The sequence below is a fragment of the Effusibacillus sp. SKA8 genome (genome assembly GCF_058273125.1).
Genome location: NZ_JBZCSF010000016.1, coordinates 1 through 57671 on the forward strand (window position 1 = coordinate 1; position 57671 = coordinate 57671).

Here is a 57671-nt window from a genome sequence, read left to right on the forward strand (position 1 = left end):
GAGCTATATTATCACGTTCATCTGAAGGTCTCAATCTCCCCGATGAAACAAACAAAAACAAAAACGCTAATTTCGACTGATTGCTCGATCTTTAATCCCAAGATCTCGATCACAATAAACTTTTCGCGCGGTCTTAAGCAAGTGCCCCGTACGCATCTCCCACCGCTTTTGCTGTACCGATAACGGAGATCGATGAAATCCAAAACTCAATTCCGCCAAACCAATTGAATAAAAAAAATGACTTGAGGAAGAATTAGCCTGTAAAAACTCTCAACAGGAGGTTGTGTTTATGGCTCTCATTCCTTACGAACCCTTTCGTTATTTGGAAAACATGAGACGCGAACTGGACCGCTTCTTCACAACGGGAATCCCCGCTCCATGGCACGTATTGGAGGGAAACTTCAGTGTTCCCCGCATCGATGTGTATGAAACCGAAAATGAGGTTGTAGCGACCTGTGATCTGCCCGGCCTGGAAAGAAAAGAGGATGTGGATATCGACATCGAAAACAACATCTTGACCATCAGCGGAACGGTGAACAAAGTCAACGAAGTCCGGGAACAGCAAATGTACAGACAGGAGCGGTTTACGGGACGCTTCCAACGATCCGTCACCCTGCCCTCCCGCGTCTCTTCCGAAGGCATTAAAGCAACTTATAAGAACGGCGTCCTCGAAGTGCACATGCCGAAAGTCAAAACTGCTGCGAAAAAGAGAATCGACGTGGAATTCCATTAGTCAAAAAATTGATACAATAATGAGTAAGCCTCCAAAACCACTTCTAAAGTGGAGATGGAGGCTTCGTTCGCTTATAAATTTTTAGTCAAAGCGGGACGCCAAAAATCAAAAAATGACTTATGGGACAGCCCCCTTTTGCAAATCCGGCTTATCGGTCCCGCATCAACGGAAACAGCAAAACATCCCGGATCGACGGCTGGTCGGTCAGCAACATAACAAGACGGTCAATGCCGATTCCCAATCCGCCGGTGGGAGGCATGCCGTACATCAACGCATTGATGAAGTCTTCATCCATTTCGTGTGCTTCGTCGTTGCCCGCTGCCTTTTCCTCCAACTGTTTTTCAAAACGCTGCCGCTGGTCGATCGGATCGTTCAGTTCGGTGAATGCGTTCGCGTGTTCACGGCCGACAATAAACAATTCGAACCGGTCGGTGAATCTCGGGTCGTCCGGGTTCTGTTTCGCCAGCGGCGAAATCTCCACCGGGTGTCCGTAGACGAAGGTGGGCTGAATCAATTTGTCTTCCACAAACTGCTCGAAGAATTCATTTAAAATATGCCCCACCGAATGGTGTTTTTCCACTTTCACCCCATGCTTGTCCGCCAGCCCGCGAGCCTCATCCAGCGTAAGCTGCCGGGAGAAGTCAACACCGGTGGCTTCTTTTACAAGATCCACCATTGACGCCCGGCGCCATTTCGGCGCCAGATCAATCTCCTGCCCTTGGTAAGCGATTTTCGTTGTGCCGAGAACTTCCTGCGCTATATGAGCAATGCAATTCTCCGTCAGATCCATAATGTCGTGAAAATCGGTATAGGCCCAATAAAGCTCCAGCATCGTAAATTCCGGATTGTGACGCGTCGATATCCCTTCATTCCGGTACACGCGTCCGATTTCATAAACCTTTTCCAAACCGCCAACGATCAATCTTTTGAGATGGAGTTCGATCGCAATCCGCATGTACAACTGCATGTCCAACGCGTTGTGATGGGTGATGAACGGCCGGGCCGCAGCTCCTCCGGCAATCGCGTGCATCGTCGGGGTCTCCACTTCCAAAAATCCCAAATCATCCAGGTACCGCCGCATGGATTGAATGATCCGGGAGCGCACGATAAACGTATTCCGCACCTCCGGGTTGACAATCAAATCAACGTATCGCTGCCGGTACCGCATTTCAATGTCGGTCAGCCCGTGGTATTTTTCCGGAAGCGGGTTCAACGCTTTGGTAAGTACGGTCAGCTCTTTCACTTTCACCGTGGGTTCGCCCATTTTCGTTTTAAAGACAGACCCTTTCACGCCGATGATGTCGCCCATTTCAAGCTGTTGAAAAACGGCGAACGCATGCTCTCCGACCGTGTCCAGGCGCACATAAATCTGGATCCGCCCCGTCATATCCTGTAGATTTGCAAAGGCAGCCTTGCCCTGTGGACGCAGCAGCATGATGCGTCCGGCCACCACTACATCAATCGTTTCTTGTTCAAGCTGCTCTTTTGTTTTATTCTTCGCATACGCCAAAATGTCAGCTGCTGTATGCGTCCGTTCAAACTTTTTGCCGAACGGATCCACACCGAGCTTGTACAATTCCGCAAGCTTTTGTCTGCGCACCCGGTGTACGTCGCTAAGTTCCATCAAGTTTTGTTCTGGCATCCTCTACTACCCCTTGTTTCCGTATGAATCACGCTTTTTTAATATCGAGTATTTCGTATTGAATAACGCCGGCCGGTACGTTGACATCGACAACCTCACCTATCGTTTTGCCCAAAAGGGCCTGACCGACCGGAGACTCGTTGGAAATTTTATTTTCAAGCGGATCCGATTCGGCCGAACCGACAATCGTATATTCAACGATATCGCCAAGCTCCAGGTCTTTCAGCTTAATCGTCGAGCCGATGCTGACAATATTGGTATTCACTTCGGAGTTGTTAATGATGCGGGCGTTCCGGAGCATTTTCTCCAATGTGAGAATTCGCCCCTCGATGAATGCCTGCTCGTTCTTCGCGTCTTCATACTCGGAGTTTTCCGAAATGTCTCCAAAGCTGATGGCGGTTTTAATCCGTTCCGCCACTTCCTTTCGCTTGACCGTTCTCAGATATTCAAGCTCTTCTTCCAATTTTTTCAGTCCGCCTGGCGTTAACAATACCTCTTTATCAGACACTGTGCGCCGCTCCTCACTTGTGAAATCCGCCTATAACCTTAAGAATAGGCAGAAAGCACTGCCATTTGACATGGCAGTGCTTTGGCTCTTCTTTTCGATGTTTCATTATATGGTAGAAAGTGCCGATTGTCAACGTTTTCAGGCTTCCGGCAAACTGCGCTGCAACACTTCAATGTGCGGTTCCATACCGAGCCGTTCGATCATTTCCCGATAATCGCTTGCCGAAAGCTCCTCCGGTTGCCGTCCCGCCAGCGCAACCAGCAAAGCTTCCATCACATTGGTGCCGAAACTGCGCCCTTCCAGATGCGGGGTTGTCGTGACAAGCACCCGCACGCCACGTTCTTTCAGCAGCAATTTGTCGGCGGCCGTCACTGTATTCGTCAACACGGTTTTTCCCGAAAGATCGACCGGCATATAGCGGCGAATAAAATGGAAATCTCCGGCGATTACATCCGCTTTCCGATAATATGCCGCAAATCTGCTCGTCACGCGATCCTGCTTCCCGCCAGTCGGATACAGATAACGAATCGGCAGTTTGGTGATTACCGGCGCCGCTATTTTTGCGATCCGTTCAAGAGCGGCAAGCGTTCGAATCGGTACGGGAATCCCCAAGCCAAACATCAAATCGCCAAACAACACGTCGCATCCGAGTCCGACCAGCGCTTCCGCCATCCCGAACCGGTCCACGGCGCTCACCAACAAAACCTTTTTCCCGCGCAGGTGCACATCGGGGTGATCGGCCAATTTTTCCACCACGTAGCGCTCCAGCGTGTTTTTTAAACCGCTTCCGTCCAGAATGGGAGTTTTGACCGCCTCTCGCGCGATCATCTCCGCTTCCCGGAATGCAAACCGTTTTTGATTGACATAAATATACCTGTCGATGCCCCCCATTCCAAAAGCGTCCACCGAACCGTCCAGTTCCCGGATCAGTTCGATCAGACGCCTGCGGTCCCCGTCCGTGCCGATGCGCTCAATTTGCACATGCTCACCCAAAAATGAGGTCCGCACGGAATGGTTGCGCCTGGATGATCCGAGACTCACGCTGACCACACGTTTCATACCTGTCGACTCCCGCCAGAAAAATAAAGGATCCCATTTTCCTCCAGTATGCGCGATTTTTAAACGATTATACAAAAAAGGCCCAACCTGTCTTAGCAGGTTGAACCTAGTTTTGCCCAAAAAATCAGACCAAAGCCAACTCTCGTTGTTTGAGATACTCCAGGTAATCAAGCAGCACTTTCCGCATTCCGTCGCGCGTTTCCTGTTCGTTGAGGATACTTCGCAATTCGGCGGAATTGTGCAGTCCCTTCATGTACCACGAAGCATGTTTGCGCATCTCTTTTATCGCGATCACTTCACCTTTGTGCTCGACCAGCAGGTCCATGTGACGCAAGCAGACCCGGATTCTTTCTTCCGCGGAAGGCGGCGGCAGCTCCTCGCCCGTCTTGAGATAATGGACGACTTGTTGAAAAATCCACGGATTGCCGTGGGCGCCCCGTCCGATCATGACCGCGTCGCAACCGGTGGTTTCAAGCATTTTTTTTGCCAACTGCGGCGTCGTCACATCGCCGTTCCCGATCACCGGAATCGAGACGGCTTCCTTCACCTTGCGGATAATGTCCCAATCAGCCCGGCCCGTATACATTTGTTTCGCGGTTCGTCCGTGAACCGCCACCGCTTTCGCGCCGGCCTGTTCCGCCGCCTTGGCGACCTCCACCGCGTTGATGTTGTTGTCGTCCCAACCTTTGCGGAATTTGACCGTTACGGGCAAATCCACCGTTTTGACCACCGCCTCAATAATCCGGCCCGCCACCTCGGGGTCGCGGGCGAGTGCGGCGCCCGAACCGTTCTTGTGAATCTTTGTCGCCGGACAGCCCATGTTGATATCGATCAGATCCGGTGTGTGCTCTTGCCGCATCACGAGTTCCGCCGCTCTGACCATCGACTCCAGATCGCGTCCGACAAGCTGCAGCGACACCGGATGCTCCTCCGGTAAGATCCCCAGCTTCAGGCGGGTCTTCTCGTTGCCGTGCACGATGGCCTTGTCGGACACCATCTCCGCACAGACGAGACCTGCTCCCATTTCCTTCGCCAATTTCCGGAAAGGCGGGTTGCAGACGCCCGCCATCGGTGCCAGCACTACGTTGTTTTCCATCTGTACGTTCCCAATTTTGAACGTCATACGTCCCACCTCCCATTGTCCATTAAAGAAAACACAGGCATTGCCGCCTGTGTCGGAATTACGATTCATTTCCCCGCAATTCGTTCTCGGTCACCCCGAGAATTCTCGAAATCTTTGCCAGCACTTCTTTGGAGGGCTCACGGGTTCCCCGTTCGATGCCGCCGACAATGGCAATTGAGATGCCGAGCAGGTCAGCCAATTCCTGCTGTGTCAAATTTTTCAATTTTCGATAGGCACGCAATCGCTTGCCGAGGGCTTCTCCCATCGCCGCACACCTCCCTGACCGGCAACTTGTTCCGCCATCTTCGAAACGGTCAGCCCCAAAACGGGATGCACAAAATCAGGCGCCAAATCCCGCAGGGGCAAAAGGACAAACGCCCGTTCTTGCATCCGGGGATGCGGGATGATCAAATCCGGGTCATTCGTTACTAGTTTATCATAAAAAAGGATGTCGAGATCAAGTGTCCTGGGCCCCCACTTTTCCACTCGCACGCGGCCGAGTTCTTGTTCAATCTTTAAAATCTCGGCCAATAAAGCGGCCGGCGGCAATCCGGTCCGGACGCGGATCACCATATTGAGAAAATCCGGTTGGTCGACATATCCGACGGCTTTGGTTTCATAGACAGGAGACTGCTCCACCACTTCAATGCCTTTCCGCCGGAGCGAATCAATCGCCTCCGAGAGATAGCGTTCGCGATCCCCAAGATTTGAACCCAACACCAAAAACGCTTCATGCAATTGTCTCCCGGCATTTTTTTCGTCCACGATCGGATCCACCTTCTCCCTACCGCTCTCGCCCTCGTTCAATCTCGATTGACGCCCCCGCGACAATCCCTTCAATCGGCGGCGTGACTTTCGTCACCTTCACCCTCACCGAACGGACTCCCGCAAATTTTTCCAACACACGCGAGGCAATCGTCTCGGCGACCGCTTCAATCAGTCTGTATCGCTCAAGTTGGGCCGTTTGTTTCACAACGTCATAGATCTCGACATAATTCAAGGTGTCCTGCAAGTCGTCCGTTTGTCCGGCGCGGCTCAAATCGGCGGTCAATTCCAGATCGATTACAAACCTTTGACCCAGTTTCGCCTCTTCTTCGAACACGCCGTGATAGGCGTAAAATTCCATTCCGTGCAGACCGATTTTGTCCATATGACCACCCTTGGGTAATCTCTTGTCCGTCTAGCGTACCAGAGCATCCGTCATCCGGGCAACCCTTTTCATTTGTTTCACGTCATGCACCCGGACAATGTCGACTCCCTGCGCGATCCCCAACGCTACAGTGGCGGCCGTTCCCTCGACCCGCTCGTCGACCGGCAGTCCCAACGTGTTGCCGATTACCGATTTTCGCGAGGTTCCCAAGAGCACCGGATACCCGAGTCCGCAAAAATCGGCCAGATGCCGCAGCACCAGCAGATTGTCTTCATACGTCTTGCCAAACCCGATACCCGGGTCAAGGATAATGTTGTCGTCTTTTACGCCGGCCGCCAGCGCCAGTTCGACGCATTCCCGCGTCTCCCGTATGACGCCGTCCATAACATCCGAGGCGAACGGCTCGTGCCGGTTGTGCATCAAGATGACGGGGACATGAAGTTCCGCACACGTCCGGGCCATATCCGGATCCTTTTTGAATCCCCACACATCGTTGACGATGTGAGCGCCCGCTTGCACTGCCGCCTTCGCCACAACCGCCTTGTACGTGTCGACTGAAATCGGAACCCGTACCTGCTTTGCCAGACGTTCGATCACCGGGATCACCCGGCGCAGTTCCTCTTCCGCAGCAACAGGCACGTGTCCGGGACGCGTCGATTCCCCGCCGATATCCAGGATATCCGCACCGTCATCTACCAATTGCTGCCCGTGCCGCACCGCTTGCTCCACATCGAAGAAGCGGCCACCATCCGAAAAAGAATCGGGAGTGACGTTCACGATGCCCATAATCAAAGTCCGCTTGCCGATCGGCAACTCATAAGGGCCGCAGCGGATGATCCGCTCTGCTTTTTTCCGGCAGGCCCGCGCCAGCACTTCTTCCAATTCGCCCGCAAGGCGTTTCAACCCAAACGGCTGTGTTTTCAGCTTCGGAATCAGAATCTCAAACTGCCGGACGGTGGCCATCAACACCAGCGAGGAGCGCTCAATCGACAAAGCCGCAACATCCCTGTGGACGGCCGCGTCACCCCCGACCGCCAGCAATTCCTGTTTCAGGATGTTGGCCGCCTTCAACCCCACATTGTCAACGCGGATTGCCAGCATCAGCCCTTTTTTTGCCATGATGCTGTTGCCGGTCTCGGTGGAACCGACCCGCCGCAGTTCTTCCAGCAAATGATCCTCCGACCGGATATGGATCAGGTAAGGATGAAACTCCATGTCGCAACCCCTTTCTCGATTTCACCGTCTCCGGGCAGCACACTCTCCCTGTCGGGCTTTTGCGTATTCTTCCATCAGCCTGCGGGTCACGGGGCCGGGAGACACGGGAAATTCGCGGCCTTCCACCGAACGGATCGGGACGATTTCAGTTAAGGAATTGGTCGTGAACCCTTCCGTAAAACCGGCCAGGCGTTCGATGCCAAACCTCGTTTCTTCCACCGCGATTCCTAGCCTACGGGCCAGTTGGATAACAAAAGCCCGCGTGACTCCGGGGAGTATACCGGTGGCTAAGCATGGTGTCAGAAGCCTGCCTCCCTCCGCAAAAAACAGGTTCGACACGGTCCCTTCAGCAATCGTATCATCACCACCCAACATAATGCCCTCCGCATAACCGCGATCCGCCGCTTCCCAGGCGCCGATGAGCGAATTCAAATAATTCAGCGACTTCACCCTTAACCCCGTTTCTGGCGTATTGCGGCGCGTTTCAAGGATGCAGAGGTCGCGTCCGCGTTGATACGCTTCCGCTGGCGGAAGCGCAAGCTCATTCGCAAAAATCAGCAAGGTCGGAGACCCAAACTCCCCCCGTATCCCCATCGGTCCGGGACCTCGCGCTACGGTAATCCGCACATAAGCGTCCGCAAGCCGATTTTCGCGAAGAAGCAATGAAATCGCCTGTTCCGTATCCTCATCCGTCCAGCTTAACGGAATCCGCATAAGCGACGCCGACTGGCGCAATCGTTCCAAATGTTCCCGCAGCAAAAAGACCCGTCCGCCGTAAGCGCGCATCGTTTCAAAAACGCCGTGACCGTATAAGAAACCATGGTCAAATACGGAAATATGAGCATCTTGCGGCGGCAAAACGCGTCCGTTCAACCAGACTTTCAATATGGAATCGGTCATGCGCAAACACCCTCTTGCCGCAAGAAATTCCGAAGCAGCGTCTTGCCGTGTTCGGTCAAAATCGCTTCCGGATGAAACTGCACGCCTTCCACGGGATATTGGCGGTGCCGGACCGCCATGATTTCGCCGGCGGCCGTCCATGCGGATATTTCCAAACAGGGGGGCAAACTCCCCCGCTCCACCACCAGTGAATGATAACGGGTTACCCGGAAAGGGCTTGGGATCCCGGAAAAAATCGTTCCGCCGTCATGTTCAACCAGAGAAGTCTTGCCGTGCATGGGATTTTGCGAGCGCACCACGGTCCCGCCAAACGCCTGCGCAATTGCCTGATGCCCCAAACAAACGCCGAGAATCGGGATTTTGCCGGCAAAATAACGGATCGCTTCCAGTGAGATCCCCGCTTCGTTGGGGGTACACGGCCCCGGTGATATGACGATCCGGTCGGGGGCCATGTCGCAAATGTCCTCGATGGTCAGGCAGTCATTGCGCCTTACCACCAAATCTTCGCCCAATTCTCCAAGATACTGCACCAGATTGTAGGTAAACGAATCATAGTTGTCGATCATCAGAATCATGACGGCACCCCCGCCTGACGATGCGCCCTTTCAAACGCCTGCCAGAGAGCTTCCGCTTTTCGCAGGGATTCGCAGTATTCCCGTTCGGGCACCGAATCAATGACCACACCGGCCCCCGCTTGCACATACGCCCTGCCGTTTTGGATCACCATGGTTCTGATTGCAATATTGAGTTCCATATCGCCGGTAAACGACCACCAACCGAAAGAACCGGTATAGATTCCACGCCGAACCGGTTCCAATTCCTCAATGATCTCCATGGACCGGATCTTGGGAGCGCCGGTAATCGTTCCACCCGGAAAAACGGCCGCCAGCAGATCGGTCGCATCCAGCCCTTTGCGCAACCTTCCGTTGACATGCGAAACAATATGCATCACATGGGAGTATTCCTCGATTGTCATGAATTCGTCCACGCTGACGCTGCCGTATTCGCAAACACGCCCCAAATCGTTGCGTTCCAAGTCGACCAGCATGATGTGCTCCGCCCGTTCCTTCTCGTTCTCGATCAATTCTTTGAGCATGCGCAGATCATCGTCGCGGTCTCCGCTTCGCTTCCTGGTTCCGGCGATCGGCCGCGTCTCCGCCAAATTCCCGCGCAGCCGGACCAGCAGTTCCGGAGAACAGCTTACAATGGACAGTTCCGGAAACTCCAGCAGCCCCATGTAAGGGGAAGGATTGATTTGACGCAGTTCCTCGTATACCGCTTGCGGCGGCACCCGGATCGGGCGCGATTCCCGCAGGGACAGGTTAACTTGAAACACATCCCCCGCACGGATGTATTCTTTTATTTTTTCGACAGCAGACTCGAATTCTTCTTTTGAAAGCGAAAATGATCGCTCATGAACCGCGGAAGTTGACAATCTGAAATCTTGGCGGTTTGCCGCAGGTTCCGTGGAATGTTCGGTCTGTCGCCGTGTTTGGGACGTTCCCGTTGGGTCCGGTGGTATTTCCGTCAGCCACTGTTGCATAATTTTTAATTGATTGACCGCTTGTTCGTACTCATGGTCTTGGGATACGGTCGTCGCCAGATACAGCTCTTCCGTCAGGTGGTCCAGCACAATCAGCCAAGAAGGCTCCATCAGGTACAAGTCCGGAGTCAGCAGGTCGTCCCCGGCAATCTCGGGCAAGCGCTCAATCGTCCTGCTCAGGTCGTAGGAGACAAAACCGACCATCCCGCAAAGAAACGGCGGGAGTTCCTCCCCCAGTTCTTCACTGCGTGGCGCTCGCCGCTCCGCCAGCCATTTTCGCAAAAACTGCAGCGGCATTCCCCTGCTTCCATCGTTTGTCGCACCGTTTTTCATCCGAAAAACAGCCTTCGGTTCACCGCCGATAAAACTGTACCGGCCCACCTTTCCGCTCTCCAACAAGAAACGGTAAGTGCCGGCAGGCGTCCGCCGGTAGAGATCCCAAGGTGAAAAGATGGTATTTTTTAATTTGATCCCAAGAGGAACGCGTGCGTACCGCCGCAAAAGACGCTCAACCTCTTGACGTTGCGGTTTGATTGCACTTTCCAAGCCGTTTCCCCATTTCCCGCTCTAAAAGCGCAGTTGTATCGTACTTTAAAGAGAATCCCCTATTTTATCATAAAGAAAAAAGCCCGTGAAAGCCACGGGCCATTTTTCGCCGTCAATTACTCGAACTGGAACAACGCGGTGGACAGATAACGCTCGCCTGTGGACGGAGCGACGGTGACCACTTTCTTGCCGGCTCCCAATTTCTTCGCTACCTGCAGTGCCGCATAGATGTTTGCGCCAGAAGAAATTCCCACCAAAATTCCTTCTTCTTTCGCGACTTTGCGTGCATATTCGAATGCGACTTCGTTGTCGACGGTAATCACTTCGTCAATCACGCCACGGTTCAAAATCTCCGGCACGAAGCCCGCACCGATTCCCTGAATCTTGTGCGGCCCGGGTTGACCTCCGGACAACACGGGAGAAGCGGACGGTTCAACCGCAACCACATGCACGTGGGAACCGATTTCCTTTTTCAGAACTTCTCCTACGCCGGTAATCGTTCCGCCCGTGCCAACACCCGCCACGAACGCATCGACTTGGCCGTCCATTGCCTCGAGAATCTCGCAAGCGGTGGTCTCCCGGTGAATCTTCGGATTGGCCGGGTTCTTGAACTGCTGCGGGATGAAGTAATTCGGATTCTCAGCCTTGATTTCCTCCGCCTTCGCGATTGCCCCTTTCATCCCCTGCGCACCCGGGGTAAGCACCAGCTCCGCGCCATAAGCCCGCAGCAAGTTGCGGCGCTCAAGCGACATCGTGTCAGGCATGACGAGGATCGCGCGATACCCTTTTGCCGCGGCCATCATTGCAAGGCCGATCCCGGTGTTGCCGGATGTCGGTTCGAGGATCGTATCCCCGGGTTTGAGAATTCCTTCTTTTTCCGCTTCTTCAATCATCGAGAGAGCGATCCGGTCCTTCACGGAGCCTCCGGGATTGAAGGATTCCAGTTTCAGATAAATTTCCGCGTCGTCAGGACCTGCAACTTTGTTTAATTTCACAATCGGCGTGCGACCGATCAACTCGGCGATCGAGTTAAAAACTTTCACCCTGTTAGCCCCCTTTTGTAATTTCCGAGTAAACTTCCTGGTTTAATGTATATTCTACTACTTTTGTTGCGTCCGGTCAATGAGCGCTTCCAATTCTTGTCCGGTGAAGTAATATTTTTCTTTGCAAAACGAACAAACCAGCTCCGCGCCTTGGTTCTCCTGTACCATATTCCTCAATTCATCGGCCCCAAGCGACACCAAAATATCCCACAAGCGCTCCCGGTTGCAAGTGCACCGGAAAACGACCGGAATCCGCTCGTGGATTTTCACCTCTCCGGGGATCAAACGGGTCAGGATCTCCTCCGGAGTGATGCCATCCGACAATAACGAAGTAACTCCCGGAATTTGCGACAGTTTTTCTTCAATATAAGCAATGTCGTCATCGGAGGTGCCGGGAAGCACCTGCAAGAGGAAGCCACCCGCCACCTTGACGGAATGATCCCTGTCGACCAGCACACCTACCCCCACAACCGACGGGGTTTGTTCGCTTTGTGTAAAGTAATAAGCGAAGTCTTCGCCCAATTCGCCGGAAATCAATTCCACCGAGCCGCTGTAAGGTTCTTTCAGTCCCATATCTTTTGTCACGTACAAAAATCCGTCCGTCCCGACCGCACCGCCCACATCCAGCTTGCCGGCCGCATTGAGCGGCAAATCGACTTGCGGATTGGTGGCGTAAGCGCGAACTTCCCCTTTCGCATTCGCATCAACGACAATCTGCCCGATCGGGCCTTTTCCGTTAATTCGTATCGTCAATCGGTCATCCCCTTTTAACATAACCCCCATAATAGCCCCGATTGTCGCGGCCCGACCGAGTGCCGCCGTCGCAACCGGAGTGGTTTGATGGCGGCTGCGAAGTTCCGCGACCAATTCTGTCGTTATCGTGCCAAACGCCCGCAGATTTCCGCCCAATGCGGTGGCTCTGACAATATAATCGCCCATTGCCCGTCCCCCTGACTCACTCGTCCTCTTATTCCAATTATGTTAGCACGTTCTCTCCTTCGGAAAAAGTATGCGCTTTTCCGGGCAAAAAAAAAGAGCCCGCGAAGGGCCCAAAGGAAGGAAGGTGTGAGAAGGTCAAACCAAGCGTTACGATTCTCAACGACAGTATAATTGAGAGAGATTATCATTGTCAATTATTTTTGCGACATTATTTTTTCTGCCTTTTCTGTGCTGTCGCAGTAAATTCGTCGGATTTGAAAACATTTCGTTTGTTATACTTGAATGGAAGGGGGTGCCGGGATGGACAATCGCAGAATCCTGCATGTCGATATGGACGCTTTTTTTGCGGCTGTCGAACAGCGGGACAATCCCGCTCTTCGCGGAAAACCGGTAATCGTCGGGGGGGCCGCCGACTCGAGAGGCGTCGTGTCGACCGCTTCCTATGAAGCACGCCGCTATGGAATTCACTCGGCGATGCCGATGAAAGAGGCAAAACGCCGCTGCCCGCACGGCATTTTCCTGCCCGTGAACGGAGCCAAATACCGGGCGGCCTCCCGTCAAATTTTTGCCATTTTTCGCCGTTACACCCCGCTTGTGGAAGGGCTTTCCCTCGACGAGGCGTTTCTTGACCTGACCGGTTGCGAGAAGTTGTTCGGCCCTGCCGAAGAGATCGCGCGGAAAATCAAATCGGAGATTCGCAATGAAGTGGGACTCACCGCTTCTGTCGGGCTCTCTTACTGCAAATTTCTTGCCAAAATGGCGTCCGATCTGGAGAAACCCGACGGGTTGACGGTCATCGAACCGCAGGATCTCCCCATCCTTATTCATCCACTGCCGATTGCCAAGCTTTGGGGCGTGGGAAAAAAAGCGGCTCTCCAACTCGAGCGGCTCGGCATTCGGACAATCGGCGACGCGGCCCGTATGGATCTTCACTCAGTGCGCCGTCACATCGGCAGTTTGGCCGATCATGTTGCCATGTTGGCGCATGGGATCGATCCCCGGCCCGTTGAGCCTTATCATGACCGAAAATCAATCGGGCAGGAAGTGACTTTTGCGGAAGACGTGAGTGACATCGAGTTCTTGCACACCACTTTGCTGGCGCAGTCGGAAACGGTTGCCCGCGAGTTGCGCCGGCGTCAATTGGAAGCTAAAACGATCACTCTCAAATTGCGGTACCCGTCTTTTCGCACCATCACTAGAAGTCACACATTGACCGAACCCACCCAACTGGATGGGGTTCTCTATGAGACGGCCCGCGTGCTCTTGGCCAAGTGCGAATTGAAACCGCGCCAAAAAATCAGGCTGATCGGTATTGCCGCAAGTGGATTGGTTCCCGTAAGGAGTTACCGGCAAATCACCTTGTTTGACCAACCGCACGAAAAATCGCATAAACTGATGCAAGCCATCGATTCGATCAGGGACAAATTCGGAGAACGGGCGCTCACCAGAGCCCGATTGATAAAGAGGAACAGGCAGGACCATAACCGGTTATGAAAGCAAAAACGAACTATCGATTTTTTTCCCAAATCATGCGCAAACCCTTCAGTGTCAAAAACGGGTCGACCTCTTCAATCGTATAGGAATCGCCCGCAATCAACTTGGCGAATCCGCCGGTGGCAATCACTTTAAACGGCAGTCCCATTTCCTGTTTGATGCGGTTGACAATCCCGTCCACCTGGCCGATAAATCCGTAGTAAACACCCGATTGTATGTTGCTCACCGTATTTCGCCCGACCACGGATGGCGGGCGGACCAGCTCGATTCGGGGAAGTTTGGCCGCCCGTTGAAACAGAGCGTCAGTCGAGATCCCAATCCCCGGCGCAATCGGCCCCCCCAAATACTGCCCTTTTTCATTCAAAACGCAAAATGTGGTGGCAGTACCAAAATCGACTATAATCAAAGGCGGTCCGTAAATCTCAAGCGCCGCCACCGCGTTGACAATTCGGTCGGCTCCCACTTCTCTCGGATTTTCCATGTGAATGTTCAGACCGGTTTTGATTCCGGGGCCGACCACCAGAGGTTTGATTCCAAAATATTTGTCGCACATCCGTTCAAGCGCAAACATCAGGGGCGGCACGACGGAGGAAATCACGATCGCGTCGATGTGCTGAAACCGGATTCCCTTATCTTGAAACAAATTTTTTACGATAATGCCCAGCTCGTCTTCCGTTCGTTCGCGGACCGTGGCAATCCGCCAATGATGAAACAACGCGTTCCCATCGTAAACCCCCAAAACGATGTTCGTATTTCCCACATCAATTACGAAAATCAACTGAACTCCCCCCCTGCTCCCGGCCAGTCTGAAACGCTTATTCCCCCGTCAGCAACTCGAGTGAAATATCGAGGTTGCGAACCGCCGAAGTGATTGCGTCAATCGTGATGTAATCAACGCCCGTCTTTGCGATGTCGACGATCGTCTCCTCGGTAACGTCCCCCGAAGCCTCGGTGATGGCGCGGCCCGCGATCCTGTCGACCGCTTCCCGCATGGTCTCGGTGCTCATGTTTCCCAGCAGGATAATATCCGCTTTGACTTCAAGCGCTTCTTCGATCTGTTCCAACGAATCCACTTCCACCTCCACTTTGGTGGTATGCGGAATATGATGCCGTGCGGCCATGATCGCTTGCTTGATTCCTCCCGCGATCCGGATGTGGTTGTTTTTGATCACAACCGCGTCGTACAAGCCAAACCGGTGATTCCGTCCGCCGCCGACCGTAACCGCGTATTTCTCCATCAGACGCAGACCGGGAGTCGTTTTGCGGGTATCCACGATCTTTGCGTTGTAATAGCGAACAAGTTCCACAAACCTGGCAGTCCGGGTTGCAATGCCGGAGAGTCTTTGAACAAAGTTGAGCGCAACCCGCTCACCCGTCAGAATCGAACGGGCCGACCCTGCAATTTCAAGGATGGCTTGTCCCGCCGCAACGGCGTCCCCGTCTTTGGCGCGGGCCGTCAGCTGCAAATCAGGATCCAACGCTTTGAACACCAGTTGCGCCACCGGGAGCCCCGCCAGAATTCCCGGTTCGTTCATGACAAGAATCCCCTTGGCTTTTTGCCCTTGCGGTACGATACTGTTCGTCGTAATGTCCCCAAACCCGATATCTTCTTCCAATGCCCGTAAAATGAAAGGTTCAACCGCTCGATGATCCATCTTCATATTCATGGCACCTCTTGCCCGGGGAATTTTCCCCTGATTGGTTTCAGAAAAGCACCCGGAACCCCCGGGTGCTTTTTTCGCTTCGGCAAAAATCCTATTCCAACTCGTTTTGGTCTTCCTGTTCGGGCTGACTGCCATTCGCTTGTTTGCCGTTTGGCGACATCAACCGGCCATGTTCCATCAATTCATGAATTTGCGCCTTATCAAGCGTTTCTCTCTCCAGCAGCGTTTGTGCCAGCAACTCCAACTTGTCGCGGTGTTCGGTAAGAACCTGCTCGGTCCGCTTGTAACAAAGGTCCATCAACTCGCGCATTTCCTTATCGATCTCGTACGCGATCGCATCGCTGTAGTTCTGTTCGGTAGCGATGTCGCGACCCAGAAACACCTGACCTTGCCGATGTCCGAACTGCAGCGGACCGAGTTTCTCGCTCATGCCGAACTCGGTGATCATTCGCCGGATGATACCGGTTGCCCGCTCCAAGTCGTTGTGGGCGCCGGTCGAGATCTCGCCCAGCACCAGTTGCTCCGCCACGCGGCCGCCAAGCAAACCGGAAACTTTATCGAGCATTTCGCCTTTGGTTGCAAACCAACGGTCTTCTTTCGGCAGCATCACCGTGTAACCGCCCGCCATGCCCCGCGGAATGATCGTGACTTTGTGAACCTCGTCGGCACCTTCGAGAAAATAGCCGACAACCGCGTGTCCCGCTTCGTGATAGGCCACCAACCGGCGTTCTTTCTCGGATATTACGCGTGACCTCTTCTCTGGACCGGCAATCACACGGTCGATTGCCTCGTCGATTTCAGGCATTTCGATTTCTTTCTTATTGCGCCTTGCGGCCAACAAGGCCGCTTCATTCAACAAGTTTTCAAGATCCGCGCCGGTGAATCCGGGAGTCATCTTCGCGATGCCGTCCAGATTGACATCCGCCGCCAAAGGCTTGTTTCTGGCGTGTACTTTCAGGATTTCCTGACGGCCTTTCACATCCGGGCGGTCAACCGTAATCTGCCGGTCGAAACGGCCCGGACGCAGCAATGCGGGATCCAGAATGTCCGGACGGTTCGTCGCGGCAATGATGATAATCCCTTCGTTCGCGCCAAATCCGTCCATTTCAACGAGCAATTGGTTCAACGTTTGCTCCCGTTCATCGTGGCCGCCGCCGAGACCGGCTCCGCGGTGGCGTCCCACAGCGTCAATTTCGTCAATAAATATGATACAGGGCGCATTTTTCTTCGCTTGTTCGAACAAGTCACGCACGCGGGACGCACCGACACCGACAAACATCTCCACAAAGTCGGAACCGGAGATCGAGAAAAACGGGACACCCGCTTCCCCGGCAACCGCCCGCGCAAGAAGGGTCTTACCGGTGCCCGGAGGCCCGACAAGCAGGACACCCTTCGGGATCCGCGCCCCCAAAGCGGCAAACTTCCTCGGGTCTTTCAGGAATTCGACGACTTCCACCAATTCGTTTTTCTCTTCGTCCGCACCGGCCACATCGTTAAATGTAACCTTTTTTTTGTCCTCGGTATACAATTTGGCACGGCTTTTGCCGAAATTCATCACCTTGGAACCGCCGCCCTGGGCCTGGTTCAAGAAGAAGAAAAAGAGGATAAACATGATAATAAACGGCAAAATGCCGGTGAAAACCGTAATCCACACCGAATCGCGCGGCGGTTCGTTGATTTTCACATCCGCCTTGGTGGTCAGCAGTTCCTGTGAAAACACTTCGCTGATAATCGCACGCGAGGTGATCTTTTGACCGTCATACAACGTCACGTTCAGCCGCAACGTAAGACCGTCAGGAGTGACCTCAACGGCTTTCACGTTGCCGGCACGCATTTGCTCGACAACATAATTGAACGGTTTGTCGACCGTTTCTTTGTTTCCCCCGGTAACAAATGTTGCAATCCCTACAATGATCAGAAAAATCATCAAATAAAATCCGAGATTCCGGAAAATTCTGTTCATCTCCTACCTCCTCCCGGTCACGACGCGGAAAGTTGAGCCGACGACCTTCATCATTGTCAACTGTACACTTCAGGTTTTAGGATTCCGACATAGGGCAAATTCCGGTATTTCTCCGCATAATCGAGACCGTAGCCGACTATGAACTCATCCGGGACTTCAAATCCCAAATAATCGGGCTGGATCTCAACCTTGCGTCCGCCGGGCTTGTCAAACAGGGCGATAATCCGTACCGACGCGGCATTTCGCCGCAGCAGGGAATCCCTTAAGTAAGACAGTGTCAACCCCGTATCGACAATATCTTCGACGATCAATACATGCCGCCCTTCCAAGGCGGTCTCCAAATCCTTCAGAATCCGTACGACACCCGAAGATTCCGTCGATATTCCGTAGCTCGATATCGCCATAAAATCCATTTCAAGCGGAATGTCAATCCTTTTCACCAAGTCCGCCATGAAAAGAACGGCGCCCTTCAGAACACAAACCGCCAACGGATTTTTACCCGCATAATCCCGTGCAATTTGCGCTCCCAGTTCCGCAATCCGGCCCTGAATCTGTTCTTCGGTGAACAGGATTTCTTTCAAATCATCGTGCATTCTTGTTGGACCTCCTGTGGCGTTTCATGTCACCGGTGAACTTTGCATATTCACTCTAACACGCAGGGTTTGCCGAGTTTGCGGATGGACAATCGCCACATTGCCACGGCGGACTCCGGTCACCCAGACAATTTCGTCCCCGAGCGTCCACAACGGCCATGAATCCCTCTGTTCCCTTGGTACACGCGCTTCCATGAAAACTTCTTTGATTTTTTTTGTGCCCGCCATCCCAAAAGGGCGCATGGTGTCTCCGCAACGCCGGGTCCGTATCTGAAAAATCCGCCCCCGTACGGCTTCGTAATCAAAAACAGCCTCCCACGGATCGGCAGGAAGCACGGCTCCTTCCAACAATTCAAACGACCCCCGCAAATTCAATTCGGGAACTTCAAAAAACTGAAACTTGCCATGTGATTCCTGAAACCATTGTGGAACCGGCAGCGTTGCTTGGAGCGTGTCCGCCGGGACGGCCAATTCCGGTTGCTTACCGATATGTAACAATTCGTATTGCCGCCAAGCCCGGATTCCCCCTGGCAGGCAAATCCGGGCCGAGGGCATGGAGTGGCCCGCCAATTTCAAAACCTGTTCAATATGCTTGGCTTCCCACTCTTTGGTATGTCCGCACAGATAATATAATATTAGTGTAATTACTCGACGTTGTAAAGCAAGCGGCGCATCCAGGACAAGGCCGACTTTGAGGGTCACGACCCGACCGGATTTTTCGGTAACGGCTTGTTCCAGCAACCGCGCCGTCTGTTCGGCCAGGTACTCGTCTTCTGCCGACGCAAGTTTTCCCAACTGCACCAGCGCTTTTTTCACATTTTTATTGTATTCGGATTGGAGCAGCGGCAACAGCTGTAATCGTATCTTATTACGGAAATAATCGGTTGATGCATTGGACGAATCGGTTCGGTACCGAATTTGCGCTTTCGCGCAATATTCCTCGATTTCGTCGCGCCAGACACCGAGCAAAGGACGTACAATTTCCAGTTCACCAAGCGGTCTTCGCAAAGGGATGCCTGCCAAACCGGATACGGAGGTTCCACGCAGAATTCGCATCAAAACGGTTTCCGCCTGGTCATCCGCATGGTGTGCCAGCGCCAATTTGGCGGTTCCAATGGTCCGTGCGACCGCCTGAAAAAATTCGTACCGCAAATCCCTGGCCGCCACCTGGATGGAAACCTTTTTTTGCCTGGCAAAGCTTTTGACGTCCGGCTGCCCCAAATGGAACGGAACCCGCAGTTCGCCGCAAAGCTGTCTGACGAATTCGGCGTCCGTCCGAGACTCCCCCCCGCGCAGCCCGTGCTCCACATGCGCAACATGCAGCTCCCAGCCTTGTTCGCCGCTCAATTCATGAAGGACCGACAGCAAAGCCACCGAATCCGCGCCACCCGAAACCCCCACCAGAATTCGTTCCCCTTTTTCAAAGAGACGTCCTTCTTTAATCGTCTGTCTCACTTTGTGCAGCACGCCGCTTCCTCCTGTCCATCCGAACCAAAGCGCCCGCCAATCCGGCCCTGCGGCGACAGCTCCCGACATAAAGAAAACCTGGCATCCGCCAAGTCCTTGCCGCAGGTGAATGCCTTCGTTGCACTTGTAAACCGGTAGATTCATATTTCCTATTTTACCATAAGCAAACGCAAAATCACCGACATAAAAAGAACCGCCGACGCGACCACCGTCCAGTGGCTCCAATCCCAGTCCCGGGAGAGGCACCGCTCAACTGTTCGATAAAATCGGCCGGCCCGCTCGCGAAAATTTTTCGTTTTGTCCGGAGTATGTACCGGAATGCGCAGGTTCGTGACGGCACGGTGCATTTCAAACGCATTCCGAAAGCCTCCCTGCCAGGCTTTTTCCAGCAGGGGCAGCCAGCCGCGGGTCGACGGTTTTTGCGATAACAGATGCCGGATCCTCGCGTATCCTTGTCTTCCGGCGGCAATTTTTCGCGTATCCGGCAAGAGCAGTTGAACGATCAGCATCGCCAAGGCAAACAGGTCATAGCCGCTGTCGGCCCGGCGGGAACCCCCGTGCCAGTACGCGCGATCGTACCATTCCGTAAACTGCCGAATCCCTTCCCCGAACCGGGTGGCACCGCCGAAATCGACCGGACGGACCTGTCCGGTCATTGGATCTACCAGCACATTCTCCGCTTTCAGATCGCCAAACGCATACCCGGCGTCATGCAACTGCTGCAGGAACTCCAACAACTGCAGCGCGATGCGGCGCACCGCTGCTCCCCCTTTTTCCTGCACATACCGGCTGGCCGGAATCCCCGCGATATACTCCATCGCGTAGAAAAAAACGGTCTGTCCGTTTTCCGCCATCGCATCGTCCAAATCTGAAACAAAAGGCCCGAGGGGCCCCCGGACCGAATTGGCGGTGTTCTGTCGAATTTGCCGTTGAAGCTGTTGAAGAAGCCGGTATTCAAGCGCGATTCCGGTCGGATCGGACGAGATTTTCAACGCGTACTTCCGCCCGTTTTCCGCAGCGAGATACACCTTGCCGTTGGCGCCGGCACCCAGCGGGCGGATGATTTGATACAAACGTCCGTTCCAGCGCCCTTTTACAATTTGGCCAACCTGCGGGGACGTTCCCGGATCATACGACGTAGCTGCGAACGTCGCCATTGAAGGTCTCCTTCCCGCCGGCCAGCAAGTCAATGGCCTGCAGCAGCGCAGGCCCCGTCGGCGTGCCGCCCGCTGCGGACAACTCGCCGCTTAAAGCCGTAAGACCCGGTTTTTCGCAAAAGTGCGATACAAGCTCCGTTACTTTTCCGGCAGCCGGATAGGTCATCACCGCCACTTTATGCTTTCCTTTTCTTGCATCCAAGCCGATTTCCAAATCGCGAATCGCTTCCCGGACTTGCGGCAGTTTATCCTTCATGCTCGCCGAAACGTCGACCAGCAACACAAGCTGCAGTTCCGCCTCTTCTCCGGCGCGGTCCATCATGTGGGCGATTTCCATCCGCTTGTCCGGGGACAGCTCCGTCATCTCCCGGCCGATAATCGACTGCAGTTCCCTGTTCACGACCTGCTGAACGGTCAACTGCGCGGTATGGCGGGTCATCATCTGCATGGTTTGCGCCAACTGTTTCATTTCGACAATCCGGCTCATGCCGCCGCCGGCTTCCGCGATTTCCCGCACTTCCCGCTCACCGTTCCCGCCAAGCGTCCCCCCGTCCACGATCCCCACCACATTGACCGCAATCCCCCGTTCACGCGCCATTTCCGCCGCATGCACGGGACTGCCGCCGATATTGGAACATCCGTCGGTGATCAACAAAATTTGCTTCAACTTCACTTGTTCCCACATAGTCCCACTCCTCGCAACGAATATCTGCTTACTAACTAGTATGTCCGAGGAGATAGACTCTTAAACTTATGAGAGAAAAGCTTCTTCTCCGCCCCCCTGCACCGGCACAGCAGTACCCCCTTTTTTCCGTCTGAGCCGTTTCATGCCCGGCAGCTTGATGGTCGCCCACTCCGGATGATATTTTTCCACCTTCGCCACCAACACGGTCATGTCGTCAACAATTTTGCCATGGTTGACGCGGACCGCCAGTTCGACCAGCATATCCGCAATCGCCTGCGGCTCGGTCGAATCGAATCTTGCAATTTGCTTCTTAAACCAATCCTCCTTGTCAAACACATGTTTCGGAGCGTCATACACCCCGTCGGACATCAGGATCAAAAGATCGCCTTCCTGCAGGTCCGCTTCCACCGTCTGGATGTCGATGTCCTGCAGAATTCCGATCGGAACGTTTTCGCCGTGAATCGAGATGACTTCCCGGCCCCGTTTGACAAATGACGGGACGGAGCCGATTTTCAAAAATTCGGTCCGCGCGTTGAACTGATCAATCAGTGCCAGATCCAGCGTTGTGAAGATCTCGTCTTGCGAGCGCAGCAGCAGCACCGAATTCACCGTTTTAACCGCGAGTTGTTCGCCAAAACCGGCTTTCAGCAACTGCTGCAGCAACCGGATCGCGGCGCTCGATTCCTGCATCGCCCGTTCCCCGTTGCCCATTCCGTCGGACACCGCAACGGCGAATTTTCCATTCCCCACGTCGAGCGTGGCAAACGAGTCCCCGCTCAGAATCTTGCCGTCTTTGGCGGCCGATGTGACAGCCGTTTCCACATGATAAACTTTTGCGGAACGAAATACGGCGATCACACAGCCGTCCCCGTTTGCGCTTTTTTCCGCCACCGTGATATTCTCGCCCACGATCTCCGACAATAACGGAGCGATCAGTTTCTCGCATTCGTTCATATCGACGGTGGCCGTCTGCGTCACTTCGATTTCGACTTTTCCTTCTTCCAACGAGAGAATATCCACAGATCGGATGGACAGCCCCAATTGCTCCAAAGCCGCCACAATGTGCTCTTCATGATCGGCCGACAGATAGTTTTCTTTTTGCAGTTCCTCCGTCAGCTCTCCCATGATGGCTGATACGCCCTGCAGTTGCGCGGCTATCAAATCCCTGCTTTCCTGCAGTCTCGATTGCCACATCATGTCTCTTTTAATGGAATCCGCCGCTTGGTGCAAAACGGGCAGCGCCTGTTCAAGGCGGACGCATCTTTTTCGCAGTTCGGCCGGTACATTTTCTTTCGCGGCGACTCCCTGTTCGTCGATGATTTCAACCGTGTCCCGAAACGCATGATAGGTTTGGTAAAAATCTTTTTCCCAACACTGCTCCCGTTTGAAACATGTCGAACATACTTGCTTTGCGACGAAATCCACCGTCGCGTTCAATGCTTCGTCCTCCCTGCGTTGACCGGTTGCCGTCAGCTGCGAAAACGACCGCCCCAACTCCTGGAACACATTTGAAACTTCGCGAATCCGCCCCGCCATCAGGTCCCGGACCCGGCGTGCGTAATCCTGTTGCGACAAGTAGTGTTGATGAGTTCCCGGAACATAACGGGACACTTGTTCAATCAAGTCCTTCGGTGTCAACAATAGCAGCGCAAAGGCCGCCAGCGTTTCCTCCAACGCGGTCAAAACCTGCGGGAGTTCCTGCACATAGACAGCCAAAATCGCCGTGCCGAGAATGAAGCCGAGACCCACGCCGATTTTTCTCGCGTCCCGCAAAAGCCCGCCCAGCAGTCCGGAGAAGGCCAGCATGCCGACTTGCGATACGGCGGCGAAACTGGACATCGCCAGAATGATTCCGGTCACAACCCCGACGCTTGTCCCGACTCCGGCCCCGCCAATCAATGCAAACAGCATAATCAGATACCTGCTGAAAATATTTTCAAAGGAGAGCGTCCCCAGTTGTACGCCCGACAATCCCGTCAGGACAGACGCCATCAAAATGATCAAACAGAAAATTTCTTCGTTCCGGAGTTCCTTAACCCCTCTTTGAAAGGTAAAAATCGGCAGCGACTGGATAAAAATCAGGGTCAGCACCATCGCCAGGAACCCTTCGACCAATCCCATCATCACCGAAAATCGCGACATGTCGTCGAAAGCCGCTGCCAATCCGATCTTGCCTCCCGCATCCACCAGAAAGACAACGAACGGGATCGCGTTCAGATTTAACGCTTTCCTTTTTGTCAACAGGCTGTGCACCCCTTTGTAAAGCGCCAGCATCGCCGCCAATGACAGGACGTGTCCGATGCCGTGCACCGTCGCCGCTCCCAGCAGCAACGCCACCATCACTTTGCCGGATGCGGCTTTTTTTAACCGCAGCATGACCGCATAAAGGGAAAGCGCAAAGGGTGAAATCTCCCCAAGAATTTCGGCGCGGCCGAGGAAAAACGCCATCATCGCCAAAACGGCGGAAGTTTTGGCAATCCCGTGTTTCTCCCACCATTTCTTGATGCTTGTCCACCGCTGACGCCCGTCCGTCCGTTCCTGAGCAACAGAAACAATTTCCTGTCCGACCGAAGCCCCCTGCAACGCAATCCACCAGACCTTTTTCCACACACCCGATTCCCCCCGCTCCTGAACTGAGTAGCCACATTATAGCAAGGCAACTCCACAAAGTTTGTCGGAACGCGCTGATACAGGCTCCCTTTTTTCCGACAAGAAACCCGCCCGCGTCAGACGTTTCCGTTGCATGAACCGGGGAATTTCGGCAGAAACCGGGAGATCACGACTGTCCGCACACCGGAGCGATCGGTTGCTGTTGCTGAACGAACACCGTCCGTGTCGAAAGGTTTTTTGCCAGTCGACAGAAAAACTGAAAATCGGTATCGTAGTAAGTAATAGATCTTAGTAAGTCAAGGAGCGAACGCGATGCGGCCCATCAAGTATTCGATTTATATGAACATCGCCGAAGAACTGGCGCGTGCATCCACCTGCCGGGTCCACGTCGGCTGTGTGGTGGCCGGTCAGGACGGCGTGATATACGGATTGGGATATAACGGATCTCTGCCGGGGCATCCGCACTGTGAGGACGTCGGGTGTGACTTCGACGAACACGGGCATTGCAAAGCGACTTTGCACGCGGAACGCAACGCGCTGCGCCGGGCGGGCGAGAAAGCCCGCAACGGGATTGCGTTTGTGACGCATTACCCCTGCCCGGATTGCGCAAAGGAACTGGTCGATTACGGAATCGCCGCCGTCATCTACCAAAACGACTACCGCCGCAGCCCGATCTCCGTTCGCATCTTTGAACGGGCCGGTTTGCAGGTGGTGTCTTTTGCAGGGAAGCGGGATCACGACTGGGCTTTGCTTGAGGAAAAAATCGGTTGGCGACCGCCGACACCGGGAGGCACGGTTTGATGACGACCTCGAACATGAAAACCATCACCCTTCCCCGCCTGAACCATCTCAGCCCCACCCTTGAATCGACCGCGCTCAAATTGATGGAAGAGGCGGGCGAATTGGCGCAGGCGATCGGGAAGTTCAGGAATTTGTCCGGCGAGAAGAACGTGATCACCGACCAGGTCATGGAAAAGATCGCGAGTGAACTCGCCGATACCGCCCAGACCTGCATCACCATGATGTACGTCCTGGAAGAAAAATACGGAGTCAACATTGACAAAGTGTTGGAAGAACATATCGTAAAATTAAGAAAAAAAGGCTACTGCGATTAGGCGGTTTCAATTCGCGCGCCAATTTGGCACATTTCCCCCCTCCGCTGCGTATACTAGAGCACCAGCCCAGTGTTTGAGGAGGGGAATGACATGCCGAGTTGGCTCAGAAACCAACTGCAGCGGGCCTATCGGGAACGCGACAAACATTCGGTGATCATGCTGAACCGGGTATTTTATAAATACAGAAAAAATGTGAATGCTATGTGAACTTGACGTAAAATCTTTGACAGGGGGCAGCCTGGAGTCTATAATGGAATCGATTCGTTTATTGTGGAAACCCTGTAAACTGAGGTGAACGTTTCATGACACTGCATCCCATTTTTACCGCAATCGTGTTGATTATTTTCGGTCTTATGGCAGCACCCCCGATGCTTTCGTTGGCTCGTGAACGCCGTTTCTTTCTTGCCGGACTCATGTTTCTCACATTCGTAACTTTCATTGCGGCAGGCATTATCGCGTCAACCGTTCCGCCCGGAGAAGCATAAGGATCGAAGAAGCATAAGGCATCGTAAAAAAAAGCCTCCCGCTCGGGAAGCTTTTTTGTTTCAACGGGCCTTGCCTTTTCTTTTACTCGCAATCATCCACCACAGCGGATACACCAACAGCAGAAGAACCCCTATACCCATTCCAATGTACGACCAAATCAGCGAATTCATGTGAGCTCCGCCTCCTTGCAAAATCTTGTTTTATAGTTTGCCAAGGAAAGCGGCAATTCATGCGATAATAAAAAAGCATTCCCTTATGGAATGCCGGAACACGATGTTACGCTGCCATTACCCGCGGCGACCGCCGCGTCCTCCCCGCTTGCTTTCGCTGCGTTTCAGAGCCAGCAATCTGTCTTCGCTCTCTTTCAAGAATTTGGCCATCTTGTCTTCGAAGGATTTTTGAGATGCGCGTGATCGGTCACGATAACCGCGGTCGCCAAAATTTCTGCCTTCCGAGCGTTCCCCGCGCTGCGCGACACCCTGATCGGCCGGCTTGTCGATGGCCTGCCGGATCGACAAGCCGATTTTGCCGTCCTTATCCACATGTAACACTTTAACCGTGACAGTATCGTTCACCTTAAGGTGTTCGTTAATATCCTTCACATAAGAATCCGCGATCTCCGAGATGTGCACGAGCCCAGTGACACCCCCCGGTAGCAGCACAAACGCCCCAAAATGAGTAATGCCCGTTACTTTGCCCTCAAGTTTGCTGCCTAATTCGATCGACATGAAAAAAAAGATCCCCCTTAATTTTGAAAACCATTTACCAATTGAAATTATATGCGACCGCCGGAAAAAGTGTCAAGCAGGCTATTCTCCGGGCCGATACTTAATCTCGCCTTGTTTTGTCATGTTATAGTATTTGCGGGCAAGGCGGGCGATATAAGAGTCATCTTGCAAATTGTTCAATTCCGTTGTCAACTGTTGTTCCTTTTGACGGAGATCGGCCAACTGCTGTTCGAGCTGCCGCTCCTCCTTGTCCAAACGAACCTTGTTGGGCATCAGCACAAAAAGAAACGTGTACAACGCCCATACGGAAAATAGGAGTAAAAACAGCACCCGCAGATTCAGCTTTCGCTTCGGGCGTGTCGAACGGTCGGGCTCCGGAGCGGAATGCCCCTGCCCCGGCACCACATATACGATCTTAGACTTGGTTGCTTTTGCATACCGAGACTTTTTCATCCGTTATCACCTGGCTAGGGCCTGGGACCGTGATCATCCCTGTTGAATAACCAATTCGTCAGTCTCGACCAAAATCCTTTTCCATTATGCAAAACGCTTTGAATCCATTTCACCCCCGGTTTCACCCTCTTGTCAAGCCATTGCAGGACCGGTCTCAGATACGGCTCCAGCGGCTTTACAACCGGCCGTACAGCAAATGCCGACAATTTCAACACCAATCGTCCCAACCAGACCACAAACCTTTTCAAGGGAGAAACCGGCCACAGGACGATCCGCTCCACCGTACGCAACAACCGGCCCACGGCGTGCAGCAGCCCGAGCAGCGCCTTCCACAATTGTTTCAAAGGTGCCACCACCAGCACCAGAAACGCCCGGTACACCGTCAACCCAATGTAGCCAATTCCCAAAATGATTCCGACTGTGCTGCCGACAACCGCCCGCCGCAAAAAAATCCGGTAGACGACATACCCCATCAGCATGACCACAAACACGTACACCCGCAAATCACCGTGGTTGGCCCACATGAGACACCCAAACACGACGATCATCGCCAGGATCCAAAAGGCAAAATCGAAAATCGGACTCGCCCAGCGCAGAAATCGCCAATGCCGCAGGACAACCCGGTACATATCGTACACGGCACCCAAAACGATACCGTTCATGCTCATCGCCAACAGGGTCATGTACTGCGCCTCAAGCGTCACATCGGTATGCCCCTTTCCCGATCAGTCCCGGACCGCTTCTACTTGAACAGCTTGCCGAAAAATCCTTTGGCCTTTTCCGAAGGCGACAGTTTTTCGTCAAAATACCCCAGATCAAATACGGTGCCTTCAATCGCAACCACACCGTTTTCCAGGCTCAACGTTTTGATATGAAGATTTTCGCCGCGGATCACCAACAGCCCATAAGCGGTTTGCAGCACAAATTCGTGAGCGTCGAAACTCTCGACATTGAGCACCCCGCTTACCTGTACCGCCTGCCGGTTAAAAAGCGTCACCTCATGCCGGTCATACTGGCTTTTATGAGAACGCATTTTTTCATCCATCACGACCCCTCCACATCACAAAAAATAGCGAGGCTTGCGACTCTTCCGTTCGCTTGTCTCGCTACCACTTTATGCGGAGATGGGACAAGAAAGAACTATTCCCCGTCATCCTCATCATCCCATTTTGGGTCTCCTTCGCTTCTTTTTTCCGACACTACCGTGTACAGTGTGGCCGCCTGATCTTTCGACGCGTGTTCCACAACGGCATTGACTTTGACTTCCACAATCTTTGTGCCGAACGTGATCGTCAAAAGGTCCCCCGCTTTAACCTCCGAAGATGCTTTTGAGGGGCGCCCGTTGATTCGGATGCGCCCCTGGTCGCAGACTTCTTTCGCCAAAGTTCTCCGCTTGATTAAGCGCGACACTTTGAGAAATTTGTCCAGTCTCATTTTACTTCTTGGTCATTTCCTTGAGCTTCGCGCCCGGTTTGAAGGCGGGAACTTTGGTTGCAGGAATCTTGATCACTGCGCCGGTTTGCGGGTTACGGCCATTGCGCGCCGCACGCTTGCGGGTTTCAAAGGTGCCAAAGCCGATCAGCTGCACTTTGTCCCCCTTTTTGAGAGCTTGTCCGATTGCGTCAAGAAGTGCGTTCACCGCCGCTTCCGCGTCTTTCTTTTTCAAGCCCGTCTTTTGTGCCACTTTGGCAATAAGTTCTACCTTGTTCATCAAAAAATCTCCTTTCCAAGCAAGGATTATTGTGATTTTGCGCATACCTATCCTGCATATTCGTGCGGTCGGATAGAAAATCCTGCAAACATCCGCTAAATATTTCTTAAGTCCTATTTTTTTTCGACTTTTTTCGCCTCGTTCCACCATCGGTCCATTTCTTCCAGGCTGCTGTCCGCAAAGGTTTTTCCTTGTTCCGCCAGCTTTTGTTCGATGTAACCGAATCTTCGGCGGAATTTGACATTCGTTTTTGCCAACGCTTCTTCCGGGTCCACCTTTAAATAGCGTGCCAAATTGACCAAGACAAAAAGCACATCTCCCAATTCTTCGGCCTTGTCTTCCGTTGTCCGCAATTCCTCCAGCTCTTCCTTTAATTTGTCGATGACGCCTTCGATGTCCGGCCACTCGAATCCGACTTCCGCCGCCTTTTTCTGCAGCTTGTAAGCGACCGCCATCGCGGGCAGACCGCTTGGTATCGAATCGAGGAAGGAAGCGTGCTCGGGAACGCCTTTGTCGCTTTTTTCCCGCCGCTTGATCTCTTCCCAGTTGGCGAGGGCCGCTTCCGCGTTTTCCGCATCTTTGCCGCCGAACACATGCGGGTGCCTGCGGATCAGCTTATCGTTGAGCGCCTGAATCGCATCATAGATGGTAAACGTGCCTTCTTCCGCGGCAATTTGCGAATGCAGCGCAACTTGCAGCAACAGATCGCCCAGTTCCTCACTCAACGCGTCAGGGTCGTCCAAATCGATCGCTTCCGCCACTTCGTACGCCTCTTCGATGACGTGCTTGCGAAGCGACTGATGGGTCTGTTCGCGGTCCCAGGGGCAACCGTCCGGCGAGCGCAGAATGCGGACAAGCTCCACCAGCTTCGAAAATTGGCGGTGAACAACCCGCTCCTCGTCTGTAGCCGACAGGTGCAAAGTGGTCAGATGATCGATCCACTCCAAACGGTCCAACTCATAAAGCGGAACCTGTTCGACCCGCTCTTCCCCCGCAACTCCCACCGCCCGGGCGACAGTCACCGGATAATCGTCCGGATAGATTTCCATCAGAGTCAGTTTCACTTCTCCCGCGACTTCCCGGTTATATACCTGAACGACAAGGGTATGTACCGACGGATTCAAGGTTTTCGCCTGCAGATCGGTGCCGTCGACCACCAGCAACCCCTCCGTCGGATCCACCCCGATCCGCAGCAGGAATTCGTCCAAAAAAGAATGGCCGGGTCCCAATTCAATATCCACGCCGGCCGCAGCCGCTTTTTCCAATGCGATGCGGACGGTTCGCTCCGCCACACCCGGATGCCCCGGCACCGCATAAACGATTTCGCCGCGCGCTTTCGCTTCCCGAAACAGCTTGTCCACAATCTCCTGATACAAGGATTCGAAATCCTCCGCCCGTTCGTAAAGTTCGTCGAAGGACTCGAACCGGATTCCCTTGCGCTCAAGGTCTTTCACGACCGGATGGCGTTCCGTCCGTAAGAACACCTTTTTTCCCGCCTGCAAGATTTGATATGTGCCAAGCGGCAGACCTGTCCACGCCCCGGGGCCAAGTCCCACGATATGAATGCAACACATTGTCAACCCCCCTCATCGTACCAGTCCGATTCTTGCCAGCAAATGGGCCAATTGAGGCCCGATCCGCGGCACGGAACGAATATCCTGCTTTGTTAAACTGCCCGATGCCAGCAAAGCCAATCCATACACAACCCCGGCGACCGCAATGGCCGTCAGGGTCAAACCGGCAAACGCCAGGCGCTCCGGCGCAAAACGATCCAAAAAGTAGGGCAGCGCCTCCCGGACCGTCGCGTAACAGGCGACCCCCATCAAAAACACGGCAACCAACGGCCGCCAGAACAGCCGCCGCAGATCGAACACCACTCCGCTCAGGCGGCGAATGTCCCGCAGGTTCAACAAGGTCGAGACCAAAAACGACACTACGGTGGACAAAGCGGCGCCTTCAATGCCCCAGGCCGGAACCAGCAACAAGTTCAAAACGAATTTGCAAACCCCACCGGCAAACAAATTGCGAACTGGCAGGTACACGTACCCCATCCCCTGCAAAATCGCGGAAGTCGTCAATTGTACGGAAGAAAACAGAGTCGCCAGCGAGATCGACATAATCGCCGTCGTGCCGGACGCATCTTTAAACAACGTAATGTCAATCGGTTTCGCCAACAAGAGCAGACCGACGGATGCCGGAAGGGCAATCAAAACCGTCATCCGCATCGCCAATTCCATCCGGTGATAGGCGGTGCTCCTATCCTTGACGGCCAGCGCGGAAGCGACCGCCGGCATCAGCGCCGCACCAATCGCGGTTGCAATCGTAGCCGGCAGCATCATCAACTTAAATGCGCGGCCGGACAATAACCCGAACAACTCCGTGGCGTGTTCCTGACTGTAACCCGCTTTTTTCAGGAGATTGACGACGGTAACGACATCGACGTTGTTCATCAACGGCACGACCAGAGCGCCTAATGAAACCGGAATCGCGTAATAAAACAATTTTTTAACGACGATCCGGTTTTGCTCGGCCGACACCCGGTTGGGCATTCGGACGTCATGCCTGAACAGTTGCCGTTGCTTCCAGACGTATCCCAACAACAAAACAAACGAGGCACAAGCCCCGGTCACCGCTCCAAACGCCGCTCCCGCCGCCGCCCAAGCCTCGCCGTACCCCCATTTTAAAAGCAGCCACGAGGCTGCAATGATGGTTGCCACGCGGACGAACTGCTCCACCACCTGCGACACCGCAGTCGGCTCCATTTGCTGCCAACCTTGAAAATACCCGCGAATCGCCGCCATCACCGGCACCACCAGCAGGGCAGGCGCAATCGCCCGAATCGCATGGACCGCCTCCGGATCGCCGGAAATCTCGGCGAACCAACCGGCCCCCATCCACAACAGCAAGAAACAGGCAATGCCCGATACCAGCAGCAGGACGCCGGCTATCCGAAACACCTTTTTCGCACCCCGGTAATCGCCAATGGCGATGTGCTCGGCCACAAACTTTGACACGGCAACCGGAAATCCCGCCGTCGACAGAATCAATAGGGTGGAATAGATCGGATAGGCCATCTGGTACAGTCCCAAACCGCGATCCCCGATAATATTTTGCAGGAATATCGTATACGCTGATCCCATGATCTTCGACAGGATTCCGGCAACTGCCAGCACGAATGCCCCGTGCAGAAACACGTTCCGTTCCGGCATTCCGTCACACCTCTCCCACATAAGCATTATAGCAAAAACAAGCCGTCCAAAGAACATCCAGACTTGCCTATCCTACTTTATGCGGAGTGTCCCCCAAAAATCCCGCTTCCGCAGATCTTTGTCATGCAGTCGGATCGGAGCGACAACGACAAAAAATGGAGAGCGCATGGAGCGCTCTCGTAACAACGAATATAAAAGCTGCTTCTACTGTTCCATCTGTTTCGCCAGGAATCCGGCGGCCGTTTCGGCCAGCTTGCTTTCGAGTTCTCCCATTTTTACGTTTTCGTCCCGCGCCAGGATGATAACCGTTCCAATCGGATCTCCTTGTGCAATGATCGGTGCTATCACATGGGAAGCGGAGCGTTCGGAGCGTTCTTTCAGAATCCACATCTCGCCCGGCGCAGAAGCCACGATTGTTTTGCGCTCTTCCATCGCTCTTTCAACATCGGCTCCGATCGGCTTGTCCATAAATTCCTTCTTTGATGTGCCGGCCACAGCAATCACAACATCACGGTCGGTAATCAGAGTGATATGTCCCAGGCTTTCATACAAAGAATCCGCATATTCCTTTGCAAAATCACCCAATTCGCCGATCGGGGAGTATTTCTTCAGAATCACTTCCCCATCCCGATCGACAAAAATCTCGAGAGGATCCCCTTCACGAATGCGAAGCGTACGACGAATCTCTTTCGGAATAACGACGCGACCCAAATCATCAATTCTTCGAACAATGCCAGTAGCTTTCATGGGATGATGTTCGACCTCTCTTTCGTGATGTAAATACTGTATGCGAGATGGGAATCATCACTTGCTTCTGCTCTGTTGCCATTATTTTGTCCGACTGCCCGCATAATTACATTGGAATATATTGGACTCCCCGCCTCGTTGCCATGGCACTTGAATTTTTTGAGGGAAAGTGGATTTAGTATCTACCTGTTGTGCCGGAATATGCACACAAAAAATGCCCGAATCCGGGCAAATTACACTTTCTGCAACTCCGCTTGATTTTTCAATACCCCTTTGTATGCCGCCATGAATTTTTCCAGCATCGCCAGCACTTCGGTCTCCTTTAAACCTTTCACCCGCAAAGTGATTGTAATGTGCGCCCCGGCCGTCAATTTTACACGGTCGGGAAACTGTTGGGTTAACGCAAACAATTTTTCGCCATATATGTGCGTGTTCTGCCGTTCGGACAGCTTCATCACAATATCGTGACCTTCCTGCACGATCGACGTAAAATCGTAAAGAACGGCATAGGCCTTGATGCGGGTAACCGCCAGCAAATTCCGAACCGCTTGCGGGATATCGCCAAACCGGTCCTCGATCTCCTCTTCCAGCTCCTCAACGTCGGACAACGTCCGCGCCGCCACAAACTTTTTGTAAATTTCGATCTTTTGCATCTCGTCCGCGATGTATGCAGCCGGGATATACGCATCCACAGCCAGCTCCACCTGCGGCTCCGGCACCGTCTCTTTTTTCTCGCCTTTCAGCTCTTGAACCGCCTGGGAAAGCATGTCGGAATACAGGTCGAACCCGACGGAGGCGATAAACCCGTGCTGTTCGGCGCCAAGCAGATTGCCGGCTCCACGAATCGCCAGATCCCGCATGGCGATCTTAAACCCGGAACCCAGTTCTGTGAACTCCTTAATCGCTTGTAAGCGCTTTTCCGCGACCTCGGTCAACACCTTGTCTCTTTGATAGGTGAAATACGCATACGCGATGCGGTTGGAACGTCCGACCCGGCCGCGAAGCTGGTACAACTGGGAAAGCCCCATATGATCCGCGTCGTACACGATCAGGGTGTTGACATTCGGGATGTCGATTCCCGTTTCGATAATCGTGGTCGAAACCAAAACATCCGCTTCCCCTTCCAAAAAATCGAGCATCACGCGTTCCAGTTCTTCTTCCGCCATTTGCCCGTGGCCGACAAGCACTTTTGCATCGGGGACGAGTGCCCGGATCCGGTCCGCCATATTTTCAATGTCTTTCACCTGATTGTAAAGAAAATACACTTGGCCGCCGCGTCCCAATTCTCGTTCGATCGCTTCCCTGACCAAAATGTCATTGTACTCGACAACGTACGTTTGTACGGGAAAGCGGTTTTCGGGCGGCGTCTCGATCACCGACAAATCGCGTATCCCCAGCATCGACATGTGCAGGGTCCGCGGAATCGGCGTTGCGGTCAACGTCAGACAGTCGATGTTGCTTTTCAACTGTTTGATCTTTTCTTTATGGGTGACGCCAAACCGTTGCTCCTCGTCGATCACCAGCAGCCCGAGATCCCTAAACTTGATGTTTTTGTTCAAAAGGCGGTGCGTGCCGATCACAATGTCCACCGTGCCGTCTGCGAGTCCTTTGATGACTTCTTTCATCTGGGCTTGCGTGCGGAACCGGGAAACCACTTCAACTTTAACGGGAAAACCCGCGCACCGCTCTTTAAACGTCTCATAGTGCTGTTGAGCGAGAATCGTGGTGGGGACGAGCACGGCGACTTGCTTACCGTCCATAACCGCTTTAAAAGCGGCACGAATCGCCACTTCCGTTTTTCCGTACCCGACGTCCCCGCACAGCAGCCGATCCATCGGCCGCGGCTGCTCCATGTCTTGCTTGATCTCCTGGATCGCCCGCATTTGATCCGGCGTCTCCTCGTAGGGAAACATCGCTTCAAATTCCCGCTGCCAATGGGTGTCCGGGCTGAACGCATGCCCCGGCGCCGCCTGCCTCGCCGCATACAGTTTGATCAAATCCTCCGCGATGTCTTTCACCGAATTTTGAACCTTGGATTTGACCCGCGCCCATTCGGTTCCGCCCAGGGAGTACAGTTTCGGTTCTTTGTCTTCCGCCCCGACATATTTCTGAACCAGGTCGATCTGGTCGACCGGGACGTACAATTTATCCTTCCCTTTGTATTTAATATGAAGATAGTCTTTATGATTGCCTTCGATGACCAGCGTTTCAATGCCGAGATATTGCCCGATCCCGTGGTTGACATGCACCACGTAATCGCCGACCTTTAAGTCCTGGTAGCTTTTCAGCTTCTGCGCATCCGACAGGCTTTTAAACTTTTTCGCCTTGCGTTTGTTCGTAAAAACTTCGTTTTCCGTTACCACCGCCAGCTTGAACGATACCAGTTCAAACCCGTTGGCGAGGTTCCCCTGCAAAATGACCGGTTGTTTGCCAAGGCCCTCGAGAGTCGAGGCGCGGTCCGCCCGTATGCCGTAATCGTCCAGCACCCGTTGCAGCCGTTCAGCCCGTTCCGGATTGGCCGAAAGGAATATCACCCGTACCCCCGATTTGCGCCAGCGTTCCAGTTCCCCTTTTAAAACGGGCATTTGACCGTGAAAATTTTGCCCCGCCCTTGCCGACACGTTAATCAACCGCTGCAACGCAACACCAGGTATCCCGCGCGGAAACAAAGACAGGAAAAGCCGCCTCCACGTTTTGTCGCTAAATAAGGCGGCGCGATCGATTTGCGGCACGATTCCCGGCAGGATCTCCCCATGCTCAAGCGCGGCAGCTTCCCATTCCGCCTGTTCTTTTTCAATCAGTTGGATCGCTTCCCGCAACCGCGTCGGTTCGTCGAAGACCAGAATCGTATGGGGGGGCAAATAGTCAAGCAAATTGCCGGACGACGGATCAAGCAGATGCGAGTATCGGATCAGACCGGGGAAAAAGATCCCTTCCCGCATCTGTTCAATCTCCCGCCCAATATGTTGATCCAACCTTTCCCGGAGAGCGGAATCTTTGATTTTTTTCTTATGGGCTTCAAGCCGTTCATACAATTCATCCGCCAACACCTGGAGTTGTTCGCGCTTTGCGAGAATCTCCCGGATCGGCCAAAGCGTCACGCTGTCCAGTTTTTCCGTCGAGCGCTGGGTGGTGGGATCAAATGCGCGTATCGAATCGACTTCGATATCGAACAGTTCGATCCGGACGCCCGACTCCATCGTTAGCGGAAAGATGTCGACAATGCCGCCGCGAACGGAAAATTCCCCTTTCGACTCGACCATTTCAACCCGTTCGTATCCCAAATATACCAACCGGTCAATCAAATCTTCCAGACGAATTTCATCGCCCGGTTTCAAATGCAAGGCTGCAGCCGTGAATTTTTGTTTGGAGGGCAAGGATTGATGCACCGCGGCGACAGGAGCGATCACAACCGACGCCTTGCCGTTTGCCAGCGCTTCAAGTACACCGAGCCTCGCCGCAGCCTGTTCCGGTGAATACGCGAGTATGTCCAGATAGGACAGCTCGCGGTCGGGAAATAGATAAACTTCCTCGCCGGAAAGCAATTCTGTCAAATCTTCGTAGATTTGCTGAACCTGCTGCATACCGCTCGCGACAATTAACAGCGGGTGCCTGAGCGTCGCTCGCAACGCGGCTATATACAAGTGCCGCGCGGAACCGCTGATGCCGGCAATCCATTGCTCCGATAACTCGCCCGCAAACCCGTTCAACATCAAATGAAAATCCGGATCCGACCGGATCAAATCCACCAACGCGTGCAACGCAATACCTCCTCCACACGGCACAAAGAAAACTCGGCATGCGCCAAGCGCTTTCAAACATCGGCGTTTTATCCCCGCGCAAGTGCAAAAAAGCCTTAGCGCCGATGACCAAGGCCTCGCAAACTTGTACCGGACATATCATTGCAGCGGGTTATGAAGAAGCGCCAGTTCGGGATGCGCTTCGATCGCTTCCTGGCAATAATCGCAAATCGTTTTCACGTAGGCAACATCTTCGTTTAAATCATAGGATATTATATCGGCCTGTTCCTCCGCCGTCAAGGAAGTGAAACCAAGCTTCTCTTCATCCACCTGATTCCGGTTAAGTCTGCCCAAGTAAGTGTGGCAATACCTGCATACATATACCAGTTGCAAGAAAATTCCTCCTCCATAGCGCGACCCGGCAGTTTGTTTGCGCCTGCCGCGATGCGGCTTTCGTCCTTTGAGCGCGGGTCTTCTGGACTAGTATGGACGAGGAAGCCGTTTGCCATACTCTAATTATGCTTATTCATCGCTACCGTAAAATTCTCTTCCACAAAGGTATGTAAAGCGTCCGTTGCTTTTCCGATCGCCTCTTTCGCAAGCGGCCATTCGTCTTTTCGGAAAGGCGACAGCACATGATCGACGACAGTGATCCCGGGAGTCGGCCGGCCGATACCGATTTTGACCCGCAGGAACTCTTGTGTCCCTAAACAGGATATGATCGACTTGATGCCATTGTGTCCCCCGGAACTTCCCTTCACGCGCAGCCGGACCGAGCCCAGCGGGAGATCCATGTCATCATAGACGACCATCCACTCGTCCGCCGCCGGTTTGTACCAATCCAACACTTGACGTACCGCTTGTCCGCTGAGGTTCATGTAGGTCACCGGTTTGACCAGAACGACTTTTTCGCCTTTCACGACGCCTTCTCCGTACAAAGCCTGAAATTTGTTCTTGCGAATCTCGATTCCCAAGCCTGCGGACAGTTGATCCACCGCCATGAAACCCACGTTGTGCCGGGTGGCTTCATACTCTTTTCCGGGGTTTCCAAGGCCGACGATAATGCGCATAGACACCCTCCTTGACCGCCCTGACTTCTTCCTCTAGAGTAGCGTTCCCCCTCTGTTTACGCAACGATTTAAGCAACAAAAAAGCCTTCCGGCGGAAGGCGGGTTCTATTTGAAACGCCCGTCACATGGCGGCTTGCGAATTCAGAACTTCAAAAATTTCGTGCAAGTGTTCATTTTTGGCCAGTTTCCGGCGCACGCGGGTTAACGCGTTGTCAACCGCTTTCCGGCTTGGCAGTTTTAAGATATTCTGGATTTCCATATGGCTGCATTCTTCAAAATAGAACAAGACCAGGCAATTGTACTCCAACGGTGTCAGATTTTCATTTTTCAAAATATGGCGAATATTTTGCAGAGAGTCTTTGCGAAGCAAAATGTGGTACGTTGACTTGCTCGGTTTGTCGATAACGCCTTCGATATAGGAAGTGTCGCTAACCACCCCGTCTTCATTTACCGCGGAGCCGTCCAAGCGCATCGCCGTACGGTTCGGCACATTGGCTTGTCCATACAAGCGGCGAAGACGGGACTTTATATGGTTTTCCACTGTCAGTTTACAATAAGAGAAGAATGACATCTTTCCGGTTTCAAACGACTTGACCGCATTCCACACTTCAATGCATGCCCACTGAAACACTTCGTCCCGATCCGCCATCCAGGATGCGTAACGGTGGGCGATTCGCCGGCACATCGGTTCAACCCGTTTGAGTGTTTCCTGAAACGCATATTCACAAGTTTTTGCTTTTACCGCAAGTTCGTTTAAATCCAGGGACATTTTCATTCCTCCTTCCGCAAAAACTGACGAAATATGTCGCTTTCAAACCTATCTCTAATCTACATTGCGGAAACAATCGAGAAACAGGTACGAAACGCCCGGTTTTGACAAAATCCATAGAACTTTTGGAGTGTTTTTGGGGTAGGTCTAAGGACCTATTTTGCGGTAGAGAAAATAAAAAAAGCTCGCCCTCCATAAGGATCCCGCGAGCCTGCAAGCCAATTTTCCAATTGTTTTCAATTACTCGTGCGCTCCCGGCGCTGCATGAGCGCCAACGCCTTGTCCCTCCGTGTCATGTACCAGTTCCGGCTCTTTCGGTTCGGGTTCCGTGTCCGGCGATGCGTTCCTGGCAGCGATGACCGCAACCACAATATCCTCCGGCTCGGACTTCAACTGGCAAGTTGGCGGCACCGGCAGATCTTTCACCCGTAATTGGTCGCCGATTTGCATATGGGAAATATCCGCCAAAATATGTTCCGGAACGTCCGCTGGCAGGGTCCGGACCATCACTTCCCGCATCTGCTGCTGGATCACGGCGCCCCGTTTTTCCACTTCTTCCAGACCGCTTAGGTATACGGGCACTTCCACGTCAACCGGCTCGTCCAATGAAACGACATGAAAATCGATATGCAAAACCTTCTTATGGAGCGGCTCCCGGTCGATGTCATGAATCATCGCGTGATAGCGTCCCAGCCCTTCAATCTGCAGTTCAACCAATCCGTAACCGTTTTGGGCGGCGATTCGTTTGAACGATTCCGCATCGATGTAGATCGGAGTTGAAGCCACGGCCCGCCCGTAGATCACTGCGGGAACTCCTCCCTCCCGCCGGATCCGGTTGCGCTCCCCCTTGGTCAGTTTTCTTCGAAGACCACCACGAACTGCAAGTTGCTTCACTGCAATCCCTCCACCAAACAGCGTTGTCACTACGAGCACCTGTTATAGTAGATGCCCATTTTGGAGGGACTTCAAACCCTGCTCATTCAAACAGCAGGGATACCGACTCCTCGTTGTGAATCCGTAAAATCGCATCCGCAATCAACTTGGCGACAGACAGTGTGACGATTTTGGGAGAACGTTTCTCCTCGCTCAAAACGATGGAGTTTGTCACCACCACTTCTTTCAGGACGGAATCATTCAAGCGCTGTATCGCAGGCCCGGAAAAAACGGGATGTGTGCAGCAAGCGTAAACCTCGCGCGCACCCAGTTCAATCAGCGCTTTCGCGCCATGGGTAATGGTTCCGGCCGTGTCAATCATATCGTCGATCATGATCGCCGTTTTGCCGTCTATATTCCCGATGACGTTCATGACTTCGGCAACGTTGGGCTCCGGGCGGCGCTTGTCGATGATCGCGATCGGAGCTTCCAGCCGTTCCGCCATGCTGCGGGCACGGGTGACTCCTCCCATATCGGGAGAAACCACAACGACATCTTCCAGGTTCTTGCTCTTGAAGTATTCCGCCAAAATCGGTTCCGCATACAAATGATCCACCGGAATGTCGAAGAAACCTTGAATCTGGCCCGCATGCAGATCCATCGTCACCACGCGGGTCGCCCCCGCCGTTTCGATCAAATTCGCCACCAGTTTGGCAGTGATCGGATCCCGCGCCCTCGCTTTGCGGTCTTGGCGGGCATAGCCGTAATAAGGAATTACAACATTGATGCTGCCGGCGGATGCGCGTTTTAACGCATCGACCATGATCAGCAATTCCATCAGATGTTCGTTGGCGGGAGCGGAAGTCGGTTGAATCACGAACACATCGCAGCCGCGAACGCTTTCTTCCAGTTTGATCCGAACCTCACCGTCCGAGAAGCGGGTTACATGGGAAACTCCCAGTTCGATCCCGAGATGCTGTGCAATCTCTCTGGCGAGTTCAGGATTGGCATTGCAAGTGAACACTTTCAGTTTTTTGTCTTGATACACTTTTTACCCCTCACTTTTTCGGGCCGCGCTCGCGCAACCGGGCCTCTAATTTTGCCGTATACCCCTCTTTGGTCACTTGTCTCTCTCTGGCTATGGCCAAAGCTCCGTCCGGAACATTTTCGGTAATTGTCGAACCTGCCGCGACATACGCATGGTCGCCAACCGTAACGGGAGCCACCAAATTCGTGTTGCAACCGATAAAACTGTTGTTCCCCACAATCGTACGGTGTTTTGCAGTCCCGTCGTAATTGACGGTGATAGTGCCACAGCCGATGTTGGTTTGGCTGCCGACATCAGCGTCGCCGATATAGGACAGGTGAGGAATTTTGGTCCCTTCACCGATCGTTGCATTTTTGATTTCCACAAAATCCCCGATCCTCACCTTGTCCGCCACCTTCGAACCGGGCCGGACATAAGCGAACGGCCCGATATTCACTCCGGAACCGAATTTGGATTCCATCAGGACAGATTGTATGACAACGCTTTCATCGCCAATGACGCTGTCGTGAATCTGCGTGTAAGGCCCAATCCGGCAGCCCCTTCCGATTACCGTGGAACCGGTCAGAATCGTGCCGGGATAGACTACGGTGTCCGCGCCGATTTCAACATCGGCATCGATATAAGTCACGGCGGGATCCACCAGCGTCACGCCGTTTCGCATATGGCGCAGCCGGATTTTGTCCCGCAAAATCCCTTCCACCTGTGCCAATTGAACCCGGTCGTTAACGTTGAGAATTTCGTCCGAATCGGCCGCCGTATAAGCGGCGACGCGTTTCCCTTGACGGCGGAGTATGCCGAGGCAATCCGTCAGATAGTATTCCCCTTGCGCGTTTTCGTTTGTGATCGATTCCAGCGCGTCCAACAGCGACTCCGTGTCAAAACAATAAGTGCCCGAGTTGATTTCCCGAACCGCTTTCTCTTCAGGCGAAGCGTCTTTTTCTTCCACGATCCGCAACACGGACCCGTCTTTCCCGCGAATGATGCGGCCGTACCCGAAGGGGTTATCGACAATTCCGGTAAGCACCGTCGCCGCCGCTCCTTGCTGCCGATGCAGTTCGATCAATTTTATAAAAGTGTCGGAGGTGATCAAGGGAGTATCCCCGTTGCAAACCAACGTGATTCCGGTTTGTCCGTGCAAGAGCGGGGCGACTTGCATCACCGCGTGCCCGGTACCGAGTTGCTCCCGTTGCCAGACAAATTCAACCTCATCCCCAAGGGCCGCCTGCACCTGTTCGCCCAAACTGCCAATCACGACAATCCGGCGGGATATTCCCGCTGATCGCTGGGCGTCAAGCAAGTGGCGAACCATCGGCTTGCCGCATACCGGATGAAGAACTTTATGCCGTCCGGACTTCATACGGGTACCCAAGCCAGCCGCCAGGACAATGGCGTTAATTGACATGTTGCGCAATTCCTCCGTCCTTCTCCGTCTTAAATCCATCCCTCATTGTAACCCAATAAAAAACATCCCGCAAGAAATGATCCTGCGGGATACTTGGTCATTCAACGTCCTATGCTCCTTCTTGCACATCGTCAGTGCGATGGTACACTTCGAGGACAGCAGTTTGGATCTTTTGCCGGGTCTCGGAAGAAATCGGATGCGCAATATCGCGAAACTCACCGTCCGGTGTCCGCTTGCTCGGCATCGCGACAAACATGCCGTTGTTGCCGTCGATGATCCGAATGTCATGGACGACAAATTCGTGGTCGATGGTGATTGAGGCGATCGCTTTCATCCGCCCATCCGTGTTGACTTTTCTCAGTCGTACGTCAGTGATTTGCACCCTCTTGCAACCCCTTTCTAGATGCTTTCTAGATGTAAATGCCCCCTGTTTGCTTATTTCGATCATTGCGCAATTTTTCCTTCCGAAAAAATCAAATTCGATAATAAATATTTGCCGACATAAATCGATTTTAAATGACAAAAAAGTGTGTACTCCATACCGGAATACACACTTTTTCGATTTTGGCGTTTCGATGGTGGATTACAAGACTGTTACCCGCATCCGGGACGCCGTTATCCGCGAACCGCGATCAGGTCGATTTCCACACCGACACCGCGGGGCAACCGGGCCACTTGCACGGTGGACCTTGCCGGTGGCTGATCCTTGAAATATTCCGCATATACCTCATTGACCTTGGCGAAATCGTTCATGTCAGCGAGAAACACCGTCGCTTTCACCACGTCCCGAAACGAAAAACCGGCCGCGCCGAGCACCGCTTCCAGATTTTTAAAAACCTGCCGCGTTTGCGTCTGAATGTCCCCGGTCACCAATTCACCCTCGGGCGTCAGCGGGATCTGCCCGGAAGTAAACAGCATGTTGCCAACCTGCACCGCTTGCGAATAAGGGCCGATTGCGGCAGGCGCTTGCGAAGTCGAAACAGTCTTTTTGTTCATCGCTGCTCTTCTCCTTTGGCCGGAATTTGGAAGTTGCCCGGAACCACTTGAATTTCCTTGCTGAGTTCGTCAACCTGGGCCAGAACGGTCAGTGCCACATAGCCTTCGACCATTTTTTCCTTTGGTTCCGCCGTCGACATGAACACACCGACACCGGCGACTTCCGCTTTAAACTCTTTCATCATGTCGATCATCGCTTTCGCTGTTCCGCCCGCTTTCATAAAATCGTCGATGATCAAAACCTTCGACTGTTCGGGCAGTGAGCGGCGCGACAAGGACATGGTCTGGATCCGTCTCGAACCGGATACATAGTTGATGGAAACGGCAGACCCTTCCGTAACCCGATGGTCCCGGCGGACCACAACGGTCGGGATGTGCAAATACCTTGCGGTCGACACCGCCAGCGGAATGCCTTTTGTCTCGACGGTCAACACGTAATCCGCTCCCGACGCGGAAAAAATATGGGCGAAGATTCTGCCCGCGCGATCCAACACATCAGGTCTGCCAAGGATGTCGGATATGTAGAGGTATCCGCCCGGCAGTATGCGGTCCGGATCCGCCAATACTCCGCACATCTCGGTGACAAAATCGGACACTTGCCGCGGTGGAATACCGGGTATGTATCTTACGCCCCCCGCCGCACCCGCATGGGTTTCCAACGTACCGATGCCCTCTTGCAAGAGCACCTCGCGGATGATTGCCAAATCTTCGGAAAGAGACGATTTCGCCGATTCCAATTTCTCCGCCATTTCCGTCAGGGAGAGCAGGCGATACGGTTGTTCCAGCAAAGTTTGTGTCAATCGCACAATGCGTTCGCTTCTGCGCAAGCCGCTCACCCCCGAAACACGAACATTATATTAAAAATAATACCATAATTTTCGCAAAAAGAACAGACAATCCGGGGGTCTTCATCCGGACAACATGTTCCGCGCCCACACCAGATCATCGGGGTGATCGATGTCGTTGGCGATCTCGGCGTAAGGGGAAATGACGGCGCGTACGTCGATCTGAAAAAGTTCAGCCACCCGGTTTTCCAATTTGGGTATCGTCAGCAGCCCCGCCCATTTTGCGAACAACAAACGCACCACGAAACTGACGCCCAATTCCGCCGAAAGAGCCAGGGGACTTTTGCGCAGTTCCAAAATTTTTTCCACTCGCTCCAAAAGCGGCAGCAACTTGGCCGGCTTCACAAGGAACAGGTTGCCGCCCGTAAACGTTCCTTCTTTCAGTTTGACGTATGTCCGGCGAATCCCGGGGAAACGTCGTTCATGGGTTTGCTTTTCCACAATCGGATAGTACAAATCCGCTTCCGTTCCGCAACGGGCAAGGAAGTCTTCGACCGCTTCGGTTGTCAGAAACGGAACGTCGCAGCTGACAATCAGGAGATAGTCATCAGGATTTTCGGCTTGCTTGAGAGCCTGTTCCACACTTTCGACCAACCGTCCCCGGCTCTTCACCACCACCACTTTGCCGATTGCAACCGATCCCGCGAGCGCTTCCGTCACATACTCCAGCATCGTTTTCCCGTGAATGCGGGCAAACGCTTTTCCTTCCGCGGCAAATCCTGTTTGGCCGCCGCCAACGAGTACACAGGCAAGCATGGAATCACTCCTCACAATTCCATTTTGCCCTATTGTGGCTAGAGAAATCTCGTCAAATACACTTCTTTCGAAAATCCCCGCAACGAGTTATAAATTCTTTGCGCCCGGCTTTCCCGGTCGGCAATGCCGAACACGGTCGGGCCCGAGCCGGACATCAACGCTCCCAGCGCCCCGAATTTGAGCATTTGCGACTTTAATTTTTCAACTTCCGGATGCAGCTTCAAGGTAACGGTTTCCAGCACATTTCCCAAACGGCCGGCGATTTGTTCGGGAGCGCCCGTCGCCAGCGCACGGGTCATCGCCAATGCATTGGGGTGCCAAGCGATTTCATCGATCCGCAGACTGCCGTACACATCGGCCGTCGACACGGCTACCGGAGGTTTCACAAGCACCACCCACAATGGGGGAGCAGCCGGCAGCCGCTCGATGATCTCGCCCCGTCCCCTAGCGACGGCAGTCCCTCCATAAACGCAAAAAGGGACGTCAGATCCCAATTCCGCCCCGAGTCCCGCCAGTTCGTCCAACGTCAAACCCAGCCCCCACAACCGGTTCAACCCACGGAGTACCGCCGCTCCGTCGCTTGATCCGCCGGCCAGACCCGCCGCAACGGGAATTTTCTTTTCGATGTGAATGTGAATCCCTTTCGCGATGCCGAATCGCTGCCGCAACAAGGCCGCAGCCTTATACGCCAGGTTCCGGTCATCCAAAGGTATGTAAGGTACCGAACAGGAGAGCGTAATCTTGTTTTCCTCCCGCTCTTCAAACAAAAGCTGATCCGACAAATCGACCGTCTGCATCACCATCTCGACTTCGTGAAACCCGTCGGGCCGTTTGAACAAAACATCGAGCGTCAAATTGATTTTTGCTTTCGCTTTTTCGCTAATCACAATTCCACCGCCTGACCCGCATTCGACAATACAAAATACGGTGATAATCATACCATATTTTATAAATTCATCGTCACAACGTCACAAACAAAGAATCACCCTCTCCCAAGAAAGGATGATTCTGTACCTTCAGATCTTCACGGCGCTCAGTTGCGGCATTCCCCCTTCAATCGCGGAAACGGAGACCGCTCCGTATCGTTTTAGCACTTCCGTGACAGGCTCAAATTTTTCGTAGAAAATCACCACAACTTCCCCGCTTTCCATCTCCTGAACCGCTTTTTCCAACGCTTCACACTCGTCCAACACAATGCGGCATTCCCGGTCAGGAACTTCCTCTTTGACGCTCTGGTACAGCAAGTTGGCGATTTCGCCCCGCATCCGGCCTCGCAAATCCTTGTCTTCCTTAATGATCAGGCGATGGAACGCCCTTGCCGCCACCCTTCCCGCCTGTTTCACCACACTGTTGTCCCGGTCACCCGGCACACCGATAACTCCTGTCACCTTCCGGCCCTTCCAAAGGGAAGTCATCCGGCCGACCGCTGCAAACGAATCGGGATTGTGCCCGTAATCCACCATCACATAACCGCCGCCCGGAATCTGGTAAAGGTTCGTCCGTCCAGGGTTGTGCCAATCGCTTCGGAACTCGGTAATGGCGGCCGCGATTCTCTCTCTTGTCATCCCGAGTCCCCTGCAGGCCGCAATGGCTGCCATTGCGTTTGCGACATGAAACTCCGCCGTCCCCCCCATGGTCACCGGTATGTCGACGGCTCGCACAATCCGGCGTTCCGCTTGTCCTTCCGCCTCCACAATCCAGCCGTGTTTCAAAAAATAGGCGGTCCCGCCGACGGCAAGATGCCGTTTGATCAGCGGATGATTGGCGTATAACGAAAAATAGACAACCTTTTTCTTAACTTTGCGAACGCGCGGGATCTCAAGTAGCCCCGCCAACCGTTCATCGTCCGCGTTCAGGACGAGCGTTCCCCCTTCCCGAACCCGTTCCGCCAGCAGCGATTTGACATGGACGAGATCCTCCAATTGCTCGATTCCGTCCTGTCCGATATGATCCGGCTGGATGTTGGTGATCACCGCCACATCCGACCAGTCATACCCGAGTCCGGAACGGACAATCCCACCTCTGGCGGTTTCCAGAACCGCGATTTCAACAGCAGGGTCGGACAAGACTGTCCGGGCAGAAAGCGGTCCTGTCGTATCCCCTTTCACCACGTATTGCCCGCCGATAGAGATCCCGGCCGTCGTAGCCATTCCCACCGTTTTGCCCGTCGCGGCAAGAATATGGCCGATCATCCGGGTCGTGGTGGTTTTTCCGTTCGTGCCCGTGACCGCCACGATCGGGATTCTTGCCGGTACGCCAGCCGGATACAGCATATCAAGGATCGCTTCACCGACGTCCCGCGCTTGTCCCTCGCTTGGAAAATGGTGCATGCGGATTCCCGGTGCCGCATTGACTTCAATCACGCCTCCTTCACCCGGCCGTAAAGGTTCCGCAATATCCCGCAGCACAAGATCGATGCCGCAAATATCAAGGCCGATCACCCGCGCTGTCCGTTCACACAGCCTTGCAACTTCCGGATGCAGATCCGCAGTGACGTCTTTTGCCGTTCCGCCCGTCGACAGGTTTGCACTTTCCCGCAAAAAAACCGTTTCCCCCCGCTGCGGAACATCCTGCAAACCGCGCCCGCATTTCCGTAGATACGCAACCAGAATCGGATCGATCACGATTCGCGTCAAAGGTTTTTCGTGATCGTCCCCACGTAAGGGGTCCCGATTCACCATCTCGATCAATTCCGAAATGGTATGAACCCCATCCCCCACAACCCGTGCGGGTATCCGTTCACTGGCGGCAACGGCGTTGCCGTTCACCACAAGCACCCGGTAATTCTTTCCGTCCAGAAACTCTTCCACCAAAACATCCGCCGAATACTCGCAGGCGATCCGAAAAGCATGGGTGACCTCCGCCGGTGTCGCCAAATTCAGAGAAACGCCTTTGCCTTGACAACCGTTTAAAGGTTTGACCACGACCGGCACCCCGACATCCGTCCAAAACGCTACGGCTTCCTCCGGCGTGCCGACGATTTTTCCGCGGGGAACCGGTATGGCCGCTTGCTCCAAAAGAGACTTGGTCAAAGCTTTATCGCTGGCAATGTCAACTGCGATCGCCCGGGTCTGATCCGAAATCGTCGCTTGCAGGAATTTGCGGTTTTTGCCGTAACCCAGCTGGACCAGGCTCCGGTCGTTCAACCTGAACCACGGGATACCGCGGCGATCCGCCGCTTCAAGTATCGCCCGCGTGCTCGGCCCCAACTCGGTGACCGACGCGATGCGCTTCGCTTCTTCCAAACGCTCCTCAAGCGGAAACGGGCTACCCTTGACCAGGGCGTTAACAAGTTGCACCGCGGTTTGCAAAAGATACCGGGTCGCTTGTTCCGCTTTGTATTCCACCACCACATCGTAGATTCCCGGTCCGTCCGCATAAAGCGTTTTTCCGTAAAAAGCCGGGATTCCCGCCAATTCCGTCAATTCCAGGGCGACATGCTCCACGATATGTCCAAAATAAGTTCCGCCGTAAAGCCTTTCAACAAATCCACCGGGTCGTCCTTTCGCGCAATGGTGGTCATGCACGCCGGGCAGCAGGCTCAACAGCCGGTCGATAAATCCGGGAATTTCATAACTTTCCTTTTCGGTCAATTCTTCCAGGTACAGCTTCATCAACAGGACCGGTTTATGATTATAGATGTTCGGACCGGGCAATGTCCGGATCTCGCCGATTCTCATTGTGTCAGCTCCTTGTTCCGTCAGCCTTCGCGGATTTTGTGTCCAAAACAGGCGTGCGATCTTGCAAATTAAACCGATACCCGGCCGGAAGAACATGCAGCGTGATTCCGCACAACGCCAGATCGTCATTCTTCCGCAAACCGGACACATTCGAATATGTAAGCGCCCCCGCATCAATCACGGTAACCGCACCGGCGCCGATCACGACAAATTCCCGATTTTTCAACACCAGCGCCGTATCCTCGTCAATGCCAAGTCCCAAATGATGAGGATACTGCGCCACAGCGGACAGCAAACGACCCAACCGGCCGCGTTGCGCGAAGTGCTGATCAATCACCACTCCCGGAATAAACTCCATGCCGGGAGCCATTTCCACAATTCCGATTCGCGGATTTGTTTCCGGAACTCCTTCGACAATCATCGTCGTCGACATCATCGAAGCCCCGGCGCTGGTTCCCGCCAATACCATCCCTTCCCGGTGCCGCTTGTGAAGCACCGTGTCGATTCTGGTTCCGCCCAACAAATTGGTGATTCGCACCTGATCTCCGCCTGTGAAAAACACGCCGGTCGCTTTCTCAATCGCTTTTACCGCGCTTGTTGAATTTGCGTTTTCCCGGCAGGAAACGTCAAAAGTCCTGACATCCTCGACACCAAGACGTTCAAACACTTCCAGGTATTCCGCCCCCACCTCGAGAGGAAGCTTTGTGGCAACCGTAACCACGACAATCCGGGCATGCGGTCCTCCGGCTAAGCGAACGAACTCCCGAAGGATTTTGCATTCTCCCTTTTTGTCTTCCGCTCCTCCGATAACCACCAACTGACCGGAGGTTTGACTCACTGCATGCGCCTCCTTAAACTGGAAGTTTACTTCTTATTACGCCCACTGGGTACCGGGTATTTCAACTTTCAGCTTCACCCAATGAATTGCCGGATATTCACCGTTCAACAAGAAATCCCGGCAAGACGCTCGCCGCGATCCCGTCAAACGTTCATAAACCAGGGCATTTGCCCTGGCCGGGACGCTTTTGGTTCAGAAGCATACGTCAGAGATTTTGTTTGGCCAAAGCCTCTTCCGCAATTTGAATGGCCCGCTTTACCATGTTCCCGGCGTCTTTTGCCCGGATGCTTTCCCAACCTTCACGTTGGACGGTGTCATAAAAGCCAAGTTCCTTAGCCAATTCCACCTTGAATTCTTCCGACATCAGACCGCGCCGTCGAGCCAATGCAATCGCCTCCTCATAGTCAGCGTCCAGCAATAGTATTTACCGACAAAAAATAAAAATGCCCCCGCGATTCCGGAAGCATTTCCCCAAACCTCTTATTGTTTTATCCTTCCACATACGTCACTCGGATCTGTTCTTCATCTTTGCAAACCGTCAATTCGACGGTTTCCGTCAGGATATCCGCATAGCTGTAAGATACGCGTTTAAAGGAGTTGCCAGTGTTTTCAAGCTTAACGACGAATACGGACGGGTACGTTTCCTCCAACACGCCCATTCGCTCAATCGTCTTGCGACGACCGCCGTTCGCCCGCAACAAGATTTTTTCCCCAATGAAGCCGTCAAGATTACGCTTGATCTCACTCAGTGGGTTTTTCGTTGCCATCGACACCACCTCTTTCCTTTGACAAGTATACCATCGGAAATAAGTTGTGTCAAATTAAGAAAAATATTATAGCAACGCTTATCAAACCCTGTCAATGGGGCATTTGTCGCCACTTCAAAAAATTTTAAAGATTTTCGTGACTAAAGTTCTAATTTTTTCAATTTTTCGCCATGTTGGCCCCACTTTGCCACCGCACCGATCTTGGCAGTCCAAGCCGGTATTTCCCCCTCGATTCAAGCCCTCCCAGACCGTCCGTTCCAGTGATCGTCGATTGCACAATATCGAAAATATTAATCGTTTGGTTAATGGGAGTATACGCGACTTTTTCCGCCACCAGCACCGGATCCAGAGCGTGAATCAAAATCCGTTTCGGTGACGAAGCAAAGTTCGCCCCCGCTTCCAACAGCGCTTCGTAATACGATTGGCAAGCTCCCGCAAAGATGACGAGTTCATCGAGGCTGCGTTCGTACCTACGTGCCACTTGCACCGCGCGGATAAAATTTTCCGTGTTCCGGTAATTGTATATTTTCGTAACGTCATGCCCTTTGCGAATCAACCCGTCATGCCCTGTGACAACCAGGATATCGGGCTGATACAGCTCAAGAAAATGGGGCAACACCTCGGCCATCCGCGATTCGCTGACATGATGACCGTTCGCCTGCAGCCCCAGTTCCCCGTAAAAAAGCATGCATTTGTTCAAATACGAGCTGTCTCCGTCAAGATGGAGAACCCGTCCCGGCCGTTCGAAAAAACTGTTGCCCTCTTTCAGCTTCACCCCGGACCGCAGCATCTGTTTCTCCTTGTCCACCAACCGGCGCATCCGGATCAAACGCAGGCTGTCGGCCTCCTGCCGGGAGTGTTGCAGCATATGAGCCTGCCATTCCTCGTCTCCGACCCGTTCCAGATCGTCAAACGGAGCGTCTGCCAGAAGCCGTACTTCCATCCCTTTGAGGGTTGCGACCCGCAGCGAGGAATCGACGTCGATTACAATGAAAAAAACGTCTTTTCCATACGATTTGCGAGCGACCCGGTCCCCGACTTTCCACATGCGCATCCCCCCGAACACTCAACTGGGATATCGTATGTGAATGTCAGGGCTGTTGTGTCAACAGGTCACAAAACACCCGCCGGATGTCTTCAAAAATCAACTCCAGCCTTGCGCTGTTGCTGCGAAATCCTGCAAACACCCCGTACCCCCATGTCTTGCCTTTCTTCATTGACGGTATGCTGCGAAACAGTTCCATCGCCCGTATTCCAAAATTTTCTAACAACTCCTGGCGGAGATACATCCGCACTTCGACCTCGTTGCCTTTCCGATACCCGACGACACTTGCGTCAGCGCCAAGATCAAACAACGCTCTGGCTGCATAGGTTGGAATGTTCGACTCGATCTCCGCCATCAGGATATGGTAGCCGGCAAAAGTGGCTTTCGTTGCAGAAAGGGCCGCGTCGATAATCGCGCCGCGGTCTTTTCGGTCTTCCACAAGATACAGGCGTTTGATGTCTTCATAGCCGAGTCCGCCGATCCGAAGCAGTTCCCCAAAAGACTGAAACGCTTCCGCCTCCCCTTTGTGAAAGTGGATCGTATCGGTCAAAATGCCGGCACACAGCGCCATCGCCATGTTTCTGTCGATCGGCGCATTCAGCTCTCTTAGCACCCGGTACACGAGCTGACTCGTCGAAGACACGACATCGTACAGCGCGGCGTCCGCCCTCTGGATCAAATGATTGTTCGGATGGTGATCGATCACAAAAAACCGCTGGGGGATCGAATCGCACAATTGTGCCGAATGAGCGGTATCCACCACTACGACATTTACATACTCGCATGTCTTGGGTCCGTATATGACGGTCATTTCCAGTTCCTCAACCAATCGCTTGGCATGGCCGGCGATTTCCTGCGGAACCCCGACATCACCGCCGATAAAACGGGACAAGGCATAAGCGGCACCAATCGCATCACTGTCCGCCAGATCATGACAAAGAATCAGGTTGTTCCCGCCCCGAATCCTTGCCATTTCTTCCACAAACGACTTCATGTGACACCTTCCTATGTCAGAACCGGACGCACGTGTCCGGTACGTAAACTGAGAGCGATTCGATTGTAACATTTCTTGTCCGAAGGGTGCTACCCATTTTCTAGCACAATATGATTGGGCCCGGATAAAGGTTCGTAGTTAGTATACCCTTCGATCCGCCGCAAAAAATCACAAACTGTATCCCCGGCTCCTCCTTACAGAATTCGCTACTCAGGCGAAAATCCCTTCCTAACAAAAATCTCGGCGGCTCCCGCGGAAATTGCAGCCATTCCGGCATCTGTTGCAACGGAGCAAACGGACCGATATATTGGAAACTGTAAAACAAAATCGGAGGAACCTGCATGAGCGACCGTTTGCGCTTAACCTTACTGAATTTGCTTCCGAAAAACGCGATTTCCCGCTTGGCGGGCCGCTTCGCGGAAAGCCGGCTGTCAAAGCCGGTGATTCCTTTTTACGCACGGCATTTTCGGGTGGACCTGGAGCAAGCGGAAAAACCTATTGAAGAATATCGCACCTTAACGGAATTTTTTACGCGGCGATTGAAAAGCGGAGCCCGGCCGATCGCCGGAGGAGACCGGATTTTGGTGTCGCCTGTCGACGGGGTGGTATCGCAATTCGGACCGATTCACCACGGCACCCTTTTGCAGGCAAAAGGAGTCGTTTACTCGCTGGAACAGTTGCTTGGCAGCCGGGAAAAGGCGGCGTTGTACGAAGGCGGAATCTTCCTGACGATCTATTTGTCCCCACGCGATTACCACCGGATTCATACCTGTCTGGCCGGCAAGGTGAAAGGGTATTCTTACATACCGGGTTCGTTGTATCCGGTCAACCCGTTTGGCGTTCGCAACGTGCCCGGCCTCTTTTCGAAAAACGAACGGCTGACCACTTATCTGGCCACGCCATACGGGGAATACGCCATCGTCAAAGTCGGAGCGACGATTGTCGGGTCGGTGCGGGTTGTATATGACGAATCGTTGACCACCAATGTCCGCGGCGGACGCGTCACCCACCTCTCCATTGAAGGGCCTTCTCTGGAAAAAGGAGCCGAACTGGGCTTGTTCCGTTTCGGTTCCACCGTCATCTTGCTGTTTGAGCCGGGAATGGTCACATTGGATGAACTGCACGAGGGCCAATTTGTACAGATGGGGCAGCGGATCGGGGAGATTGTGTCTCATGACACGGAAAAATAAGGAAGGCGGTTCATTTCTTATCCCGACGACCTTGTATACCGGTCCGCCACTTTGGATGCGCCAAACGCATGGGGTTTGACCTTCGCCGTATATCCGGAAGCCGTCACCCAACCGACGATTTCCTTGATCATCGACTTGGTTGCGCCCTTGTCCCCGAGATCCAGGTGAATTTCCAGATGCCCTCCGCAGATGTCCGGTATTTTTTGCGACATCTCCTGACACAACAAGAGCGAGTAAGACGCTTCCGTGAACATGCGCTGCCTTAAAGAGCGGATTTCCCGGGAAGGCCGCCGGCAGATGTAATACCTTGCCCCTTTGCCGACACGATGGACAATAACAGCGGTCACAAACATCGTGATGCCCCGGTCGTACCGATTTTGCGAATCGGAACCGATGATCACCTTATAAGCGTCATCAGGTCCCGTCCCCACAAACTCACAAATGTCCGCGATTACTTCGTCCAGCGTCAACGTTCCTTTCGTCGGATTCATGAACTGCACGCGACCACCGCCTTTTCTACATCATATTCTGTCCAAACGGTCAAGATGCGGGCTTTGCAACAACTTTATAATCGGTTTCAGACACCTGATTCGCATAGTTTATAAAGAAATTCGCCAGCAACCCGTCGGCTTCCTCTCTCAGTCATTTTAAGAGTTTGCAAAAAATCGGGGAGCGATTCCACAAAACAAAAGGCAGACGAACCACCCCTACTCCAAAAGGGCAAATTCATCCGCCAACCTTGCGAATTCTTCGAGCGACAGCGTCTCCCCGCGTCGCGACGGATCGATTCCGGCGCGTTCCAGCACCCGGAGGATCGCTTCTTTTCCGCCCGAAACGGAAAAACCGTGCTGCAAATTGTTTAATATCGTCTTCCGGCGCTGTGCAAACCCCGCTTTGACCAGCTTGAAAAAAAGGGCTTCATCGCAAACCGCAACCGCCGGCTTTTCCCTCAACTTCAACCGGATGACAATCGATTCCACATTCGGCTGCGGCATGAACGCCGTTTTCGGAACCCGGCAGATGATCTGCGGTTCGGTATAATACTGGACCGCAATGGTCAAGGCCCCGTAATCTTTGCCGCCAGGCGCCGCCGCCATGCGTTCCGCGACCTCTTTCTGCACCATCACCACAATGGAAGTGAGTGGCAGGCGCTCTTCCAGCAGCTTCATCACAATCGGGGTCGTCACATAATACGGCAAATTGGCGACGATGCTCACCTTCCGCCCCGTAAAACATTCGGCAAACAATTCGTGCAGATCCGTTTCCAAAACATCCGCATGGCGAACAAACACATTCGGATAGCCGCTTAACGTCTCCGACAAAATCGGAATCAGCCGGTCGTCTTTCTCGATCGCCACCACCACGCCCGCCCGTTCCGCCAGCGCCTGGGTCAGCGTTCCGATGCCGGGTCCGATCTCCAATGCGCCATCCGCTTTCGTCAAGTCGGCAGCCTCTACAATTTTCTCCAGAATATTCGCATCGATCAAGAAGTTTTGTCCAAGGCGCTTCTTAAACTGAAAGCCGAATCGGGCCACCACTTCACGGGTTGCCGACGGATTCACAAGCCGTTTCATTCGCCGCCACCTTTTCCCTTCTAGTGCCAATCCCGAAACACTTCCGGTACCCAATCCATTTCCGGTTACATGCCACCGCCGTTCCAAACCGACAGACGTTCCGCCCCCGGTACGGACGCCGTTATTTTTCCCCATGACGGTCGATCCGTTTCCACGCGGCTTTCCATTCGCCACGCGTAACGCCGAGCATATTCAGCTTTTTCCAGAACGTCTTCGCATTCCCGTGTCCGATTCCGAGAATTTTGCCCAACTGGCTGCGCAAAGCTGCAGATTCGGGCTGTCCGACCAGTCCGGCTTCCTGCATTTCCAGCCAGCTGAATTCTTCCGCCGCTCCGTTCCATTCCGTGCGAACCGCTTCCAACGCCCGGCGGATGCTCTCGGGCGAAGCGTTTTCAATCCCGATGTCCCCGTTGGCAGACGCCTCTTCTCGCGGCAAAAAAGCATGCTTGCAGCCGGGAACCCTTTTTGCCACAATCTTTCGGATCCGCTCGCCGGCGTAATCGGGATCGGTGAAAATAATCACGCCGCGCTCCCGCTGCGCCCGTTCGACCTGCTTCAAAAACGTTTCCGAAACGGCCGATCCGCCAGAGATCAGACAATCAGCTTCCACCGCCCGTTCAATTGCGATTTTGTCGTGTAACCCTTCCACCACAATGACTTCTTTAATTTTCATGATTCCTACATGGACACAAACGGATTCCGGACTTGAAAAATCCGTTCCGCGTTTTCTGACGTGATTTTGCAGATTTCGACGAACTCCATGCCCTTCAGTTCGGCGATTTTCTCCGCCACATACCGGACGTACAGCGGCTGGTTGGGCTTGCCGCGGTGCGGTTCCGGCGTCAAATAGGGGGAATCGGTTTCCACCAGCAGATAGTCCAGCGGCACCTTGGATGCCACTTCCTGCGGCCGTCTAGCGTTCCTGAAGGTGACCGGACCGCCGAACGAAATCATGAAATTCATGTCCATGCACTCTTTCGCCATTTCCCAGGACCCGGAAAAACAATGCATAACGCCGCCGACTTCTTTGGCTCCTTCTTCCCGCAGGATTCGCACGATGTCGCCATGAGCCTCGCGGTCGTGGATGACGACCGGCAGTTTGAGCTCCCTGGCCAGCCGGATCTGCCGCCGGAACACTTCAAACTGCACTTCCCTCGGCGTCGTGTCCCAGTGATAGTCGAGGCCGATTTCCCCGATTGCCACCACATGCGGAAGCTTCGCCCATGCACACAGTTTCTCATATGTCTCTTCCGTCACGCCATTGGCGTCATTCGGATGAATCCCGACCGCGGCGTACAGTCCCTGCCAGACTTCCGCCAGTTCCACGGCCCGTTCGGATGACGGAAGATCATAACCGGGAACCAAAATCTGGACCACATTGTGATCGCGCGCATTATGGATCATTTCCACGATGCCGTTCTCGTCAAATTTGCCGCTGTTCAAATGACAGTGCGAATCAAACAACATTTCTTCCACCTGCTTTCGTAGCGGGCCGGCTCCGGCCCTGCTCCGGAAACTGTTTTCCGGATCCCCTCCCGCCGGGACAAACTGGCATTTCCGCGTCCAAGCGCCGCCGGCCCCTTTGGCCGAAAGTTTTTATTTCACCTTGGCACCGTTCGGAATGTCGTCCGATACGGTCGCCAATACCAGCCGTTCCCCTTCCGACGCGGCCAGAATCATCCCGCGGGATTCCACTCCGCGCAGTTTCACGGGTTTCAGGTTGGCCACAAGAATCACCTTCCGGCCGACCAATTCTTCCGGTTTGTAGTATTGGGCAATGCCGGAAACGACTTGCCGCTGTTCATTCCCCACATCCAACTGCAGTTTCAGGAGTTTGTCCGCCTTCTCGATTTTCTCGGCCTGCAGCACCTCCGCCACCCGCAAGTCCACTTTCGAAAAATCGTCGATCGTGATCAGCGCCGCCTCTTCGTCCACGAGTTTTGCTTCGACCTCACCGGCAGCCCCCGTGTCTTTCCCCGCCTGACTTTGCGGAGGTTGGACCGCAGCCTGCTTGTTGGCTCCCGTCGTCGAATCGATATATTTGACTTCCGCTTTCAAATCCAGGCGCGGGAAAATCGGGTCCCCCTTCACCACACGGGTCCCTGCGGGAAGCAAGCCGAACTGACGGGTGCTGTCCCACACGGTCAAGTCGCCTGCTTCAATTCCCAACTGTCTCCAGATTTCTTTCGGGGTTCGCGTCAGGAATGGTTGGATCAAAATGGAAATCACCCGCAACGATTCCGCAAGATGGTACAACACCGTTCCCAATCGTGCCGACTGTGCGTTGTCCTTGGCCAAATTCCAGGGCGCCGTCTCATCGATGTATTTGTTGGTTCCCGAGATCAGCTGCCAAATAGCGGTTAACGCGACCGAGAATTCCATCTTGTCCATTGCTTCCTCCACCTTGTCGACGGTGGACCTCGCCAGTTCCCGCAGCCCGTTGTCGAGTTCGTCAGGACTTTGCGGGGCTGGAATCGTACCCTCAAAATATCTTTCGATCATCGCCACTGTCCGGCTCAACAAGTTGCCGAGGTCATTGGCGAGATCGTAATTCATCCGCTGAATCAGCGCTTCCGGAGTGAATACGCCGTCTGAACCGAAGGGCACCTCACGCAACAGGAAGTACCGGATTGCATCGACCCCGTACCGGTTAATCAGCAATTTGGGATCGATGACATTTCCCTTCGATTTGGACATTTTGCCGTCTTTCATCAAAAGCCAGCCGTGTCCGAAAACTTTCTTCGGCAGCGGCAGGCCCAGCGCCATCAGAATGATCGGCCAGTAAATCGTGTGGAACCGGATGATCTCCTTGCCGACGAGATGCACGTCCGCCGGCCAGTACCGTTCGAATTTCGCCCGTTCCCGCGGGTCGTCGGACAAATACCCGAGCGCCGTAATATAGTTGGTCAAAGCGTCGATCCAGACATAAATCACATGTTCCGGATCGTTCGGCACCTTGATGCCCCAATCAAACGTCGTCCGCGACACGCAGAGATCCTCCAGTCCCGGTTTGATGAAGTTGTTGATCATTTCGTTTTTCCGGGATTCCGGTTGAATAAAGTCAGGGTGTTCCTCGTAGTGTTTGAGCAGCCGGTCAACATACTTGTTCATCCGGAAAAAGTAGCTCTTCTCCCGTACCAGTTCCAGATCCCGGCCGCAATCCGGACATTTCTTCCCTTCCGCCGCCTGACGCTCCGTCCAGAACGCTTCGCAGGGAGTACAGTATAACCCTTCGTATTCGGCCAGATAAATGTCGTCCTGTTCCACCAGCCGCTGAAAAATTTTTTGCACAACCTTTTTATGGCGCTCTTCCGTCGTGCGAATAAAATCGTCATACGAAATGTCGAGTTCTTTCCAAAGATCCTGAATCCATTGAATGATCTCGTCCACAAACCGCTGCGGCTGTTTCTTGGCTTCTGCGGCCCGCCGCTCAATCTTCTGGCCGTGCTCGTCCGTACCGGTCAGAAAAAACGTGTCATATCCCCGCAACCGTTTGTACCGGGCCATCGCGTCGGCGGCAACGGTCGTGTAAGCATGCCCGATATGCAGCTTGTCGTTGGGATAATAAATCGGAGTTGTAATATAAAACGTCGGTTTTGAC

60 protein-coding genes (1 of these 60 running past the window's edge) are annotated in these 57671 nt (G+C 53.5%); 7 read left to right on the forward strand and 53 right to left on the reverse strand.

Annotation, left to right across the window (positions count from 1 at the left end; genetic code table 11):
* The first annotated feature begins 289 nt into the window (after positions 1 to 289).
* Positions 290 to 733 (forward strand): Hsp20/alpha crystallin family protein, encoded by a 444-nt coding sequence (locus AC4ED1_RS12570; RefSeq protein ID WP_490939113.1) that lies wholly within the window; start codon positions 290 to 292, stop codon positions 731 to 733.
* A 148-nt stretch (positions 734 to 881) separates the two neighbouring features.
* Here AC4ED1_RS12570 and lysS read toward each other — a convergent pair whose 3' ends face one another.
* The 13 genes from lysS to hslO form a co-directional block, all read right to left on the reverse strand.
* Positions 882 to 2375: a lysine--tRNA ligase gene (gene lysS, locus AC4ED1_RS12575; RefSeq protein WP_490939115.1), complete on the reverse strand. Its 1494-nt coding sequence runs from the start codon at positions 2373 to 2375 to the stop codon at positions 882 to 884.
* Positions 2376 to 2403: 28 nt separating this feature from the next.
* A complete protein-coding gene (greA, locus tag AC4ED1_RS12580; RefSeq protein ID WP_490939117.1) occupies positions 2404 to 2883 on the reverse strand; it encodes a transcription elongation factor GreA in 480 nt (159 codons plus the stop codon).
* A 138-nt stretch (positions 2884 to 3021) separates the two neighbouring features.
* Entirely contained in the window at positions 3022 to 3942 is a 921-nt protein-coding gene (locus AC4ED1_RS12585) for a DUF8754 domain-containing protein (RefSeq protein ID WP_490939119.1), read from the reverse strand.
* Between the two features lie 124 nt (positions 3943 to 4066).
* A complete protein-coding gene (dusB, locus tag AC4ED1_RS12590) occupies positions 4067 to 5065 on the reverse strand; it encodes a tRNA dihydrouridine synthase DusB (protein ID WP_490939121.1) in 999 nt (332 codons plus the stop codon).
* Between the two features lie 58 nt (positions 5066 to 5123).
* Positions 5124 to 5330 (reverse strand): helix-turn-helix domain-containing protein, encoded by a 207-nt coding sequence (locus AC4ED1_RS12595; protein WP_490939123.1) that lies wholly within the window; start codon positions 5328 to 5330, stop codon positions 5124 to 5126.
* A complete protein-coding gene (folK, locus tag AC4ED1_RS12600; protein WP_490939125.1) occupies positions 5285 to 5830 on the reverse strand; it encodes a 2-amino-4-hydroxy-6-hydroxymethyldihydropteridine diphosphokinase in 546 nt (181 codons plus the stop codon). The genes AC4ED1_RS12595 and folK overlap by 46 nt, the downstream gene beginning before the upstream one ends.
* 19 nt (positions 5831 to 5849) lie before the next feature.
* Positions 5850 to 6215, reverse strand: coding sequence for a dihydroneopterin aldolase (gene folB, locus AC4ED1_RS12605; protein ID WP_490939127.1), 366 nt, complete (start codon positions 6213 to 6215; stop codon positions 5850 to 5852).
* 30 nt (positions 6216 to 6245) lie between these two features.
* On the reverse strand, positions 6246 to 7430 hold the full coding sequence (folP, locus tag AC4ED1_RS12610; protein ID WP_490939128.1) for a dihydropteroate synthase: 1185 nt from the start codon (positions 7428 to 7430) through the stop codon (positions 6246 to 6248).
* A 21-nt stretch (positions 7431 to 7451) separates the two neighbouring features.
* Complete coding sequence (locus AC4ED1_RS12615) at positions 7452 to 8330, reverse strand: aminotransferase class IV (protein ID WP_490939130.1); 879 nt, start codon at positions 8328 to 8330, stop codon at positions 7452 to 7454.
* A complete protein-coding gene (pabA, locus tag AC4ED1_RS12620; RefSeq protein WP_490939132.1) occupies positions 8327 to 8905 on the reverse strand; it encodes an aminodeoxychorismate/anthranilate synthase component II in 579 nt (192 codons plus the stop codon). The genes AC4ED1_RS12615 and pabA overlap by 4 nt, the downstream gene beginning before the upstream one ends.
* Entirely contained in the window at positions 8902 to 10419 is a 1518-nt protein-coding gene (locus AC4ED1_RS12625) for an anthranilate synthase component I family protein (RefSeq protein WP_490939134.1), read from the reverse strand. The genes pabA and AC4ED1_RS12625 overlap by 4 nt, the downstream gene beginning before the upstream one ends.
* Before the next feature lie 116 nt (positions 10420 to 10535).
* Positions 10536 to 11462 carry a cysteine synthase A gene (cysK, locus tag AC4ED1_RS12630; protein WP_490939136.1) on the reverse strand — a complete coding sequence of 309 codons (927 nt, stop codon included), beginning with the start codon at positions 11460 to 11462 and terminating at the stop codon, positions 10536 to 10538.
* 57 nt (positions 11463 to 11519) lie between these two features.
* Entirely contained in the window at positions 11520 to 12401 is an 882-nt protein-coding gene (gene hslO, locus AC4ED1_RS12635; RefSeq protein ID WP_490939138.1) for an Hsp33 family molecular chaperone HslO, read from the reverse strand.
* Between the two features lie 300 nt (positions 12402 to 12701).
* Here hslO and AC4ED1_RS12640 point away from each other — a divergent pair, with 300 nt between their 5' ends.
* Positions 12702 to 13895 carry a DNA polymerase IV gene (locus AC4ED1_RS12640; RefSeq protein WP_490939140.1) on the forward strand — a complete coding sequence of 398 codons (1194 nt, stop codon included), beginning with the start codon at positions 12702 to 12704 and terminating at the stop codon, positions 13893 to 13895.
* Between the two features lie 13 nt (positions 13896 to 13908).
* Here the strand turns inward: AC4ED1_RS12640 and AC4ED1_RS12645 are convergent, their stop codons facing one another.
* The 8 genes from AC4ED1_RS12645 to spoIIE form a co-directional block, all read right to left on the reverse strand.
* Positions 13909 to 14673, reverse strand: a complete 765-nt coding sequence (locus AC4ED1_RS12645; RefSeq protein WP_490939142.1) for a type III pantothenate kinase — start codon at positions 14671 to 14673, stop codon at positions 13909 to 13911.
* A gap of 37 nt (positions 14674 to 14710) precedes the next feature.
* Entirely contained in the window at positions 14711 to 15556 is an 846-nt protein-coding gene (nadC, locus tag AC4ED1_RS12650) for a carboxylating nicotinate-nucleotide diphosphorylase (RefSeq protein WP_490939144.1), read from the reverse strand.
* A 94-nt stretch (positions 15557 to 15650) separates the two neighbouring features.
* On the reverse strand, positions 15651 to 17522 hold the full coding sequence (ftsH, locus tag AC4ED1_RS12655) for an ATP-dependent zinc metalloprotease FtsH (RefSeq protein ID WP_490939146.1): 1872 nt from the start codon (positions 17520 to 17522) through the stop codon (positions 15651 to 15653).
* 56 nt (positions 17523 to 17578) lie between these two features.
* On the reverse strand, positions 17579 to 18115 hold the full coding sequence (gene hpt / locus AC4ED1_RS12660; protein WP_490939148.1) for a hypoxanthine phosphoribosyltransferase: 537 nt from the start codon (positions 18113 to 18115) through the stop codon (positions 17579 to 17581).
* Between the two features lie 24 nt (positions 18116 to 18139).
* Positions 18140 to 19726, reverse strand: a complete 1587-nt coding sequence (tilS, locus tag AC4ED1_RS12665; RefSeq protein ID WP_490939150.1) for a tRNA lysidine(34) synthetase TilS — start codon at positions 19724 to 19726, stop codon at positions 18140 to 18142.
* Positions 19727 to 19731: 5 nt separating this feature from the next.
* Positions 19732 to 20739 (reverse strand): protein kinase domain-containing protein, encoded by a 1008-nt coding sequence (locus tag AC4ED1_RS12670; protein ID WP_490939152.1) that lies wholly within the window; start codon positions 20737 to 20739, stop codon positions 19732 to 19734.
* Entirely contained in the window at positions 20711 to 21424 is a 714-nt protein-coding gene (locus tag AC4ED1_RS12675) for a hypothetical protein (RefSeq protein ID WP_490939154.1), read from the reverse strand. Before AC4ED1_RS12675 ends, AC4ED1_RS12670 begins: the two co-directional genes overlap by 29 nt.
* A gap of 66 nt (positions 21425 to 21490) precedes the next feature.
* Positions 21491 to 24034, reverse strand: coding sequence for a stage II sporulation protein E (gene spoIIE / locus AC4ED1_RS12680; RefSeq protein WP_490939156.1), 2544 nt, complete (start codon positions 24032 to 24034; stop codon positions 21491 to 21493).
* Between the two features lie 312 nt (positions 24035 to 24346).
* On the opposite strand from spoIIE, the gene AC4ED1_RS12685 reads away from it, so the two are divergent.
* The 4 genes from AC4ED1_RS12685 (at position 24347) to AC4ED1_RS12700 (ending at position 25634) form a co-directional block, all read left to right on the forward strand.
* On the forward strand, positions 24347 to 24835 hold the full coding sequence (locus tag AC4ED1_RS12685) for a deoxycytidylate deaminase (protein WP_490939158.1): 489 nt from the start codon (positions 24347 to 24349) through the stop codon (positions 24833 to 24835).
* Entirely contained in the window at positions 24835 to 25149 is a 315-nt protein-coding gene (locus AC4ED1_RS12690; RefSeq protein WP_490939160.1) for a MazG-like family protein, read from the forward strand. Before AC4ED1_RS12685 ends, AC4ED1_RS12690 begins: the two co-directional genes overlap by 1 nt.
* A gap of 90 nt (positions 25150 to 25239) precedes the next feature.
* A complete protein-coding gene (gene cmpA, locus AC4ED1_RS12695; protein ID WP_490939162.1) occupies positions 25240 to 25356 on the forward strand; it encodes a cortex morphogenetic protein CmpA in 117 nt (38 codons plus the stop codon).
* A 95-nt stretch (positions 25357 to 25451) separates the two neighbouring features.
* A complete protein-coding gene (locus tag AC4ED1_RS12700) occupies positions 25452 to 25634 on the forward strand; it encodes a hypothetical protein (RefSeq protein ID WP_490939164.1) in 183 nt (60 codons plus the stop codon).
* Between the two features lie 288 nt (positions 25635 to 25922).
* Here AC4ED1_RS12700 and AC4ED1_RS12705 read toward each other — a convergent pair whose 3' ends face one another.
* The 27 genes from AC4ED1_RS12705 to AC4ED1_RS12835 form a co-directional block, all read right to left on the reverse strand.
* On the reverse strand, positions 25923 to 26363 hold the full coding sequence (locus tag AC4ED1_RS12705) for a S1 domain-containing RNA-binding protein (protein WP_490939166.1): 441 nt from the start codon (positions 26361 to 26363) through the stop codon (positions 25923 to 25925).
* Positions 26364 to 26444: 81 nt separating this feature from the next.
* A complete protein-coding gene (locus tag AC4ED1_RS12710; protein ID WP_490939168.1) occupies positions 26445 to 26816 on the reverse strand; it encodes an FtsB family cell division protein in 372 nt (123 codons plus the stop codon).
* Between the two features lie 14 nt (positions 26817 to 26830).
* Positions 26831 to 27520, reverse strand: coding sequence for a spore cortex biosynthesis protein YabQ (gene yabQ, locus AC4ED1_RS12715; protein ID WP_490939170.1), 690 nt, complete (start codon positions 27518 to 27520; stop codon positions 26831 to 26833).
* 38 nt (positions 27521 to 27558) lie between these two features.
* Complete coding sequence (gene yabP, locus AC4ED1_RS12720; RefSeq protein WP_490939172.1) at positions 27559 to 27861, reverse strand: sporulation protein YabP; 303 nt, start codon at positions 27859 to 27861, stop codon at positions 27559 to 27561.
* 95 nt (positions 27862 to 27956) lie between these two features.
* Positions 27957 to 28250 (reverse strand): RNA-binding S4 domain-containing protein, encoded by a 294-nt coding sequence (locus AC4ED1_RS12725; RefSeq protein ID WP_490939174.1) that lies wholly within the window; start codon positions 28248 to 28250, stop codon positions 27957 to 27959.
* 1 nt (position 28251) lies between these two features.
* The gene (locus tag AC4ED1_RS12730; protein WP_490939176.1) at positions 28252 to 28527 is read right to left on the reverse strand and encodes an HU family DNA-binding protein; all 276 of its coding nucleotides are present in this window, start codon (positions 28525 to 28527) and stop codon (positions 28252 to 28254) included.
* 113 nt (positions 28528 to 28640) lie between these two features.
* A complete protein-coding gene (yabN, locus tag AC4ED1_RS12735; protein ID WP_490939178.1) occupies positions 28641 to 30101 on the reverse strand; it encodes a bifunctional methyltransferase/pyrophosphohydrolase YabN in 1461 nt (486 codons plus the stop codon).
* Between the two features lie 12 nt (positions 30102 to 30113).
* Entirely contained in the window at positions 30114 to 31736 is a 1623-nt protein-coding gene (locus tag AC4ED1_RS12740; protein WP_490939179.1) for a putative polysaccharide biosynthesis protein, read from the reverse strand.
* A 204-nt stretch (positions 31737 to 31940) separates the two neighbouring features.
* Positions 31941 to 32483 carry a stage V sporulation protein T gene (spoVT, locus tag AC4ED1_RS12745; protein WP_490939181.1) on the reverse strand — a complete coding sequence of 181 codons (543 nt, stop codon included), beginning with the start codon at positions 32481 to 32483 and terminating at the stop codon, positions 31941 to 31943.
* Positions 32484 to 32716: 233 nt separating this feature from the next.
* The gene (gene mfd, locus AC4ED1_RS12750; protein ID WP_490939183.1) at positions 32717 to 36244 is read right to left on the reverse strand and encodes a transcription-repair coupling factor; all 3528 of its coding nucleotides are present in this window, start codon (positions 36242 to 36244) and stop codon (positions 32717 to 32719) included.
* Positions 36245 to 36382: 138 nt separating this feature from the next.
* Positions 36383 to 36616 (reverse strand): anti-sigma-F factor Fin, encoded by a 234-nt coding sequence (locus tag AC4ED1_RS12755; RefSeq protein ID WP_490939185.1) that lies wholly within the window; start codon positions 36614 to 36616, stop codon positions 36383 to 36385.
* A gap of 119 nt (positions 36617 to 36735) precedes the next feature.
* Positions 36736 to 37293 carry an aminoacyl-tRNA hydrolase gene (pth, locus tag AC4ED1_RS12760; RefSeq protein ID WP_490939187.1) on the reverse strand — a complete coding sequence of 186 codons (558 nt, stop codon included), beginning with the start codon at positions 37291 to 37293 and terminating at the stop codon, positions 36736 to 36738.
* A 121-nt stretch (positions 37294 to 37414) separates the two neighbouring features.
* The gene (locus AC4ED1_RS12765; protein ID WP_490939189.1) at positions 37415 to 38062 is read right to left on the reverse strand and encodes a sigma-70 family RNA polymerase sigma factor; all 648 of its coding nucleotides are present in this window, start codon (positions 38060 to 38062) and stop codon (positions 37415 to 37417) included.
* Positions 38063 to 38302: 240 nt separating this feature from the next.
* Positions 38303 to 38956 (reverse strand): 50S ribosomal protein L25, encoded by a 654-nt coding sequence (locus AC4ED1_RS12770; protein ID WP_490939191.1) that lies wholly within the window; start codon positions 38954 to 38956, stop codon positions 38303 to 38305.
* A gap of 82 nt (positions 38957 to 39038) precedes the next feature.
* Positions 39039 to 39983, reverse strand: a complete 945-nt coding sequence (locus tag AC4ED1_RS12775) for a ribose-phosphate diphosphokinase (protein WP_490939193.1) — start codon at positions 39981 to 39983, stop codon at positions 39039 to 39041.
* Between the two features lie 10 nt (positions 39984 to 39993).
* On the reverse strand, positions 39994 to 41385 hold the full coding sequence (gene glmU, locus AC4ED1_RS12780) for a bifunctional UDP-N-acetylglucosamine diphosphorylase/glucosamine-1-phosphate N-acetyltransferase GlmU (protein ID WP_490939195.1): 1392 nt from the start codon (positions 41383 to 41385) through the stop codon (positions 39994 to 39996).
* A gap of 109 nt (positions 41386 to 41494) precedes the next feature.
* Positions 41495 to 41767, reverse strand: coding sequence for a septation regulator SpoVG (gene spoVG, locus AC4ED1_RS12785; protein ID WP_490939197.1), 273 nt, complete (start codon positions 41765 to 41767; stop codon positions 41495 to 41497).
* Between the two features lie 233 nt (positions 41768 to 42000).
* The gene (locus AC4ED1_RS12790) at positions 42001 to 42381 is read right to left on the reverse strand and encodes a RidA family protein (RefSeq protein ID WP_490939198.1); all 381 of its coding nucleotides are present in this window, start codon (positions 42379 to 42381) and stop codon (positions 42001 to 42003) included.
* Positions 42378 to 43217, reverse strand: a complete 840-nt coding sequence (purR, locus tag AC4ED1_RS12795; RefSeq protein ID WP_490939200.1) for a pur operon repressor — start codon at positions 43215 to 43217, stop codon at positions 42378 to 42380. The genes AC4ED1_RS12790 and purR overlap by 4 nt, the downstream gene beginning before the upstream one ends.
* Before the next feature lie 72 nt (positions 43218 to 43289).
* Positions 43290 to 43982: a molybdenum cofactor guanylyltransferase gene (mobA, locus tag AC4ED1_RS12800; protein WP_490939202.1), complete on the reverse strand. Its 693-nt coding sequence runs from the start codon at positions 43980 to 43982 to the stop codon at positions 43290 to 43292.
* A 38-nt stretch (positions 43983 to 44020) separates the two neighbouring features.
* Entirely contained in the window at positions 44021 to 44872 is an 852-nt protein-coding gene (ispE, locus tag AC4ED1_RS12805) for a 4-(cytidine 5'-diphospho)-2-C-methyl-D-erythritol kinase (protein WP_490939248.1), read from the reverse strand.
* Between the two features lie 126 nt (positions 44873 to 44998).
* A complete protein-coding gene (gene cphA, locus AC4ED1_RS12810; protein WP_490939204.1) occupies positions 44999 to 47662 on the reverse strand; it encodes a cyanophycin synthetase in 2664 nt (887 codons plus the stop codon).
* Positions 47663 to 47666: 4 nt separating this feature from the next.
* Positions 47667 to 48500 (reverse strand): cyanophycinase, encoded by an 834-nt coding sequence (locus AC4ED1_RS12815; protein ID WP_490939206.1) that lies wholly within the window; start codon positions 48498 to 48500, stop codon positions 47667 to 47669.
* A gap of 205 nt (positions 48501 to 48705) precedes the next feature.
* Positions 48706 to 48885: a small, acid-soluble spore protein, alpha/beta type gene (locus AC4ED1_RS12820; RefSeq protein WP_490939208.1), complete on the reverse strand. Its 180-nt coding sequence runs from the start codon at positions 48883 to 48885 to the stop codon at positions 48706 to 48708.
* A gap of 103 nt (positions 48886 to 48988) precedes the next feature.
* Positions 48989 to 49267, reverse strand: coding sequence for a biofilm formation stimulator Veg (gene veg, locus AC4ED1_RS12825; protein ID WP_490939210.1), 279 nt, complete (start codon positions 49265 to 49267; stop codon positions 48989 to 48991).
* Positions 49268 to 49424: 157 nt separating this feature from the next.
* Complete coding sequence (yabG, locus tag AC4ED1_RS12830; RefSeq protein ID WP_490939212.1) at positions 49425 to 50315, reverse strand: sporulation peptidase YabG; 891 nt, start codon at positions 50313 to 50315, stop codon at positions 49425 to 49427.
* 43 nt (positions 50316 to 50358) lie between these two features.
* Complete coding sequence (locus AC4ED1_RS12835) at positions 50359 to 51306, reverse strand: DHH family phosphoesterase (protein ID WP_490939214.1); 948 nt, start codon at positions 51304 to 51306, stop codon at positions 50359 to 50361.
* Between the two features lie 341 nt (positions 51307 to 51647).
* Here AC4ED1_RS12835 and asd point away from each other — a divergent pair, with 341 nt between their 5' ends.
* Complete coding sequence (asd, locus tag AC4ED1_RS12840; protein ID WP_490939216.1) at positions 51648 to 52496, forward strand: archaetidylserine decarboxylase; 849 nt, start codon at positions 51648 to 51650, stop codon at positions 52494 to 52496.
* Positions 52497 to 52513: 17 nt separating this feature from the next.
* On the opposite strand, the gene AC4ED1_RS12845 is transcribed toward asd, so the two are convergent.
* The 5 genes from AC4ED1_RS12845 to metG all read right to left on the reverse strand — a co-directional run.
* Positions 52514 to 52987, reverse strand: a complete 474-nt coding sequence (locus AC4ED1_RS12845; protein WP_490939250.1) for a ribonuclease H-like YkuK family protein — start codon at positions 52985 to 52987, stop codon at positions 52514 to 52516.
* Between the two features lie 216 nt (positions 52988 to 53203).
* Complete coding sequence (rsmA, locus tag AC4ED1_RS12850) at positions 53204 to 54070, reverse strand: 16S rRNA (adenine(1518)-N(6)/adenine(1519)-N(6))-dimethyltransferase RsmA (RefSeq protein ID WP_490939218.1); 867 nt, start codon at positions 54068 to 54070, stop codon at positions 53204 to 53206.
* A gap of 121 nt (positions 54071 to 54191) precedes the next feature.
* A complete protein-coding gene (rnmV, locus tag AC4ED1_RS12855) occupies positions 54192 to 54743 on the reverse strand; it encodes a ribonuclease M5 (protein WP_490939220.1) in 552 nt (183 codons plus the stop codon).
* A gap of 5 nt (positions 54744 to 54748) precedes the next feature.
* Entirely contained in the window at positions 54749 to 55537 is a 789-nt protein-coding gene (locus AC4ED1_RS12860; RefSeq protein WP_490939222.1) for a TatD family hydrolase, read from the reverse strand.
* 129 nt (positions 55538 to 55666) lie between these two features.
* Positions 55667 to 57671 carry the 3' portion of a methionine--tRNA ligase gene (gene metG, locus AC4ED1_RS12865; RefSeq protein WP_490939224.1) on the reverse strand. It continues 2 nt past the right edge of the window, so the window shows 2005 of its 2007 coding nt (coding positions 3-2007); its start codon straddles the right edge of the window (only 1 of its three bases is visible, at position 57671); its stop codon occupies positions 55667 to 55669.

Coding starts and splice junctions, on each gene's coding strand:
- AC4ED1_RS12570 (WP_490939113.1), top strand. CDS start 290: ATGGCTCTCATTCCTTACGAACCCTTTCGTTATTTGGAAAACATGAGA.
- lysS (WP_490939115.1), bottom strand. CDS start 2,375: ATGCCAGAACAAAACTTGATGGAACTTAGCGACGTACACCGGGTGCGC.
- AC4ED1_RS12585 (WP_490939119.1), bottom strand. CDS start 3,942: ATGAAACGTGTGGTCAGCGTGAGTCTCGGATCATCCAGGCGCAACCAT.
- dusB (WP_490939121.1), bottom strand. CDS start 5,065: ATGACGTTCAAAATTGGGAACGTACAGATGGAAAACAACGTAGTGCTG.
- AC4ED1_RS12595 (WP_490939123.1), bottom strand. CDS start 5,330: ATGGGAGAAGCCCTCGGCAAGCGATTGCGTGCCTATCGAAAATTGAAA.
- folB (WP_490939127.1), bottom strand. CDS start 6,215: ATGGACAAAATCGGTCTGCACGGAATGGAATTTTACGCCTATCACGGC.
- folP (WP_490939128.1), bottom strand. CDS start 7,430: ATGGAGTTTCATCCTTACCTGATCCATATCCGGTCGGAGGATCATTTG.
- AC4ED1_RS12615 (WP_490939130.1), bottom strand. CDS start 8,330: ATGACCGATTCCATATTGAAAGTCTGGTTGAACGGACGCGTTTTGCCG.
- pabA (WP_490939132.1), bottom strand. CDS start 8,905: ATGATTCTGATGATCGACAACTATGATTCGTTTACCTACAATCTGGTG.
- hslO (WP_490939138.1), bottom strand. CDS start 12,401: ATGGGCGATTATATTGTCAGAGCCACCGCATTGGGCGGAAATCTGCGG.
- AC4ED1_RS12640 (WP_490939140.1), top strand. CDS start 12,702: ATGGACAATCGCAGAATCCTGCATGTCGATATGGACGCTTTTTTTGCG.
- nadC (WP_490939144.1), bottom strand. CDS start 15,556: ATGAAGATGGATCATCGAGCGGTTGAACCTTTCATTTTACGGGCATTG.
- ftsH (WP_490939146.1), bottom strand. CDS start 17,522: ATGAACAGAATTTTCCGGAATCTCGGATTTTATTTGATGATTTTTCTG.
- hpt (WP_490939148.1), bottom strand. CDS start 18,115: ATGCACGATGATTTGAAAGAAATCCTGTTCACCGAAGAACAGATTCAG.
- tilS (WP_490939150.1), bottom strand. CDS start 19,726: ATGAATCTACCGGTTTACAAGTGCAACGAAGGCATTCACCTGCGGCAA.
- AC4ED1_RS12670 (WP_490939152.1), bottom strand. CDS start 20,739: ATGGCGACGTTCGCAGCTACGTCGTATGATCCGGGAACGTCCCCGCAG.
- AC4ED1_RS12675 (WP_490939154.1), bottom strand. CDS start 21,424: ATGTGGGAACAAGTGAAGTTGAAGCAAATTTTGTTGATCACCGACGGA.
- AC4ED1_RS12685 (WP_490939158.1), top strand. CDS start 24,347: ATGCGGCCCATCAAGTATTCGATTTATATGAACATCGCCGAAGAACTG.
- AC4ED1_RS12690 (WP_490939160.1), top strand. CDS start 24,835: ATGACGACCTCGAACATGAAAACCATCACCCTTCCCCGCCTGAACCAT.
- cmpA (WP_490939162.1), top strand. CDS start 25,240: ATGCCGAGTTGGCTCAGAAACCAACTGCAGCGGGCCTATCGGGAACGC.
- AC4ED1_RS12700 (WP_490939164.1), top strand. CDS start 25,452: ATGACACTGCATCCCATTTTTACCGCAATCGTGTTGATTATTTTCGGT.
- AC4ED1_RS12705 (WP_490939166.1), bottom strand. CDS start 26,363: ATGTCGATCGAATTAGGCAGCAAACTTGAGGGCAAAGTAACGGGCATT.
- AC4ED1_RS12710 (WP_490939168.1), bottom strand. CDS start 26,816: ATGAAAAAGTCTCGGTATGCAAAAGCAACCAAGTCTAAGATCGTATAT.
- yabP (WP_490939172.1), bottom strand. CDS start 27,861: ATGGATGAAAAAATGCGTTCTCATAAAAGCCAGTATGACCGGCATGAG.
- AC4ED1_RS12725 (WP_490939174.1), bottom strand. CDS start 28,250: ATGAGACTGGACAAATTTCTCAAAGTGTCGCGCTTAATCAAGCGGAGA.
- AC4ED1_RS12730 (WP_490939176.1), bottom strand. CDS start 28,527: ATGAACAAGGTAGAACTTATTGCCAAAGTGGCACAAAAGACGGGCTTG.
- yabN (WP_490939178.1), bottom strand. CDS start 30,101: ATGTGTTGCATTCATATCGTGGGACTTGGCCCCGGGGCGTGGACAGGT.
- AC4ED1_RS12740 (WP_490939179.1), bottom strand. CDS start 31,736: ATGCCGGAACGGAACGTGTTTCTGCACGGGGCATTCGTGCTGGCAGTT.
- spoVT (WP_490939181.1), bottom strand. CDS start 32,483: ATGAAAGCTACTGGCATTGTTCGAAGAATTGATGATTTGGGTCGCGTC.
- pth (WP_490939187.1), bottom strand. CDS start 37,293: ATGCGCATTATCGTCGGCCTTGGAAACCCCGGAAAAGAGTATGAAGCC.
- AC4ED1_RS12765 (WP_490939189.1), bottom strand. CDS start 38,062: ATGTCCCTGGATTTAAACGAACTTGCGGTAAAAGCAAAAACTTGTGAA.
- glmU (WP_490939195.1), bottom strand. CDS start 41,385: ATGTCAATTAACGCCATTGTCCTGGCGGCTGGCTTGGGTACCCGTATG.
- AC4ED1_RS12790 (WP_490939198.1), bottom strand. CDS start 42,381: ATGAACAAAAAGACTGTTTCGACTTCGCAAGCGCCTGCCGCAATCGGC.
- mobA (WP_490939202.1), bottom strand. CDS start 43,982: ATGCTTGCCTGTGTACTCGTTGGCGGCGGCCAAACAGGATTTGCCGCG.
- cphA (WP_490939204.1), bottom strand. CDS start 47,662: ATGAGAATCGGCGAGATCCGGACATTGCCCGGTCCGAACATCTATAAT.
- veg (WP_490939210.1), bottom strand. CDS start 49,267: ATGGCAACGAAAAACCCACTGAGTGAGATCAAGCGTAATCTTGACGGC.
- yabG (WP_490939212.1), bottom strand. CDS start 50,315: ATGTGGAAAGTCGGGGACCGGGTCGCTCGCAAATCGTATGGAAAAGAC.
- AC4ED1_RS12835 (WP_490939214.1), bottom strand. CDS start 51,306: ATGAAGTCGTTTGTGGAAGAAATGGCAAGGATTCGGGGCGGGAACAAC.
- asd (WP_490939216.1), top strand. CDS start 51,648: ATGAGCGACCGTTTGCGCTTAACCTTACTGAATTTGCTTCCGAAAAAC.
- AC4ED1_RS12845 (WP_490939250.1), bottom strand. CDS start 52,987: ATGAATCCGACGAAAGGAACGTTGACGCTGGACGAAGTAATCGCGGAC.
- rsmA (WP_490939218.1), bottom strand. CDS start 54,070: ATGAAACGGCTTGTGAATCCGTCGGCAACCCGTGAAGTGGTGGCCCGA.
- rnmV (WP_490939220.1), bottom strand. CDS start 54,743: ATGAAAATTAAAGAAGTCATTGTGGTGGAAGGGTTACACGACAAAATC.
- AC4ED1_RS12860 (WP_490939222.1), bottom strand. CDS start 55,537: ATGTTGTTTGATTCGCACTGTCATTTGAACAGCGGCAAATTTGACGAG.